The 57,671-nt window shown below is 65.7% G+C and carries 49 protein-coding genes (2 of these 49 only partly in view); 22 read left to right on the top strand and 27 right to left on the bottom strand.

Annotated elements, in window-relative coordinates:
- The 4 genes from WHH00_RS17920 to WHH00_RS17905 all read right to left on the bottom strand — a co-directional run.
- Window positions 1–739, bottom strand: partial view of an alpha/beta fold hydrolase gene (locus WHH00_RS17920; protein WP_406634914.1) — the 5' portion only. The gene continues 98 nt to the left of window position 1, outside the view; the window shows 739 of its 837 coding nt (coding positions 1–739); the start codon lies at window positions 737–739; its stop codon lies off the left edge, out of view.
- Window positions 740–877: 138 nt separating this feature from the next.
- Window positions 878–1,729: an SDR family oxidoreductase gene (locus tag WHH00_RS17915; RefSeq protein ID WP_406634912.1), complete on the bottom strand. Its 852-nt coding sequence runs from the start codon at window positions 1,727–1,729 to the stop codon at window positions 878–880.
- On the bottom strand, window positions 1,729–3,309 hold the full coding sequence (locus tag WHH00_RS17910; RefSeq protein ID WP_406634911.1) for a succinic semialdehyde dehydrogenase: 1,581 nt from the start codon (window positions 3,307–3,309) through the stop codon (window positions 1,729–1,731). The genes WHH00_RS17915 and WHH00_RS17910 overlap by 1 nt, the downstream gene beginning before the upstream one ends.
- An 81-nt stretch (window positions 3,310–3,390) precedes the next feature.
- Window positions 3,391–3,717, bottom strand: a complete 327-nt coding sequence (locus tag WHH00_RS17905) for a GYD domain-containing protein (RefSeq protein ID WP_406634909.1) — start codon at window positions 3,715–3,717, stop codon at window positions 3,391–3,393.
- A gap of 104 nt (window positions 3,718–3,821) precedes the next feature.
- On the opposite strand from WHH00_RS17905, the gene WHH00_RS17900 reads away from it, so the two are divergent.
- From WHH00_RS17900 to WHH00_RS17890, 3 genes are all read left to right on the top strand, one after another.
- A complete protein-coding gene (locus tag WHH00_RS17900; protein WP_406634907.1) occupies window positions 3,822–4,622 on the top strand; it encodes an alpha/beta hydrolase family protein in 801 nt (266 codons plus the stop codon).
- Between the two features lie 50 nt (window positions 4,623–4,672).
- Window positions 4,673–5,248: a DUF1349 domain-containing protein gene (locus tag WHH00_RS17895; RefSeq protein WP_406634905.1), complete on the top strand. Its 576-nt coding sequence runs from the start codon at window positions 4,673–4,675 to the stop codon at window positions 5,246–5,248.
- Between the two features lie 74 nt (window positions 5,249–5,322).
- Window positions 5,323–6,288: a carbohydrate kinase family protein gene (locus WHH00_RS17890; RefSeq protein WP_406638672.1), complete on the top strand. Its 966-nt coding sequence runs from the start codon at window positions 5,323–5,325 to the stop codon at window positions 6,286–6,288.
- Window positions 6,289–6,368: 80 nt separating this feature from the next.
- Here the strand turns inward: WHH00_RS17890 and WHH00_RS17885 are convergent, their stop codons facing one another.
- A complete protein-coding gene (locus tag WHH00_RS17885; RefSeq protein WP_406634903.1) occupies window positions 6,369–7,556 on the bottom strand; it encodes an ABC transporter substrate-binding protein in 1,188 nt (395 codons plus the stop codon).
- A gap of 247 nt (window positions 7,557–7,803) precedes the next feature.
- Here WHH00_RS17885 and WHH00_RS17880 point away from each other — a divergent pair, with 247 nt between their 5' ends.
- Window positions 7,804–8,262: an SRPBCC domain-containing protein gene (locus WHH00_RS17880; RefSeq protein WP_406634901.1), complete on the top strand. Its 459-nt coding sequence runs from the start codon at window positions 7,804–7,806 to the stop codon at window positions 8,260–8,262.
- Window positions 8,263–8,303: 41 nt separating this feature from the next.
- Here the strand turns inward: WHH00_RS17880 and WHH00_RS17875 are convergent, their stop codons facing one another.
- From WHH00_RS17875 to WHH00_RS17850, 6 genes are all read right to left on the bottom strand, one after another.
- Entirely contained in the window at window positions 8,304–9,602 is a 1,299-nt protein-coding gene (locus WHH00_RS17875) for a Y-family DNA polymerase (protein WP_406634899.1), read from the bottom strand.
- 24 nt (window positions 9,603–9,626) lie between these two features.
- A complete protein-coding gene (locus tag WHH00_RS17870) occupies window positions 9,627–10,058 on the bottom strand; it encodes a LexA family transcriptional regulator (protein WP_231456454.1) in 432 nt (143 codons plus the stop codon).
- A gap of 218 nt (window positions 10,059–10,276) precedes the next feature.
- Window positions 10,277–10,933: a response regulator gene (locus WHH00_RS17865; RefSeq protein ID WP_406638669.1), complete on the bottom strand. Its 657-nt coding sequence runs from the start codon at window positions 10,931–10,933 to the stop codon at window positions 10,277–10,279.
- A 19-nt stretch (window positions 10,934–10,952) separates the two neighbouring features.
- On the bottom strand, window positions 10,953–12,329 hold the full coding sequence (locus tag WHH00_RS17860; RefSeq protein ID WP_406634897.1) for a sensor histidine kinase: 1,377 nt from the start codon (window positions 12,327–12,329) through the stop codon (window positions 10,953–10,955).
- Window positions 12,330–12,540: 211 nt separating this feature from the next.
- Entirely contained in the window at window positions 12,541–13,497 is a 957-nt protein-coding gene (locus WHH00_RS17855) for a polysaccharide deacetylase family protein (protein WP_406634895.1), read from the bottom strand.
- 17 nt (window positions 13,498–13,514) lie between these two features.
- Window positions 13,515–15,041 carry a purine-cytosine permease family protein gene (locus WHH00_RS17850; protein WP_406634893.1) on the bottom strand — a complete coding sequence of 509 codons (1,527 nt, stop codon included), beginning with the start codon at window positions 15,039–15,041 and terminating at the stop codon, window positions 13,515–13,517.
- A 108-nt stretch (window positions 15,042–15,149) separates the two neighbouring features.
- On the opposite strand from WHH00_RS17850, the gene WHH00_RS17845 reads away from it, so the two are divergent.
- Window positions 15,150–16,697: a PucR family transcriptional regulator ligand-binding domain-containing protein gene (locus tag WHH00_RS17845; RefSeq protein ID WP_406634891.1), complete on the top strand. Its 1,548-nt coding sequence runs from the start codon at window positions 15,150–15,152 to the stop codon at window positions 16,695–16,697.
- A gap of 212 nt (window positions 16,698–16,909) precedes the next feature.
- Entirely contained in the window at window positions 16,910–17,869 is a 960-nt protein-coding gene (locus tag WHH00_RS17840) for an endonuclease domain-containing protein (protein ID WP_406634889.1), read from the top strand.
- Between the two features lie 188 nt (window positions 17,870–18,057).
- Here the strand turns inward: WHH00_RS17840 and purU (WHH00_RS17835) are convergent, their stop codons facing one another.
- Genes purU (WHH00_RS17835) through glyA form a run of 7 tightly spaced genes read right to left on the bottom strand, consistent with a single transcriptional unit; the run spans window position 18,058 to window position 26,961 of the window.
- Entirely contained in the window at window positions 18,058–18,954 is an 897-nt protein-coding gene (gene purU, locus WHH00_RS17835) for a formyltetrahydrofolate deformylase (RefSeq protein ID WP_406634887.1), read from the bottom strand.
- Between the two features lie 3 nt (window positions 18,955–18,957).
- Window positions 18,958–20,331: an L-serine ammonia-lyase gene (locus tag WHH00_RS17830; RefSeq protein WP_406634885.1), complete on the bottom strand. Its 1,374-nt coding sequence runs from the start codon at window positions 20,329–20,331 to the stop codon at window positions 18,958–18,960.
- A complete protein-coding gene (locus tag WHH00_RS17825; RefSeq protein ID WP_406634883.1) occupies window positions 20,332–20,970 on the bottom strand; it encodes a sarcosine oxidase subunit gamma in 639 nt (212 codons plus the stop codon).
- Window positions 20,963–23,908 carry a sarcosine oxidase subunit alpha family protein gene (locus tag WHH00_RS17820; protein WP_406634881.1) on the bottom strand — a complete coding sequence of 982 codons (2,946 nt, stop codon included), beginning with the start codon at window positions 23,906–23,908 and terminating at the stop codon, window positions 20,963–20,965. Before WHH00_RS17820 ends, WHH00_RS17825 begins: the two co-directional genes overlap by 8 nt.
- Window positions 23,905–24,342, bottom strand: a complete 438-nt coding sequence (locus WHH00_RS17815; RefSeq protein WP_350001459.1) for a sarcosine oxidase subunit delta — start codon at window positions 24,340–24,342, stop codon at window positions 23,905–23,907. Before WHH00_RS17815 ends, WHH00_RS17820 begins: the two co-directional genes overlap by 4 nt.
- Window positions 24,343–24,379: 37 nt before the next feature.
- The gene (locus WHH00_RS17810) at window positions 24,380–25,600 is read right to left on the bottom strand and encodes a sarcosine oxidase subunit beta family protein (protein WP_231457663.1); all 1,221 of its coding nucleotides are present in this window, start codon (window positions 25,598–25,600) and stop codon (window positions 24,380–24,382) included.
- Window positions 25,597–26,961: a serine hydroxymethyltransferase gene (gene glyA / locus WHH00_RS17805; RefSeq protein WP_406634878.1), complete on the bottom strand. Its 1,365-nt coding sequence runs from the start codon at window positions 26,959–26,961 to the stop codon at window positions 25,597–25,599. Before glyA ends, WHH00_RS17810 begins: the two co-directional genes overlap by 4 nt.
- A gap of 169 nt (window positions 26,962–27,130) precedes the next feature.
- On the opposite strand from glyA, the gene WHH00_RS17800 reads away from it, so the two are divergent.
- Entirely contained in the window at window positions 27,131–27,802 is a 672-nt protein-coding gene (locus WHH00_RS17800; RefSeq protein WP_350001455.1) for a GntR family transcriptional regulator, read from the top strand.
- Between the two features lie 109 nt (window positions 27,803–27,911).
- Window positions 27,912–29,117 (top strand): MFS transporter, encoded by a 1,206-nt coding sequence (locus WHH00_RS17795; RefSeq protein ID WP_406634876.1) that lies wholly within the window; start codon window positions 27,912–27,914, stop codon window positions 29,115–29,117.
- Window positions 29,118–29,144: 27 nt separating this feature from the next.
- Here WHH00_RS17795 and WHH00_RS17790 read toward each other — a convergent pair whose 3' ends face one another.
- The 5 genes from WHH00_RS17790 to WHH00_RS17770 form a co-directional block, all read right to left on the bottom strand.
- Window positions 29,145–30,233 (bottom strand): LacI family DNA-binding transcriptional regulator, encoded by a 1,089-nt coding sequence (locus tag WHH00_RS17790; protein ID WP_406634874.1) that lies wholly within the window; start codon window positions 30,231–30,233, stop codon window positions 29,145–29,147.
- A 38-nt stretch (window positions 30,234–30,271) separates the two neighbouring features.
- Window positions 30,272–31,177 carry a carbohydrate ABC transporter permease gene (locus WHH00_RS17785; RefSeq protein WP_406634873.1) on the bottom strand — a complete coding sequence of 302 codons (906 nt, stop codon included), beginning with the start codon at window positions 31,175–31,177 and terminating at the stop codon, window positions 30,272–30,274.
- Entirely contained in the window at window positions 31,174–32,055 is an 882-nt protein-coding gene (locus tag WHH00_RS17780) for a carbohydrate ABC transporter permease (protein WP_231457669.1), read from the bottom strand. Before WHH00_RS17780 ends, WHH00_RS17785 begins: the two co-directional genes overlap by 4 nt.
- Before the next feature lie 111 nt (window positions 32,056–32,166).
- On the bottom strand, window positions 32,167–33,501 hold the full coding sequence (locus WHH00_RS17775; protein WP_406634871.1) for an ABC transporter substrate-binding protein: 1,335 nt from the start codon (window positions 33,499–33,501) through the stop codon (window positions 32,167–32,169).
- 43 nt (window positions 33,502–33,544) lie between these two features.
- Complete coding sequence (locus WHH00_RS17770; RefSeq protein ID WP_406634869.1) at window positions 33,545–34,981, bottom strand: family 43 glycosylhydrolase; 1,437 nt, start codon at window positions 34,979–34,981, stop codon at window positions 33,545–33,547.
- Between the two features lie 280 nt (window positions 34,982–35,261).
- Here WHH00_RS17770 and WHH00_RS17765 point away from each other — a divergent pair, with 280 nt between their 5' ends.
- Both WHH00_RS17765 and WHH00_RS17760 read left to right on the top strand, forming a co-directional pair.
- Entirely contained in the window at window positions 35,262–36,821 is a 1,560-nt protein-coding gene (locus tag WHH00_RS17765; RefSeq protein ID WP_406634867.1) for a glycoside hydrolase family 32 protein, read from the top strand.
- Window positions 36,822–36,951: 130 nt separating this feature from the next.
- Complete coding sequence (locus WHH00_RS17760) at window positions 36,952–37,758, top strand: IclR family transcriptional regulator (RefSeq protein WP_406634865.1); 807 nt, start codon at window positions 36,952–36,954, stop codon at window positions 37,756–37,758.
- Window positions 37,759–37,826: 68 nt separating this feature from the next.
- Here the strand turns inward: WHH00_RS17760 and WHH00_RS17755 are convergent, their stop codons facing one another.
- Window positions 37,827–38,759 (bottom strand): LysR family transcriptional regulator, encoded by a 933-nt coding sequence (locus WHH00_RS17755; RefSeq protein ID WP_406634863.1) that lies wholly within the window; start codon window positions 38,757–38,759, stop codon window positions 37,827–37,829.
- A 159-nt stretch (window positions 38,760–38,918) separates the two neighbouring features.
- On the opposite strand from WHH00_RS17755, the gene WHH00_RS17750 reads away from it, so the two are divergent.
- The 6 genes from WHH00_RS17750 to WHH00_RS17725 all read left to right on the top strand — a co-directional run bounded on the left by WHH00_RS17750 (window position 38,919) and on the right by WHH00_RS17725 (window position 47,658).
- A complete protein-coding gene (locus WHH00_RS17750) occupies window positions 38,919–40,223 on the top strand; it encodes an SRPBCC family protein (protein ID WP_406634861.1) in 1,305 nt (434 codons plus the stop codon).
- A complete protein-coding gene (locus WHH00_RS17745; protein WP_406634859.1) occupies window positions 40,220–41,635 on the top strand; it encodes a ferredoxin reductase in 1,416 nt (471 codons plus the stop codon). The genes WHH00_RS17750 and WHH00_RS17745 overlap by 4 nt, the downstream gene beginning before the upstream one ends.
- A gap of 255 nt (window positions 41,636–41,890) precedes the next feature.
- Window positions 41,891–43,813 carry a BCCT family transporter gene (locus WHH00_RS17740; protein WP_406634857.1) on the top strand — a complete coding sequence of 641 codons (1,923 nt, stop codon included), beginning with the start codon at window positions 41,891–41,893 and terminating at the stop codon, window positions 43,811–43,813.
- A 3-nt stretch (window positions 43,814–43,816) separates the two neighbouring features.
- Window positions 43,817–44,746, top strand: coding sequence for a formyltetrahydrofolate deformylase (gene purU, locus WHH00_RS17735; RefSeq protein ID WP_406634855.1), 930 nt, complete (start codon window positions 43,817–43,819; stop codon window positions 44,744–44,746).
- Window positions 44,747–44,778: 32 nt separating this feature from the next.
- The gene (locus tag WHH00_RS17730; protein ID WP_406634853.1) at window positions 44,779–47,286 is read left to right on the top strand and encodes an FAD-dependent oxidoreductase; all 2,508 of its coding nucleotides are present in this window, start codon (window positions 44,779–44,781) and stop codon (window positions 47,284–47,286) included.
- A gap of 153 nt (window positions 47,287–47,439) precedes the next feature.
- Window positions 47,440–47,658: a hypothetical protein gene (locus tag WHH00_RS17725; protein WP_406634851.1), complete on the top strand. Its 219-nt coding sequence runs from the start codon at window positions 47,440–47,442 to the stop codon at window positions 47,656–47,658.
- A gap of 91 nt (window positions 47,659–47,749) precedes the next feature.
- Here the strand turns inward: WHH00_RS17725 and WHH00_RS17720 are convergent, their stop codons facing one another.
- The 3 genes from WHH00_RS17720 to WHH00_RS17710 form a co-directional block, all read right to left on the bottom strand.
- The gene (locus tag WHH00_RS17720; protein ID WP_406634849.1) at window positions 47,750–50,104 is read right to left on the bottom strand and encodes an FdhF/YdeP family oxidoreductase; all 2,355 of its coding nucleotides are present in this window, start codon (window positions 50,102–50,104) and stop codon (window positions 47,750–47,752) included.
- A 139-nt stretch (window positions 50,105–50,243) separates the two neighbouring features.
- Window positions 50,244–50,861 carry an MBL fold metallo-hydrolase gene (locus WHH00_RS17715; protein WP_406634847.1) on the bottom strand — a complete coding sequence of 206 codons (618 nt, stop codon included), beginning with the start codon at window positions 50,859–50,861 and terminating at the stop codon, window positions 50,244–50,246.
- The gene (locus tag WHH00_RS17710; protein ID WP_406634845.1) at window positions 50,861–51,946 is read right to left on the bottom strand and encodes an S-(hydroxymethyl)mycothiol dehydrogenase; all 1,086 of its coding nucleotides are present in this window, start codon (window positions 51,944–51,946) and stop codon (window positions 50,861–50,863) included. Before WHH00_RS17710 ends, WHH00_RS17715 begins: the two co-directional genes overlap by 1 nt.
- Window positions 51,947–52,446: 500 nt before the next feature.
- On the opposite strand from WHH00_RS17710, the gene WHH00_RS17705 reads away from it, so the two are divergent.
- From WHH00_RS17705 to WHH00_RS17680, 6 genes are all read left to right on the top strand, one after another.
- A complete protein-coding gene (locus WHH00_RS17705; protein ID WP_066273021.1) occupies window positions 52,447–53,808 on the top strand; it encodes an MFS transporter in 1,362 nt (453 codons plus the stop codon).
- 63 nt (window positions 53,809–53,871) lie between these two features.
- Window positions 53,872–55,125 (top strand): aminopeptidase P family protein, encoded by a 1,254-nt coding sequence (locus tag WHH00_RS17700; RefSeq protein WP_406634843.1) that lies wholly within the window; start codon window positions 53,872–53,874, stop codon window positions 55,123–55,125.
- A 90-nt stretch (window positions 55,126–55,215) separates the two neighbouring features.
- Window positions 55,216–56,025, top strand: a complete 810-nt coding sequence (locus WHH00_RS17695; RefSeq protein ID WP_406634841.1) for an IclR family transcriptional regulator — start codon at window positions 55,216–55,218, stop codon at window positions 56,023–56,025.
- Window positions 56,026–56,034: 9 nt separating this feature from the next.
- Window positions 56,035–56,853 (top strand): HAD family hydrolase, encoded by an 819-nt coding sequence (locus WHH00_RS17690; RefSeq protein WP_406634839.1) that lies wholly within the window; start codon window positions 56,035–56,037, stop codon window positions 56,851–56,853.
- 174 nt (window positions 56,854–57,027) lie between these two features.
- Window positions 57,028–57,291 carry a hypothetical protein gene (locus tag WHH00_RS17685; protein WP_406634838.1) on the top strand — a complete coding sequence of 88 codons (264 nt, stop codon included), beginning with the start codon at window positions 57,028–57,030 and terminating at the stop codon, window positions 57,289–57,291.
- Window positions 57,292–57,330: 39 nt separating this feature from the next.
- On the top strand, window positions 57,331–57,671 hold the 5' end (the start) of the coding sequence (locus tag WHH00_RS17680; RefSeq protein ID WP_406634836.1) for a glycerophosphodiester phosphodiesterase. The gene runs 463 nt beyond the window's last position; only the first 341 of its 804 coding nucleotides appear in the window; it begins with the start codon at window positions 57,331–57,333; the stop codon falls past the right edge of the window.

The following is a 57,671-nucleotide window of genomic DNA, read 5'->3' as shown; positions in this document are numbered from 1 at the left end:
TGGGCAGGGACGCATGGGTCCGGGCGCCGGATCCATCAAGGGGCACCGTGCCGTCCCCGTCGCCATGGAGGACGAGCGCCGGGACCGTGACGTTGGGCAGGTCGTCGCGGAAGTCGGTTGTACCGAATGCCTCCATGCAGGCCAGGGCGGCCTTCTTGTCAGCCTGCTTGCACAGCCCCAGGGCATCCTGCCGCTGCTGCTCGGTGACCTTAAGCTCGCCGTTGACGGAGAAGAACTGACGGGTGAAGTCGTCGTAGAAGGAGTCTTCATCCTTGGTCAGGGCGGCGGCCATTTCTGCTGCTGCTTCCTTGGTGAGAGGCCCGTCCGGGTTGTCCTCGCCCTGCATCATGTACGGGGGGACGGCCGCAGCGAAAACAACGCTGCGCACCCTGCCGGAACCGAACCTGGTGAAATAGCGGGCTACCTCACCGCCGCCCATGGAGAACCCCACGAGCGTGGCGTCGGTAAGGTCCAGTGCCTCAAGGAGGGCGTTCAGGTCCTCCGTGAGCGTGTCATAGGTGTATCCGCCGTGGGGCTTGCTGCTGCGCCCGAAGCCGCGCCGGTCATAGGTGATGACCCTGTAGCCGGCAGCCTGCAGGGCCGGAACCTGGGCGGCGAAGGATTCCCCGGACAGGGGCCACCCATGGATGAGGACCACAGGCCGGCCAGTGCCGCCCGTGTCGTCGACGTGCAGGTTGGTGTCCTTGAACAGGCCGTGATGGGCAGTAACTTCCGTCATGAAGAGCCTCCGACTGTGAGTTGGGATCGGCGTCCGTGGCCGAACGTTAACCAATTCGTCAGCATGCTGTCTTTTGGATGGGTCCTCTTTACTGCGTCGGCTGACGTGGCCCGCCTGCTTGGCGTTAAGGGAGTAAGGTCAGGCGCCGCCGTCGGTCTTTATGCCGCGTGCACCCGAAACGTCGGCGGGGCGCCCGGTAAACCGGTCCATGGTCCGGTTGATGCCCAGCACGTCCATGACCCGGTCGAAGGCCCCGACCGGCAGCAGCCGGGCCGCGGGGACCAGGTTCACCAAGGGTGGGAGGACCAGCTTCTGCCGCCCGCTTTCGACGGCGTCCAGCACCTTGGCCGCCACCGCCTCCTCTTCCAGGATGGGGAGGAGCCGCGGGAACCGGGTCCGCACGCCGTCGAACATGCCCGTGTCGATGTAGTACGGGCAGACCACCAGGGTGCCGACGCCGGTCCTGCCCGCCCGCAGCTCGGCGCGCAGTGACTCGTTGAAGCCGAACGCTGCGAATTTGCTGGCCGAGTAATCGGTCTGCCTGGCGACGCCCACCAGCCCGGCCGCGCTGGCAACTGTCACCACGGTGCCCCGGCCGCGGGCGGCCATGCCGGGGAGGAACGCGCGCGTCACCCAGTACAGTGCCAGGACATTGACCTCGAAGGTCCGCTCAATATCCTCGTCGGCGGCATCCAGGAGCAGTTTTCCCGTGACAACACCGGCGTTGTTGATCAGCACGTCCACCGGACCTGCAGCCGCGGCCGCAGCCTGCACGGCCTCCCTGTCCGCCACGTTCACGGTCTGCGTCTCCGCCACGCCGCCGGCGCTGCGGATTTCATCGCGGACGTTCCTGCCGCCGTCGGCCGAAACATCCCAGATGACCACCCGCGCACCCCGTCGGGAAGCGTCCAGGGCCATGCGGCGGCCCAGCCCGCTGCCGCCCCCGGTGATGAGAACGGTACTGCCGGAGAGCGCTGTTCCGCCGGCCATCAGCGCAGCCGCCCCATCAGCGTGAGCGCGCCCTTGACCAGCCTGGTGTACCGCTCGTTCGTCATGCCGGGCGGAGGGCCCACGGGTACCAGCCGCTGCTGGGCCACCGTTTGGGCTTCCGTGTACTTCAGGATGCCCTCCTTGCCGTGGCGCCGCCCCACACCGGAATCCTTTATCCCGCCCATCGGGGCATCGTGTGAGGCCCACGCCGCGGAATAGCCGTCGTTGACGTTGACCGTCCCGGCGAGCAGGCGCCGCCCCACCTCGCGGCCGTGCCGCGCGGACCAGACGCTGGCGTTGAGCCCGTAGTGGGAGTCGTTGGCCAGGGCCACGGCTTCGTCGTCGCCGTCCACCTGGTAGACGGCCACCACGGGCCCGAACGTCTCCTCCCGCGCCACCACCATCTCCCCGGTCACCCCGGTGAGGATGGTGGGTTCGTAGAAGTACGGGCCAAGGTCCGGCCGCGCCCGCCCGCCCGTGATGAGTTGCGCACCCTTGGCAAGGGCGTCCTCCACATGCGCGCTGACCCGGTCCAGCTGCCGTTGGCCCGTGAGCGAGCCCATGTCGATGTCCCAGCCCGGGCCGGCACCCAACCGGATTCCCTCCACCTGTTCAGTGAAGGTTGCCAGGAAGTCGTCGAAGACCGCGCGGTGGACGTAGATGCGTTCCATGCTGATGCACAGCTGGCCGGAGTTGGAAAAGCACCCCTGCGCGGCGCCCCTGGCCGCCTTGTGCAGGTCCGCGTCGGCCAGGACCAGCGTGGCATTCTTCCCGCCAAGTTCGCCCGAGAAACCGATCAGCCGCTCCGCACACTGCTGTGCCACCACCTTCCCGGTCTCCGAGGATCCCGTGAACATGAGGAAGTCCACGCCGCCGATCAGCGCTGGGCCCAGCACCGGCCCGTCGCCGGTGACAATCTGGAACAGGTCCTGCGGAAGCCCCGCCTCCCGCAGCAGCTCCAGGGCGAGCAGTGCTGTGAACGGTGTCTGGGAGTCGGGCTTGAGGACACAGGCGTTACCGGCCAGCAGGGCGGGGATCGCGTCCGAGACGGCGAGGGTCAGGGGATAGTTCCACGGACTGATGATGCCCACCACGCCCTTGGGGATCCGGTACTCCACCGTCCGCGTCAGGCCCGGCGCCGCTCCCGTCCGGCGGCGCGGGCGGAGGAAACGTTCGGCTGTGCGGTGGTAGTAGGCCGCGGTAAGGGCGGCGTCGGCGAGTTCCTCGAACGCGTTGAGCCGCGACTTGCCGCTCTCCGCCTGGACCAGGTCCAGGATCTCCGCCTCCTTGTTGAGGAGCAGTGCGTGGAACCGCCCGACGACGGCGCGGCGCTCGCGGAGGGGAACGGCGGCCCACTCCCGCTGGGCTGCCCGGGCGCTTTCGACGGCGGCCGCGACGTCGTCCGGCGTGCAGACGGGGACGGCGCCCACCAGGCTGCCGTCCAGCGGGGAATAGGACGTCTGCGTTGCCCGGCCCGGTCCGCAGCTCACCAGGTCCGGCAGGTGGGAAAGAGCCTCAGTAACTGCAAGCTTTCGGCCGGTTGCTGGCGGCGTGGTTCCCGGCTGGGTGGTGCTGGTCATCGTGGTCCCCTTTGGCTGCAATGTAATTCCCGAGCCTAGCCGCAGGAGGGCCGCCGATCCTGGACCGGGAGTCCCGGAAGTTCAGCTGCCCGGCGGCCGGTACTTGATCTCGCCTGCCTTCTGCAGGGCTTCCATCGTGTCCTCCACGCTCAGCAGAACGGTGGTTTCAAACGAGCTCAGCGCGCCGCCGCCGCTGATGGCCAGTGCTACCGCCGCCATGGAAACGTTGTCCGGTGCTTCCCACAGGTTGTAGCCGTCATGGCTCCCAAAGGCGTACCAGAATCCGTGCAGCTTTCCGCCCACCGATTCGATGTACGCCTGCGCGGCTTTCCGCCGGTCTTCCGGGTTGTTGATCAGCCGGCCCCAGGTCTCCGGTGTGTAGCTGAACTTCGACAGATAGAGTGGCATTTTCCTGTCCCTTCATTGGGTTCTGGAGTGCGGGTTTACCCAGAATGGCAGTGCACGGATGGCGCGGCAACGGCTTTGTCATTGGCTGGCGGTACGCTCGGCACATGGTGCAGCGGCATAGGTATAAGTACGGCGGGGACCCCAGCCAGTGGGGCGAACTTTTCCTTCCTGACCTGCCCGACGACGGTGCCCACCGGGGCGTGGTGGTGGTGATCCACGGCGGCTACTGGCGGTCGAAGTACGGTGCCGAGCTGGGGGAGCCGATGGCGGACGACCTCGCCGCGCACGGAATGGCCGCATGGAACCTGGAGTACCGCCGGGCAGGGAATGGCGGCGGCTGGCCGCAGACGTTCACCGATGTCCTGGCGGGCATCGACAAACTGCAGGAGCTTGCCGGGCCCCATGCCCTGGACCTGGACAGGGTGGTGGCGCTGGGCCATTCCGCGGGCGGGCACCTCGCGGTGTGGGCGGCGGGCCGCGACCGGCTGCCCCGGCTGGGGCTGGTGGGTGAGCACAGCGAGGTTGGAGCGAGGGACGACGGCGTCCGCCTCACCGGGGTGGTGAGCCAGTCCGGCGTGCTGAACCTGGCGGAAGCGGAGAAGCTGCACCTCAGCGATGGTGCCGTGGCCAACTTCCTGGGCGGGCCGTCGTCGGAAATCCCCGGCCGGTACCGGTACGCGGATCCGATGGCCGCGCTGCCCTTGGACATTCCCGTCTACGCCGTTCATGCCACGGAGGATGAATCCGTGCCGCTGGCGATGTCCACCTCGTATGTGGAGGCGAGTGAGTCCGGGCCTGTGCCGGCACAGCTTGTGACGGTGCCCGGGGACCATTTCGGCTTGATCGATCCCCATGCCCCGGCCTACGGAACATGCCGGGAACTCGTCCGGGAGCTGATGCGCTGAGCGCAGCGGAGGCACAAAGCGGCGCGCCGGCCTGCAGTACAGTGGCGGCCATGGACATTCCCTGGCAGCACGGTACCTGGACCAACCCGCCCGTTTCCGTCGTCGAGCACGGCACGGATCTGCTGGTCACTGCCAAGGAGGGCAGCGACGCCTGGCGGGTTACGTCGTACGGCTTTATCCATGACAGCGAGCACGCGCTTCTGGCGCCATTCCCGCAGGATTCCGCCATGGAGGTGGAATTCACCGCAGGCTTCTCCGAGCAGTTCGACCAGGCCGGGATCTTCGTGCGCGTTTCCGCCGAGCGGTGGGTCAAGGCCGGCGTCGAATTCGCCGACGGCGCCTGCCAGGTGGGGGCGGTGGTCACCGACGGGATGTCCGACTGGTCCCTGGCCCCGGTTCCAGCCTGGAAGGGAAGCCGGGTGCTCGTCCGGATCAGCCGCAGCGGCGACGCGCTGACCATCCGGGCCAAGGCAGGGGACGGGGCCCTGCAGCTGGTCCGGGTGGTTCCGCTCGCTCCCGCGGAGGAAGCCCAGGCTGGCCCCTTTATCTGCGCCCCGACCAGGGCGGGACTGGCCGTGCCCTTCCACGCCTGGCGGACCACGGAACCGGACGGCGCCCTGCACTGACCCCCGCCGGCTGGCCCCTGACACCGCGGCCGCCTGGCCCCTGACACCGCGGCCGCCGTCACGGACAGCGTCAGCTGCCCTCCTTCTGGCAGAGTATGACCATGCTCACTGTTATTGGCGAAGGCCTTGTTGACGTTGTCCAGCGCGCCTCGGGAATTGAAGCCCACGTGGGCGGCAGCCCGCTGAACGTGGCGGTGGGCCTGGCCCGCCTTGACCACCCGGTGCAGTTCATCGGCCGGTACGGCCGCGACGCCTACGGCGATGCGGTCGCGGCGCACCTGCGCGCCAGCTCCGTGATGGTTCCCATGGGCCCGGATGACCTTCCCACCAGCGTGGCCACCGCCCTGATTGACGACGACGGCGCCGCCACCTACACGTTCGACCTCACCTGGGAGCTTCCTGGCATCGCCGACCGTCTCGCCTTCATGCTGCAGGGCACCACGCTGCTGCACACCGGCTCGATCGCCACGATGCTGGCGCCGGGCGCCACCGACGTGCTGGCCGCCGTCGAATACGCCCACCCGCGCGCCACCATCAGCTTCGACCCCAACTGCCGGCCCAGCATCATCACCGATGTGGACTACGCGCGCCGGCACACGGAAAAGTTCGTGACCCTGGCGGACGTGGTCAAGGCCTCCGACGAGGACCTCGCCTGGCTGTACCCGGACATGGACGTGCTGGATGCTGCACGCCGCTGGTTGTCCCTGGGCGGAACCGAGGGGCCGGCCATGGTGGTGGTCACGCGCGGTGCCGACGGGCCCTGGGGAGTGTGCCACGCCGGCGAAGCCAAAGTGCCGGCACCCCGGGTTGAGGTGGCCGACACCGTGGGGGCAGGGGACTCATTCATGGCGGCTCTGTTGTCCGGGCTAGTGGACCGCGGCCTGGATGGCGCCCAGAACCGCAAGGACCTGCGCGAACTTCCCGCCGAGGGGCTGGCCGAGCTCCTGGCCCATGCTGCCCGGGCCGCGGCGGTGACGGTTTCCCGGCCTGGTGCCAACCCGCCGACGCGGGCGGAGCTGGAGGCCGTCCTGGGGGAGTAGGCAGAACTGGCGCTTCGACTGCTCCGCAGGTGTCTTTTTGAGTGACCAAAACGACGCCTGCGGAGCAATCGATGGGCCTGCTACTCCTTCCCCAGCCCGGCAGCCGAGGTCTTCCCGCCCGTTACGTCATTGAGGGCGGTGAGGTTGAAGATGCCGTTGATGTCGGCCTGCTTGGTGGTGCCGGCAGCGACGCCGTCGGCCAGGAGCTTCTCGTAGGTTCCGGCAAGCGGGTCCACGGTAAACACGATGTTCTTCAGGGAACGGTCGATGACATCGGCCTTCAGCTCCGCGCCCGCGGATTCCTTGAGGGCGGCGTTGATGACGCTGGCCTTTTCGGCGTCGGCCGCGTCGTTCAGCCATTCGACTGACTTCACGTGGCCCTTGAGCAGCGCCTTCACAGTGTCCGGGTGTTCCGCTGCGAAGTTCTGGTTGACGATCAGGATGGTGGTGGGGAACTCGCCCGGTTTGCCGGACAGCGAGCCGTCCCAGAGGTCCTTTTCGTCCACCAGTACCTTGGCGCCGGCGGTGAGCACCAGGCGTGAGGCCCAGGGCTCAGGCAGCCACGCGCCGTCGAGCTTTCCGTCCTGGAAGAGCTTCAGCGTCTGGGCGTTCTCGGTGGGGTTGATGGCCACGTCGCCGCTGCCGTCGACGTTGGTCTTGTAGCCCTGGGAGGCCAGCCAGGCGCGGAGGGCAACATCCTGCGTGCCGCCGAGCTGCGGGGAAGCAAGGGTCTTGCCCCTCAGGTCCGCGGCGGAACTGATCTCCGGCTTGACCACCAGCTGGGCGCCGCCGGCCGCAGCGCCGGCGATGATGTTCACCGATTCGCCGCCGCTCTTCACGAATGAGTTGATGGCGGGGTTCGGGCCAATGTACGTGGCATCGATGGCGCCCGCGTTCAGGGCCTCGATCGCGGCCGGGCCGGCGTTGAACACCTGGGTGCTGAGCTTGGTGCCGCCGAGCTCCTCCGCGATGTAGCCCTGGCTGACTCCCACCAAGGCGGGGGCGTGGGTGACGTTGCCGAAGTAGCCCAGTTTCAGCTCCGCGGCCGGGTTGGCGGCGGGGGCGGCTTGCTGGACTGCGGCAGGGCCGCCGCTGTTCACGGCGGAGGCGACGGCGGCGCCCCCGCCAATGAGGGCAAGGATGCCGACGGCGATGCCTACCTTAAGGCCGAGCGGCCGTTTGGGAGCGGCGGACTGTCCGGCAACGATCCGGGTGGAGCTTTGCTGGGTCTGGGGGCTCTTGGGGCTCTGGCTGGACGGATCTGACACTGGAGTTCCTTTGCTGGGGCGGATGCTGAGACGAGATTACGGAGCGCCCGGCAGCGCCACAATCGTTCCCGTAGCGGGCGTTCACGGGACGTCGCGGGGGCTCAACAAGGCGTAGCGCAGCGACAAGAAACGTCGCCGGACGTCTTTTTCCAGGGGCGCCTGAAGGAGTGCCCCTGCGCAATGGGTCCCAAGGGTTTCCGGGTCACCGGGGCCTGTTTCCGGGCCTGAAGCAGACGTACGATCAGCCATGGAAAAGCTGAAATTTGAAGTGAAAATCAACGCTCCCGCCCAAGCTGTCTGGGCCACGATGCTCGATGATGCCACGTACCGGGAATGGACGAGCGCTTTCAGCGAGACAGGTTCCTTCTATGAGGGCGACTGGAACCCGGGCAGTGAAATTCGGTTCCTCGGCCCGGACGGCGAGGGGTCCGTGGGAGGGATGATCGCAACAGTTGAGGAAATCAGGCCGCATGAGTTCGTCTCCCTGCGATATCTCGGCCAGATCGTAGGTGGTGTGGAGGACAGGACCAGCGATGCGGCGAAGGGATTCATTGGAGCCCACGAAAACTATTCATTCACCGAAGCCGGCGGCGTGACGAGGGTCGAGGTGGAGCTAGACAGCGTGGACGAGTGGGCGGCAATGCTGAATGACACTTGGCCCGTGGCCCTCGCCAAACTCAAGGACCTCGCCGAAGCCCGGGCCTGACCTCTGGCCGTGGATGCCTGGGTGGTTCAAACAGCAGCCGTTTAGGCGGCTTTGACGAGCGGGAGTTCGTCCCAGTGGGTGGTGTAGCGGGGCGAGCGCATGTTCCGTTTCATGGTCCAGTCCAGGCCCGTTTTGATCCCGCCGTGCCCGAGGCCGATGGAACTGCGCCCGAAGCGGCTGCCCACGTCTTCCAGGAGGGTGCCGATGCGGCGTTCCTCGTGCCGGTTCTCGAACAGCTCCAGGGGGGATTGGTTGCCGGTGGGCCGCAGGTCCGTGAGCATGAGCCCCACTTTGGCGTACCTCAGGCCTTCGCGGATGTTGGGCAGCAGGGCGTGCGCCGCCCGGGTGAGCAGGAGAGGGTCCGCTGTGGGCATCGGCAGCGGGACACACACCGACGGATAGGACTGTTCCTGCCCGCTGAAGGGCGAGGTGCCGGCAAATGCCGTGAGGACTTTCGCCTGCAGCCCGTGTTTGGCCAGCCGCGCGCTCGCATTCTGGCCGTAGATGCTGAGGACCTGCCGCAGCCCGGCAGCGGTGGTGACCGGGCTGGCGAAGGAACGGGAGAAGATCAGCTGGTCCCGGCCCAGGCGTTCCTCTTCCATGGGGATGCAGGGCGTGCCGTTGAGTTCCAGGACGGTGCGCATCATGACCACGGAGAACTTGTCCCGGACGGCCACAGGGTCGGCGCGGGCGAGGTCCAGGATGGTGTGGATGCCGATCGCGTTCAGGCGTTTGGCCAGGCGCCCGGCGATGCCCCAGATTTCCTCCACGGACAGGCGTGCCAGCAGTTGCTCCCGCACGGCAGCAGGAACGCTGTCCCAGTGGCATACCCCGCCAAACGCGGGGTTGTTCTTGGCCCACTTGTTGCACAGCTTGGCCAGCGTTTTGGTGGGCGCGATCCCAACACATACCGGGACGCCGACGTTGCGGCGGACGGCGTTCTTCATGGTCCTGCCCAGGGCAAGCAGCTGCTCCGGCTGACCCTTCACCCCGAGGAAGGCTTCGTCGATGCTGTAAACCTCCAGCCACGCTGAGTACCTCCCGAGCAGCTCCATGACCCGGGCGCTGATGTCCCCGTAGAGCTCGTAGTTGCTGGACCTGGCCACCAGCCCCCATTCCTTCGCGCGGGGCGCGAGTTTGAACCATGGCTCGCCGGTGGCAATGCCCAGGGCTTTCGCTTCGGGGGAGCGGGTCACGGCGCAGCCGTCATTGTTCGAGAGCACCACCAACGGCCTGCCCTCCAGCGAAGGATCGAAGGCACGTTCCGCCGAGGCGTAGAAGCAGTTGACGTCCACGTGGGCGATCTGCGGCATCTGCCGCATGATGGCAGGCTTGCTCATGGCCGTGCCCGCAGACGGCCGCGGCTAGACATGGTGCAGGCATCTCGTGGCCACGCCCCAGATGGTCAGCTCCGAGAGGGCAGGCACTTTGATGTCCGGATACTTTGGATTTTCCGCCTGCAGCACCACTCCTGTGGCAGTCAGGCGCAGGCGCTTCACAGTCAGTTCCCCGTCCAGTACGGCGATGACCACGGACCCGTCCTTCGGTTCCAGCGCCCTGTTGACGATCAGCTCATCACCGTCACTGATGCCGGCACGCTCCATGGAGTCTCCCGTCACCCGGACAACAAAGGTGCTGGTGATGTCCTTGATCAGGTGGGCGTTCAGGTCAATCCGGCCATCAAAGTAGTCCTGCGCCGGCGAAGGGAACCCCGCGGCGACGGGTACCGGCGAGATCAGCACCGAGAACAATGAGGCGCCCGCATCTATCACGCGGGGACCGATAATAACGCCCACAACACACCTTTATTCGAATATATGTTCGATTACTTCAGTGTAGCTCCTGGCCCTGACAATGCCACTCCTTGCGGAGTTGCACCCGATCAGTCCAACGGGGGCATTCAGTCTTGTTCCTTCCCCTATCAACCTGCCATCAGAGTGCCGGCTGGAGGACAGTGCCACGCACGGTTCCGGCCCAAAGAATTCGCGTATAGGCCAGGTGTTGCTGCTTTTGTTCAGGTACCGAGTAGGCGCCGTTCGTGGGCGAATGCAACCAGTTGGAGCCGGGTGCGGAGTTCCAGCTTGTCCAACACGCTGCGTAGATGACTCTTAATCGTGGCTTCCGAGACGAACAGGCTCTGCGCCATCTCGCCGTTGCTGAGCCCTTTTGCGGCAAGCAGGAAAACGTCCCGCTCACGCACGGAGAGCAGGTCGAGGACCGAAAGGTCCGGGCCGATTGCAGGTGCGTTACGCGCAGCGTGCTCGAAGAGGGAGTGAATGGAGCCTGGAGCGATCACAGAGTAGCCGGAGTGAACGGTGCGGATGGCCGCCAGCAGGAACTCCGGCTCAGCGCTCTTCAGGAGATACCCGCTGGCCCCAGCCTGCACTGCCTGTACCACCGCCTGGTCCCGGTTGAAGGTGGTCAATGCGATGATTTTGGGTTTGTCGGTGCCGGCATCAATGGCGTGCTGCACGATCTGCCGGGTGGCTTCGATGCCGTCCATGACCGGCATGCGCAGATCCATCAGCATCACGTCGGGACGATGTTCGATCGCTAGCTCTATCGCCTGCTTCCCATCCGAGGCTTCGCCCACGAGGCCCATGTCATCCTGGCTCTCGACGAGCATACGGATCCCCGCACGGAACAGATGCTGGTCATCCACCAACGTCACGGTAATTCGTGACCCGGTATCAGCCACGACCGTCTACACCTGGATCAGACGTTGACTGGCGTTCGAGGCTTGTCCGGGTGAGCACAAGTGCGGGTTCCGAACTTGCGATGTCAGTGAGCGGGGTTGTGGCTGCAGGGTGCTGGGCGTCGTTGCCGGACCCAGCCTCCGGGGCGCCGTACGGAATGAAGACCGTCACCCGGAAGTGTTCTCCGTCCGGGCCGGCCGTCAGCCAGCCGCCGGCGAGATGCGCGCGTTCGCGCATGCCGGGAAGTCCGCGGCCGAGCCGGGGCGGCCCCGGATTGGGGGCGGACTTCCCGGCCTTAGATATCGTCGAGGCCACATGCAGCGCGAGGCCGGGTCCAGTCCAGTCAAAGTGGAGACGCACGTCCGTGCCGCGGCCGCCGTGTTTGAGGGCATTAGTCAGGCATTCCTGGACGATGCGGAATGCGGCCACCTCCTGACCCGCTGAGAGTGTCACAGGCATCCCAGATTCGCTGGTGTGGATCTTCAGATTATTGCCTCGTTGCATGCCGTCAATTAAGGGCAGGATGTCGCTTAGCCGGGGCTGAGGCGTAACCATCCCGTCGTCGTGGACACCCTCGATGACACGCTGCGCGTCTACGAGCGCGCTTCGGGCCGACCGGGCGATGGTGTCCAAGGCGCTGAGCACGGCCTTGGGCTGGTCCTTGCTCAGATAGCGGGTCCCGTCGGCTTGCGCGGCGATAACTGCAAGAGAATGCGCGAGGACATCGTGAAGGTCCCGAGCGATGCGTGTGCGCTCCTGTTCGACAATTAGGTCTATTTCCGTCTCCTTCAGGCTGCTTTGGGCCAACTCTCGTGCCCGGAACAGGCTGCCACGTTCCTGATAGAGGGCGAGTAGAAGGCCGGCGGCTGCGCAGGCTGCCGCGATCAGGAGGAGCAGCGCGAACAACTGCCAGCCGTATCTCATGAACATTGGCTGGTCACCGACATTGATGGGCGCGAACCAGCCGACGCCCCCACCGTATCTCCACGAGAGCATGAGAACGGTCATGAGGGCTACGAAGACCAGGTTTGCACCCGCTGCCATGTACCGCATTCGTGGTTCGGCGGTCCACAGGATGAAGCCCAGCGCGATAAAGGAGCCCAGGTAGATGGCCCAATGATTGGAAGCCATTGGGGGCAAGGCAAAGCCTAACTGTCCGGACAGTAGCGCCGCGGTGAACCCGAGGGACACTAATGGCTTCCAGGAAGCAGTGGCGACAGCCAATGTCATCAGCACCAGTGGCCATCGCCCTGACCACGTCAGCCAGGAGTCGCCCATGCGGCCAGCCTCGGCCACGCACCATAATGAAAAGAAGATCACGGCCGCCGCGAGTGGACCCCAACGCCGCGTGTATTTCAAGAATGCTTCCATGCCTGCCACCATATCCACGCAGGTCAGGCCGGATTCACCGGATCACGGCAATCTCAACCTAAAAGCTAGATGATTCATTCTTTGGGCCAGCTGCCCAATGCGAACTGAAGGCGGCGCTACGCAAGTAACCGCGATTGACCGGGCTTCCTTAAAAGCAGGAGTGGTGCTGTCCTCACGGGACAGCACCACTCCTGCTTCCAGCCGATTCCTGTCAGCCGGCGACGGCGGGCCGCGACTCCCGCACCACCGACGGCGTGAACTTCGCCCCGGTGTCCGGGAAGGAGGGCACCTGGATGCGGGCGTGGGTGTGGACTTCCTGAACCGTCCGGCGGGTGTGCTCCGCGATCTCCTCCATGGTGGCCACCCACATGCCGTCCATCCCCTTGACCCGCTCAATCAGACGCTCCAAAGCCACGGCCTTGGAGGGCCGGCCGGAGATGAACGGATGGTTGGTGAGGACGAAGCAGCTGCCCTGCGCGTGGTGTGCCTCGGCCTCGAGCGTCCACATCTCCAGGACCTTCGCCGGGCTTTCGATGACGCCGCTGCCGGTGACGCCGGGGTAGAACGCGTACTGTTCCCAGTCGTCCAGCGCCCAGTCCACCGGGATCTCCACAATGTCCCTGGAATCACCCGGGGCGACGCTGAAGCGGTAGGGGGCATCGCCGTCGAGCAGGCTTGAATCGTAGAGGAAGCCGCGGTCCGCCAGGAGGGCTGGGGAGTGCCAGTTCAGTTCCCACCACGGCGCCCGGTAGCCAACAGGCTCAACCCCGGCCATCTTGGCCAGCGCCTCCAGGCCGCGGTCAATGTAGCGTGCCTCCGTCTCGGCGTCGATACCCTGCATCGGCTCGTGCAGGTAGCCGTGGTGCGCCACCTCGTGCCCCGCGTCCACGATGCGCCGGACGGTGTCCGGATAGCACTCGGCCGTAAAGCCGGGGATGAAGAACGTGGCGCGGATGTCCTGCCGCTGGAGGATCTGCAGCAGCCGGGGGACTGCGACCTTGGGCCCGTAGGACTGGTGGGTCATCAGGGACATCCGGCTGGTGCTCTTGGGATCGTGGGCGATGGTGCAGGATTCGGCGTCGACGTCGAAGGTGAAGGAGGCTGCTGCCTGCTTGCCCTCGGGCCAGGTGATCGGGTGGGCGGAGTCCGGGAATGCTTCAAAGGTCATGGCAGGTGTTCCTAGGTTTAGAGGCCGGCCTGGGCGCTGGGCCGGGCAGGGATTCCGGCCAGCGCCGGGGCGGGCTGGGCGCTGGCTGACGGGGCGGATTCGAGGTACTTGCGGTGTACCCTCGGGCCCAGGATGGCGTAGCTCGTGGCGCTCGCCAGCCCGCCGGCCAGCCAGGACAGGTCCAGGCCGCCCATGGCCACGGCGAAGGGGCCCTGCATGGCGGGAACGAGGCCGTACATAAACAGCCAGGTGGCGAAGATGCCTACCAGGAGGGAGGTGACTCCCGCCCAGTTGACGCCGGGCAGCCGCTTGGTGCCGACGCCGTCGAACAGCCGTGCGGGGTTGCCGGGCCAGCGCTTCTCAATCCAGAAGTAATGAACCAGCATGACGCCGCCCCAGGCGGCCACCCAGGCCACCAGGCCGATGAGCCAGGCGTCCAGGACCGCCGCGAAGTCCTCCTGGAAGATGAAGAAGACGACGGCGATCAGCGAGAAGACGCCGACGAACAGGTTCAGCTTGCGGCGGCTGATAGTGATGTCCAGTGACTGTGTGGCCACGGAGAAGGTGTAGATGTTCAGGATGTTGGTGGCGATGGGGCCGTGCAGCACCATCAGCAGGACGGGCAGCGCCAGGACGCCGAAGTTCTGGACGATGAGCTTTCCGGGGTCGATCTCGCCGCTGTTGGTGGCCAGGCTGGCACCCAGGACGCCAAGCCAGACCACCGGAATGAACTGGCCCAGGACGGACGCCAGGTAGACCTTCTTCTTGGGAACTTCCGTGCTGACGAAGCGGGAGTAGTCGGCGGCGTACGTGAACCACGTGATGCCCCAGCCGATGCCGATGGCGGTCATCACCGCGCTCATGGCCGCGATCCGCTCGGAGCCTTCCAGGATGTTGCCTGCGGGGCCGGCGTAGGTCCAGTCGATCTTCATGCCGAACCAGGCAACGGCGGACATGACGGCCAGGATGATGATGGTGGGCGGGACAGTCCACTTTTCGAAGGCGGCGATTGCCTTGTAGCCGAACCAGGCGATGGCCACTTGGGTGGCCATGATTCCTGTAGCCACAGCAATCTTCCAGGCGTAGTTCTGCGCCGTGGGATCCACCCAGCCGAGCGTTCCGAACAGTGCCATCACCAGGTCCAGGATGATCCATGTGTTGACGGCGCACCAGCCGATCACCAGGAGGGCCTGGATGCTCGCGGGGAGGTAGTTGCCCCGCCGGCCGAAGGCGGCCCGGGCCAGGACCATGCCGGTGGCGCCCGTCTTCTGGCCCAGCAGGACGAAGCAGCCAAAGAGCAGCATGCCGATCAGGTTGCCCAGGACCAGGACGGTGACGGTGTCCGCGAAACCAAGCCCCAGGTGGATTCCGAGGGCGCCGAGCACCCAGTTGATGGGGGCCAGGTTGGCGCCGGCCCAGATCCAGAATTGGCCGGAAACTTTGTGCGTGCGCTGTGACTCGGGAATGGGCTGGAGCCAGGCCTCGCAGTCCTCGGCCGGCGCCATTGCCGGCCCTGACTGCTTCGTGGAGAGGTTGTCTTGCATGGGGAAAGCCTCCATAAGTGAAAGGGATAGATCCAGATTATGTGGCTCATGCCACAACCACCACATACAATGTGTCGTGAAGATTTGCCTTCTATGCGACGGAGTGTCATGCCAATACGGCTGCAGGATGTTTTGAAACATTCCACCCTCACACCCGCGGATCCAGTAATCCGCGCGGCTGCTGCCATTGCGGCCCAGACGCAGCTGCGCTGGATCCACTCCAGTGAGGTCTTGGACATCGCCCCGTTACTTGGCGGAGGTGAGCTGCTGCTCACCGGCGGCCAGGCGCTGGCCGCGGCGACGGATAAGCGGCGTATCGGCTACATCTGGGAGCTGGCCGAACGTGGGGTTGCTGCGCTGGCCATCGAGACGGGCGTGGCCCTGCCGTCCATTCCGTCCTCCATGGTGGGAGCCGCCGAAGCTGCCGGGCTTCCCTTGATAGAGCTGCGCAAAGTGGTGCCCTTCGTGGGCGTCATGGAAGCCATCAATTCGTTGCTGGTGAGCGAGTCGGCTGCGCACCTGCAGCAGGCTGACCGGGCAAGCCATGCCATGGCGGTTGAGCTGGCCCACGGCGGCAGCCTTGACCGGATCCTGGCCGTCCTTGCTGAGGCGGTGGGCGCCGAAGTTGTCCTGACTTCCAACGCGGGCGCGCCCTTGGCAAGCGCACTGCCTGCCGGCCACGCCGCGGATGCCGGACCGGTGCCGGCCGTGGACGCCGACCAGGACCGTGCACGCACCACCCATATTGACGTCTCCGTGCGCGGCATACCTTCCGCGCGTTTGAGCCTCCACACTTTGGCGGGAGGAGATGTGAACCTGGCAAGGATTGCCGGGAACCGCTCGGTGGACATTCTGGCGCTGGCCCTGCTGCAGCGGATGCCGCCCGGCCTGAAGGAGATGGCCGGGGCCGCACTGATCCGCGCCGTTGACTCCGGCACGCAAAACTGGCGGCTTCAGCAGCTCGCACCGGCTGCGGGCATTCCCCCGACTGCGCAGCTGGTGGCAGTTGTGATCCGTTCCCCTGGTTCGCGGCAGCTCCGTACAACAGTGGAGCAGCTGCTGGACCGGGTGGGCCGGCACAGTGCCAGCTATGCGGACAACCAGGAGCTGTTGGCCCTCGCCGCGTTGCGGACGGGTAAAGCGCAGGAGGACCGCAGCGAGATCCTGGCCGGGCTCCGGACGCTCGAATTGCCCGAGGGCAGTATCAGCGCGGTAGGTCCCGTGGCTTCCGGGATTTCGGCAGCACCGTGGTCGCTGGCAGAGGCGCGGCTGACGCTGGATGTGGGAGCCGGCGACGAGCTGCGCTCCTCCGGGGCACGCCTGACGGGGGCGCTCGACGCCGAGGCGTTTGCGGTGGAACGGATGGCATTCCATTCCCTGGACGCCGCCAGGCGCGAGGATTTCGTGCGCCAGCAGCTGGGGTCCGTGCTCGATTACGACAAGCAACGCCGCTCGCAGCTGGCTGAGACGCTGCGGGTATGGCTGGACTCCGGTTGCAACACCGCACAGGCTGCGCGGGAGCTGCATCTGGAGCGGCAGTCCATGCACCAGCGGCTGCAGCGGATCTTCTCCCTCTGCGGCGGCGACCCCCGCAGTACCGGCCGCCTGGCTGCACTGCACCTGGCCACCCGCCTCGCCGCCCTGCACTCCGAATAGGACGCTCTCTCACTTGACGCCCCTTTTTTGGCGATCCTCTCCCATTTGATGCGGGTTTTGGGCCGATCCTCTCTCACTCGATGCGGGCTTCCGGCCGATCCTCTCTCACTCGATGCGGGCTTCCGGCCGATCCTCTCTCACCCGTCCGTTAGCTCACCGGCACCTGTGGATAACTTCTGCGGCCGACCGCTGTCTCGGGGCACAATGCCAGCATGCAAAAGCAGGATTCTTTGCCCCTACCCTTGGCAGCGGCTCCCTTCACCTTCGTGTCCGCCAGGGCCTCCGGCGTCACGGTGGACCGGCTCCGGCGCAAGGACGTAGTCAACGTGGGCCGCGGCCTGTACCGCCCGGCGGGCTGGAACTTCGAGCTGGAAGGCGCGGCCAGGGCGTTGTCCGCCGTGTCCCCGGGGGCGTGGATCTCACATGTGACCGCGGCCCGGCTTCGGAGCCAACTGCTGCCACCGTGGCTGGCTGACTCCACGGAGTTGCACCTCAGCAAGCCGCGTGCGTTGCCGGCGGTCCGCCGCAAGGGCATCTTCGGGCATACCGTTCTGGCCCGTGAAGATGAGGTTGAACTGGTCGATGGCATCCGCCTGAGCACGCGGTCCCGGACCTGGCTCGATTTGGCACGGGACCTGCCGCTGGATGATCTGGTGAGCATGGGTGACGAGCTCATCCGCATCCCGCGCGTGGATTTTGAGGGAAGGACGGAGCCCTACGACACCCTGGCAGGCCTTCGCGCACTTGTAGCCCGGCATCCGAATCTCCAAGGCATCGTCAGGGCCCGTGAAGCGCTGGACTTGATGCGTGTGGGCGCCGACTCCGCGCCGGAAACGCTGCTTCGGCTGGCTATTGCCAGCGCCGGCTTACCCGAGCCGGAACTCCAGGTGCCGTTGCGCGCCGGCGACGCGCGGTCGCCGTCGGCCGATCTCGGCTACCGTCATCGCCGCCTTGCGATCCAGTACGACGGCGGGCATCACCTCGATGAGGCACAGATTTTCAGCGACAGGCGGCGGGATAAGGCCTTTGAATCGGCCGGCTGGACGGTCCTTGTCTTCGACAAAGACGATCACGCTGACGACTTTCGCCGAGCTGTGGGACATATCAAAAGAGCGCTCCGGAACGGTTGGCTTGACCACCCCCAGGCGTCGGGGTTCGCCAGCGGGGCCTGAGCGTCAGAGGCCTCTTTGTGACATGACGACGGCGGCGCTTAAGGCCGTGGCGCTCCCTCACCGGAAGTGAGGGAGCGCCACAGGAAACCCGCATCAACTGAAGGAGCGTCACAGGAAAACCCGCATCTAGTGAGAGAGCGTCCGGCCAAAACCGACATCAAGTGAGAGAGCGTCGGGTGGGGGTGGGGCTAGCGGAGGACCACCGTGCGGTTGCCCTGCAGGATGACCCGGCCCTCGCAGTGCCAGCGCACCGCGTTGGACAGGGCCTTGCACTCGGTGTCGCGCCCGGCGGCCACCAGGTCCTCGGGCCCGTAGGTGTGGTCCACCTCCACGGTCTGCTGGGAGATGATCGGGCCCTCGTCCAGCTCGCTGTTGACGTAGTGCGCGGTGGCGCCCACGGTCTTGACCCCGCGCGCGTACGCCTGGTGGTACGGCTTGGCGCCCTTGAAACTGGGCAGGAACGAGTGGTGGATGTTGATCGCCTTCCCGTCCAGCTTGCGGGTCAGGTTGTCGCTGAGCACCTGCATGTACCGGGCCAGCACCACGAGCTCCACGTCGAACTCATCCACCAGCTCCAGCAGCCGCGCCTCCGCGGCAGGTTTGGTGTCAGCGGTGACCGGCACGTGAAAGAACGGGATGCCGTGCCACTCCACCAGGGCCTGGTGGTCCGTGTGGTTGGAGACCACGGCGACCACGTCCACCGGCAGCTCGCCAATGCGCGCCCGGAACAGCAGGTCGTTGAGGCAGTGCCCGAACTTGGACACCATGATCAGCACCCGCCGCTTCGAGCCGTGCGGCTCCAGACGCCAGCGCATCCCAAAACGCTCCGCAACGGGACCAAACGCGCCCCGCAGCGTGTCCGCGGTGGAGGCATCGCCGTCGGACGCGAAATGCACCCGCATGAAGAAGTGCCCTTCGCTGCGCTCGCCGAACTGCTGGTTGTCGATGATGTCGCAGCCGTGCTCCAGCAGGAAGCCGGAAACGGCATGGACAATCCCGGGCGATTCAGAACAGTCCAGCGTCAGGACGTGCTCCACGGTGGTCACCGGCTGCGGTACGGAAGTTTCAATGTCAGTAGCAGTCATGGTTCAGCACTCGATCACATTCACGGCAAGGCCCCCTCGGGACGTTTCCTTGTACTTGGTTTTCATGTCGGCACCCGTCTCGCGCATCGTCTTGATGGCTTTGTCCAGGGACACCTTGTGGCTGCCGTCGCCGTGCAGGGCAAGGCGGGCGGCGTTGATGGCCTTCACGCTGGCGATGGCGTTGCGCTCGATGCAGGGGATCTGCACCAGCCCGCCCACGGGATCGCACGTCAGGCCCAGGTTGTGTTCAATGCCCACCTCGGCGGCGTTTTCCACCTGGGCGGGCGTGCCGCCCAGCACCTCGCAGAGCCCGGCGGCGGCCATGGAGCAGGCGGAACCCACTTCGCCCTGGCAGCCCACCTCGGCCCCGGAGATGGAGGCGTTGATCTTGAACAGGATTCCGACGGCGGCCGCGGCCAGCAGGAAGCGGACCACACCGTCGTCGTTGGCGCCGGGCACAAACTTCACGTAGTAGTGCAGCACCGCGGGAACGATGCCCGCCGCGCCGTTGGTGGGGGCGGTGACGATGCGCCCTCCGGCGGCGTTCTCCTCGTTCACGGCCAGCGCGAACAGGTTCACCCATTCCATCGCCCGGAGCGGATCGGTCACGCCGGTGTCCGCGGTCAGGGTCTGGAACAACGACGGCGCGCGGCGGCGGACGTTGAGCCCGCCGGGAAGGATGCCTTCCGCGGCACAGCCGTTGTCCACGCATTCGCGCATGACCGCCCAGAGCCCCAGCAGCTTCTCCCGGAGTTCGGCTTCAGTCCGCCAGGTCAGTTCATTGGCGAGCATCACGTCGGAGATGGACATGCCCTCGCGCGCGCAGATCTCCAGGAGCTCGTCGGCTGTGCTGAACGGGTAGGGCAGGACGGTGGAGTCCGCCACCACCCTGTCGCCGGCGTCGGCGTCCCCGTCAACAACGAAGCCGCCCCCAATCGAATAGAAGCTCCGTTCGCTGAGGACTGCTCCGGTGTGGTCCAGGGCGCGGAAGGTCATGCCGTTCGGGTGGGCCGGAAGGGACTTGCGGCGGTGCAGCAGCACGTCCTCGTCCCAGTTGAAGTCCACCCGGTGGTCCCCGCCGATCCAGAGTTCGGCGTTCAGGGCCGCGGCGGCCACCTGGTCATCGGCCGTGAAGGTGTCCACGGTTTCGGGGTCCAGCCCCTTGAGGCCCAGGACCACGGCCTTGTCCGAGCCGTGGCCCCGGCCGGTGGCGCCGAGGGAGCCGAACAGCTCGGCCTGCACGCGCCGGGTGGAGCTCAGGTGTCCGTCGCCCTTGAGCCCGTCGGCGAACAGCTTCGCTGCCCGCATCGGGCCGACCGTGTGTGACGACGACGGCCCGATGCCAACGGAGAACAGGTCCAGGACGCTGAGGGCCATTTAGGGGACCTCAGGCGAGGCGTACTCGCGCATTGCATCGAGGAGCCAGCGGCCCAGGAAATCCGCGAACGACGCGCGGGGGAAGAGCCGGAAGCTCTCCTCGCCGGTTTTCCAGAGCACCACGGGGATGTTGCCGATTTCGGTGGACAGTGCCGTTCCGGCCTTCAGGACACGCGGGTGCAGGTCCAGTGAGCAGCCCTTTTCCAGGACGGCCCTTGAGCGCGGCCCGGTGAGCTCGAAGGTGGTGCGGTTGGCGGAAAGGTCCACCACCTGGCCGGCGCCGTCACCCAGGGCTTCACGGAGAGCCTGGAGCAGGTCGCCGCCCAGGGACTCGTGGGCTTCCCTCGGGGCCACCACCAGGAACTCTTCAGGCCCGAGCCACAGTACGGACGTTTCACCGCTGCCGGCCACGCCGCCGCAGACGGACGGCAGTCCGCCGGTCACGCCGGCGATGCGCTGTCCGGCGTCGCTGTCCCGGTCGACTCGGAGGCCCACCATAGTCAGGAAGGCCACTTCGCTGATTTCCACCACGCCCCGGACGGAACCGGTTTCAAAATCTGCGCGGAGCTGGGCGGCGGGGCTGACACGGAGTGAGAGGTTCTTCTCGTAGGAGGTTGCGGGTGCTGCTGTTTCAGCCATCTTTGCGGGTCCCTTCGGGGTCAAAAAGTACGGTTTCGGCGACAACGACGTCCACCAGCTGATCGCCGGCGGCAGCCACCAGGGTTTCGCCGATGCGGTTGCGGCCGTTCTTGATCAGGGCCAGGCCAAAGGACCTGCCGAGCGCCGCGCTGTGGTAGCTGGAGGTGACGAAGCCTTCCATCGGGACCGGGCCGTAGGCGGGGTTGGTGGAGCGGCCCTTTTCCACGAGCTGGGTGCCTTCCGGCAGCCGCAGCGTCCCGTCCACGGGCAGCACGCTCACCAGGTGCTTGCGGTCCTCACGCTGGCCGTCGGCCCGTGAGTAGGAGCGCTTGCCGATGAAGTCCTTGGCCTTGGAGACGATCCATTCCATGCCGGCATCCTGCGGGGTGACGGTGCCGTCCGTGTCCTGGCCGACGATCGGGTAGCCCTTCTCGGCGCGGAGCACGTGCATGGTCTCGGTGCCGTACGGGGTGATGTTGAATTCGGCGCCGGCGGCTGCCACGGCCTCCCAGGTGTTCAGCCCGTACCAGGAAGGCACGTTGATCTCGTAGGCCAGCTCACCGGAGAACGAAATCCGGCAGATCCGGGCCCGGACGCCTGAGGCGAGGGTGGTTTCGCGGAAGGTCATGAACGGGAAGGCCTCGGCTTCCAGCCCGCCGTTGGCGGCCAGTTCCGGTGCCACCTTCGCCAGGACCGCACGGGATTTGGGCCCGACGACGGCGATGGTGCTCCACTGTTCTGTCACCGAGGTGCAGTGCACGTCCAGCTCCGGCCATTCGGTCTGCAGCCATTCCTCCAGCCAGTCCAGCACCTTCGCGGCGCCGCCGGTGGTGGTGGTCATGAAGTAGGTGTCGTCGTCGAGGCGCAGGGTTACGCCGTCGTCGAAGATCATGCCGTCCGCCATGCACATCACGCCGTAGCGGGCGGAACCCGGGGCGAGCTTCTTGAACGCGTTGGTGTAGATCCGGTTGAGGAACTCGCCGGCATCCTTGCCCCGGATTTCGATCTTGCCCAGGGTGGTGGCGTCCATAAAGCCCACGGACTCGCGGACTGCCGCGCACTCACGCAGGACGGCGGCGTCCATGTCCTCCCCGGCCTGCGGGTAGTACCAGGGCCGCTTCCACTGCCCCACGTCCTCGAACAGTGCGCCCTTTTCGACGTGCCACGGGTGGATGGACGTCTTGCGGGCGGGGTCGAACAGCTCGCCGCGCTGGCGTCCGGCAAGTGCCGCGAAGGCCACGGGGGTGAAGGGTGCGCGGTAGGTGGTGGTGCCGATGTCGCCGATGCCGCGGGAGGCTTCGCCGGCCGTCCGCAGTGCGGCGGCGATGACGCCGATCGCGTTGACGCCGGAGGTCTTGCCCTGGTCGTTGGCGGTGCTAATGGAGGTGTAGCGCTTGATGTGCTCCACTGAGCGCATGCCGGCTCCGGTGGAGCGCAGCACGTCAGCCACGGACTGGTCGCGCTGGAAGTCCACGTAGTGCTGGTGCCAGTCGTCCGGGGTGCCCTGCTCGCCGGGGACCAGCCACAGCTGGCGGGTGGGGGCGGAGGCCTTCGGCTCGGTGAGCGGTGAAGGTTCGACGGCGGATGCAAAGCCAGCCGCGATCGCGGCAGAAGCTCCGGCGGAGATGCCCTCGGCCAGGCAGTCGGCCAGCTCGAAGCTGCCGCGGCCGGAGCCGATGGTCTGCTGGTTGGGAACCACGGTGCTCGGCACGAAAGCGGCCAGCTCCTCGTCCCAGCGCAGCTTGCCCTGCCGCTGCGAGTGCAGGTGCACCAGCGGGCTCCAGCCGCCGGAAACAGCCAGCAGGTCGCAGGCGATCTGCTCGATGCCCGAGGTGAGCTCGCCGTCGTCGTTAATGCTGCGGACGGTGACGCCGTCCAGGCGGCCGTCTGCCGATTCTGAAGACGTGTTGGCAACGGCACTGCCGATCAGCACCCGGGTGCCGGCCTCGACGGCGGCAGCAGCCACCGCGGTGAGCTGCGGACGGGCGTCCACCACGGCGGCGACCTTGACGCCGGCGGCGCGCAGGTCCGCGGCCACGGCGTAGGCGCTGTCATTGGTGGTGCCGATGACCACGCGCTGCCCGGCGGCCGCGCCGTAGCGGTTCAGGTAGCTGCGGACGGCGGAGGCGAGCATGATGCCGGGGCGGTCGTTGTTTTCGAACACCAGTGGGCGTTCGTGGGCGCCGGGAGCCAGTACCACCTGGTTGGCACGGATGTGCCAAATACGCTGCCGGGATACTCCGGAGGCGGCGGGGGAGGACAGGTGGTCGGTGCGGTTCTGGACCGCGATGACGTAGTTGGCGTCGTAGGCGCCGAAGGCCGTGGTGCGGTTCAGGACGGTGGATTCGGCGCCTGAGACGAGCTCGGCTTCAACGTCAGCTACCCATTCGAGGGCGGGCTTGCCTTCGATGGTCTCGGCCAGTCCGGGTGCCGTGGATCCGGACAGGAGGGACCCGCCCAGTTCGGGCTGGTCGTCCAGGAGCATCACGCGGGCTCCGGTGCGGACGGCTTCGCGGGCCGCGGCCAGGCCGGCGGGGCCGCCGCCGACCACCAGGACGTCGGTGTGGACGTACTTCTTGTCGTACTCGGCGCGGTCCTCCTCCGGGTCCAGCTTGCCCAGGCCGCTGAGCAGTTCCGCCTTCAGGCCGTCCACCAGGGTGACGGTGGTGGCAGGGAGCATGGACTCCGCGACGTCGCCCGGGAACCGCGCAGCGATCTTCACCATCGCGTTGGATTCCTCCACGCCGGCTGACATGATGCCGCGGGGCCGGTCCTCGTAGAGCGAGTTGCCGGCGTTGATGCGGCCGTTGGCGATCAGGGCCGAGGCGAGGGTATCGCCGGGGTGGCCGGTGAATTCCTCGCCGTCCACGGTGAAACGCCAGGAAATGGTGCGGTCGATGCGGCCGCCGGAAGCGAGGCGGGCGTTCTGGGAAGTCACTTGGTTGCTCCTTCCGGGGCGGTGGTGCCGGCGTTGGTACTTGGTGCGGGGAGGCTGGTGCCCGAAATGCTCGTTCCGGATGTGCTCGGGGCCGCGGTCCCGGTGGTGGTGCTGTCAGCGGCAAGGCTGGCGGTGCCGGTTTCGGCGGTCACCTTGCCGGCGGCGTCCGGGCGGGGCGTGCCCATCGGGTAGATGGCCTGGATCTCGTAGGTGACGGTGTCGCGGAGCATGTTGAACCACTGGCGGCAGCCGGTGCTGTGGAGCCAGCGCTCGGCGAAGGCGCCCTTGGTGTTGTCGCGGTAGAACAGGTACTCGGCCCACTGGCGGTCGGTCAGCTCGTTGGGGTTTTCCGGGTAGGGCACGTGGGCCTGGCCGCCGTAGTGGAACTCGGTCTCGTCGCGGGAGCCGCAGTTGGGGCAGGAGATGAGCAGCATGTGCGTCTTCTTTCTAAAGTGCAGTGTTCGCTGGCGGCTAGTGGGCCACGGCGGCGGCGCCGTGTTCGTCGATCAGCGCGCCGGTTTCGAAGCGCTCCAGCGCAAACGGCTTGTTAAGCCTGTGCGGGGTGCCGGTGGCGATGTTGTGCGCGAAGGTCATGCCGGCCGCCGGAGTGGCCTTGAAGCCGCCGGTGCCCCAGCCGCAGTTCACGAACATGTTCTCCACCGGGGTGTTGCCCACGATCGGGGAGGCATCCAGCGTGGTGTCCACGATCCCGCCCCAGGTCCGGAGGACGTGGGCCCGGGCGAAGATGGGGAAGAGCTCGACGGCGGCGGCCATCTGGTGCTCGATTACGTGGAAGGAGCCGCGCTGGCCGTAGCCGTTGTAGGAGTCCACGCCGGCGCCCATGACCAGTTCGCCCTTGTGCGCCTGGGAGACATAGACGTGCACGTGGTTGGACATGACCACCGTGGGGTGGACCGGCTCGTGCAGTTCGGAGACCAGCGCCTGCAGGGGGTGGGACTGGATGGGGAGCCGGAACCCGGCCATCTCGGCCAGGACCGAGCTGTGCCCGGCGGCGGCCAGGCCCACCTTTTCGGTGTTGATGGTGCCGCGGTTGGTCTTGACGCCCACCACGCGGTTGCCGTCCTTGACGAAGCCGGTGACTTCGCAGTTCTGGATGATGTCCACGCCCATCTCGTCGCACTTGCGGGCGAAGGCCCAGGCAACGTGGTCGTGCTTGGCGATGCCTGCACGGGGCTGGTAGGTGGCGCCCATGACGGGGTAGCGGATGTTGTCGCTGATGTTCAGGATGGGGCAGAGTTCCTTGACCTGCTTGGGGTCCAGCCACTCCGCGTCCACGCCGTTGAGCTTGTTGGCCCCCACGCGCCGCATGCTTTCACGGACGTCGCCCAGAGTGTGGGCAAGGTTCATGACGCCGCGCTGGCTGAAGAGGAAGTCATACTCGAGCTCCTCGGGCAGGATCTCCCAGAGCTTGAGGGCGTGCTCGTAGATGGCCGCGCTCTCGTCCCAGAGGTAGTTGGAGCGGATGATGGTGGTGTTCCGGGCCATGTTGCCGCCCGCCAGCCAGCCCTTTTCCAGGACGGCGATGTTGGTCATGCCGTGGTTCTTGGCCAGGAAGTAGGCGGTGGCCAGGCCGTGCCCGCCGCCGCCCACAATCACGGCGTCGTAGGAGGACTTGGGCTCCGGGTTGCGCCAGAGGAAGTCGGGGTGCTCGGGGAGGAGGTCTGCGCTCACTGGGCCGCTCCAATCAGGTCTGCTTCGAAGGCTGCAACGTCCGTGCCGCCGTCGTTCTGGGAAAGGTGGGGGTAGAGGGGGAACTTTTCCGCCAGGGCGGTGACGCGGGCGCGGAGTTCGACGGCGGTGCTGTCGCCCAGGGACTTGGTCCCAGAGGCGACGCTGCCTGCCGAGGCGATGAGCGCCGTCGCAATAATGTCTGCGACCTCCGTAAATTCCTCGGCGCCGAAGCCGCGCGTGGCGAGGGCCGGCGTGCCGATCCGGAGGCCGGAGGACACCATCGGCGGGCGGGGGTCGAAGGGGACCGCGTTGCGGTTGACGGTGATGCCGATGCGGTGCAGGGCGTCTTCGGCCTGCTGTCCGTCCAGCTCGGAATTGCGGAGGTCCACGAGGACCAGGTGGACGTCGGTGCCGCCGTTGACCACGGAGATTCCGGCCGCGGCAACGTCGTCCTGGAGGAGCCGTTCGGCGAGGAGCTTGGATCCTTGAAGGACGCGTTCCTGGCGTTCCTTGAATTCGGGGGATGCGGCGAGCTTGAAGGCCACGGCCTTTGCAGCGATCACGTGCTCCAGCGGGCCGCCCTGCTGGCCGGGGAACACGGCGCTGTTGATCTTCTTGCCGTACTGCTCCTTGGCCAGGATGACGCCGCCGCGGGGGCCGCCGAGGGTCTTATGGGTGGTGGTGGTGACGACGTCGGCGTACGGCACCGGGTTCGGGTGCAGGCCGGCGGCAACCAGTCCGGCGAAGTGGGCCATGTCCACCATCAGGTAGGCGCCAACGAGGTCGGCGATGCGGCGGAACTCGGCGAAGTCCAGCTGGCGGGAGTAGGCGGACCAGCCGGCAACGATCAGCTTTGGGCGGTGCTCCAGGGCAAGGGCCTCAACCTCGGCCATATCGATGCGGAGGTCGGATTCGCTGACGTGGTACGGGACCACGTTGTAGAGCTTGCCGGAGAAGTTTATCTTCATGCCGTGGGTCAGGTGGCCGCCATGGGCCAGGCTCAGGCCCATGATGGTGTCGCCCGGGTTCAGCAGGGCGAACATGGCGGCGGCGTTGGCCTGTGCACCGGAGTGCGGCTGGACGTTGGCGAATTCGGCGCCGAACAGGGCTTTGACCCGGTCGATGGCCAACTGCTCCACAACATCCACGTGTTCGCAGCCGCCGTAGTAGCGCTTGCCCGGGTAGCCCTCGGCGTACTTGTTGGTGAGGACCGAGCCCTGTGCCTCCATGACGGCGGACGGGGCGAAATTCTCGGAGGCGATCATTTCCAGCGTGGACTGCTGGCGGCCCAGCTCACTGGCGATGGCCTGCTGGACCTCGGGATCGACTACCGAGAGTCGCTCGTTCAACTGCTCAACCACGGGTGCTCCTTTGAAATACCACTTGCTGTCTAACTGATATATCAGTGTGAGCTCAATGGTATGATTGGGATCACAGCAGAGTCAATAGCTGCATGAAAGTGGCACAGGACTTCCGGTTGGAGGCGTGGTCACTGCATGGAAGAGTCAGCACGGAGAACGGAGCGGCACTGTGAATGCACTTCTTGCCCTGCCTCAGACTGAGGACGAGGCGCCATCCCAGGCGGAGGCCGCCTACCGGCAGCTGCGGGACAAGCTGATCATGCTGGAAATCCGTCCAGGGGAGCCCATTAACGAGGGCCAGCTCGCGGCCGAGCTTGGGTTCGGGCGCACCCCCGTGCGGGAGGCCATCAAACGCCTGGAAGTGGACCACCTCGCCGTTTCCTATCCGCGCCGCGGGACCTTCGCCACGAATGTGGACTTCACCGAACTGGCGGATGTTTCGGAGATCCGCGAACTGCTGGAGCCGCTGGCCGCACGCCGGGCAGCCAAGCGGGCCAGTGAGAGCATGCGCCGCGAACTCCTGCGGGTGGCGGAGGCCATCGCGGAACTGGGGCCGGGCCAGGCCGAATCGCGCGAACTCATGCGCTACGACCTCATGGTGCACCGGCTGATCTATAAGGCCGCTGCCAACCCGCACCTGGAAAGCACCCTGATCCGTTACGACAACCTGGCCACCCGCATCTGGTGCGTGGTGCTGGACAAGGTGCCGTCAGTCAGCGGCCACATCACCGAGCATGTGGACCTGCTTAAAGCAGTGGCCGACGGCGACGCCGACAAGGCAGCCGAACTGGCCCTGCACCACGTCACCAGCTTCGAGGAAACCATCCGCAAGGTGCTGTAACCCCCTGCGACGCTCTCTCACTTAACGCCGCCTCAACCGGGATCCTCTCGCACTTAACGGCGCCCAAACCGGAACCCTCTCGCACTGAAAAGGATGGAAGAACGCAACGATGCCCGCTGCCACCCGGAACGCACAGGACCGCACTGTCAGGTTCGGCTTCGCCTTCATCGGCGTTCTGCTCATTGCAGTCAACCTTCGGGTGTCCTTTGTCAGCGTGGGACCCGTCCTCGCGAACATCAGCTCCGACCTTGGTTTGTCCAGCGCTGCGGCGGGGTTCCTGACGGGCCTTCCGCTCATTGCTTTCGCCGTCTTTTCACCCCTGGCGCCCGGCTTCGCGACCCGCCTGGGCCTGGACCGTGCGCTGTGGATGTCGCTGCTGATCCTGGCTTCGGGCATTGTGCTCCGCTCCCTGCCTGTTCCCGGCTTCATCTGGGTGGGCACAGCACTCATAGGCCTCGCAATCGCGTTCCTCAACGTCCTGGTCCCTTCGCTGGTCAAACGGGATTTTCCCACGAAGGTCAGCAAGCTCACCGGAAGCTACACCGCCACCCAGGCCGCCTTTGCCGCCATGGGGGCCGCCGTCGTCGTACCCGTTGCCCAGACTTCCACCGCGGGATGGCGGCTTGCCCTCGGTATCTGGGTGGGACTTGCCCTCATCGCCATGGCGGTGCTCCTGCCCTGGCTGCGCCGGCACAGCTCCGGTACCATGAATGCCGCCACGCCGGAAGCCTCCCACCAGTCGCCTTGGACCTCGGCTTTGGGCTGGCAGGTGACCATTTTCATGGGGCTGCAGTCGATCGCCTTCTACGTCCTGATGGCGTGGCTGCCGACCATCGAACAGAGCCGCGGGGTCCCGGCGACTACCGCCGGCATCCACCTGTCCGTTTTCCTGCTGGTCAGCGTTTTCGCCAGCCTGCTGGCAGGGGGCATCCTTCACCGCGGGTCGGACCAGCGGCTCGTTTCCTTCGCCAGCGGCGCGGTGATGGTTGTGACGTTCCTGGGCCTGGCGCTCGCACCGGACCTTATCCTGCTGTGGGTCCTCCTGGGGGCGATCGGGTGCGGCAGCCTCATTGTCATTGCCCTGTCCCTGTTCAGCCTCCGGACCGTGAACTATCCGCAGGCGGCATCATTGTCCGGCATGGCGCAGTCGGTGGGCTACGGCCTGGCTGCTGTGGGGCCGGTGATGTTCGGTGCGCTTCGCGATCTGAGCGGAGACTGGACGCTTCCGCTCCTGGTCACCGCGGGCATCATGGCGGTCCTTGCCGTGACGGGTGTGCTCGCGGGGCGGAACCGGGTGATCAGCGCACCGGCATGACCACCCGCCGTCGTACTTTTATCCAGGTCAGGCCCGCGCCTGGGCCTTCACCGAGGTCCGTTCCACCGCTGGGCAGTGGATTTTCGCAACCCCGCCCGTGCCGGTTCCGGGCGCCCCGTCAAGCCCGAGCAGCATCCGCACACCCGCCGCGCCCAGTTCGTAATGGGGGAGGGACACGGTGGACAGCGGGGGCCGCAGGTGGGCGGCAATGACTTCCTGGTTGTCGAACCCCACCACGGCCATGTCGTCGGGGATGGACAGGCCGTGCTCGCGCAGGCCGTCGTAGAGGCCCATAGCCATCCGGTCGTTGTAGCAGTACACCGCGGTAACGCCGCGCGTAAGGAGATCGGAGGTGGCCCGGTAGCCGCCTTCCTGGTCCGGATATGCTTCCAGCACCAGCTCCGGATCGAACGGAACACCAGCCTTTTCCAATGCTTCCCGGTACCCCTGGAGCCGCCCGTCCTTGGCCGGCGCCGGAATGGTGGCGTTGATGAAGGCGATCTTCCGGTGCCCGTGCCCCAGCAGGATGTCCGTGGCTGAGCGGCCACCCTGGACCTCGTCGGGCACCACGGCCCGGGTTCCCGGTTCATTGGAGAAGCAGTTGACCAGGACGAAGTCGGCTTCGCGGAGCGGCGCCGGAATGTCCGTCTGGCGGTGGAACCACGTGGAGTAGAGGATGCCGCGGACTTTGTATTCGAGCATCATCTGGATGGCGTCCTGCTCGAGTTCGTTGTTGCCCTCCGTGTTGGCGATGAGGAGGGCGTACCCGTGCTTCCACGCCTCGTCCTGCGCGCCGTGGATGATCTGGCCGGCAAAGGGCGTGGTGGCAACGCCGTCGGCCACCAGCCCGATGAACCTGGACGTGCCGCTGACCAGGGTCTTGGCCATCGCGTTGGGCCGGTAACCCAGGGTTCGGATGGCGTCCTGCACCCGCCGGCGGGTTTCCTCGGCGATCCGGGCGGCCTTTTTCTTGTTAACCACCAGGGACACTGTTGCCGTGGAAACACCGGCCGCTTCTGCCACGTCCCGGAGGGTAACGGGGTGCGCGCGCTCCGGGGTTTTCGGCGCCCGGGCGCCAGGGACCGGCGCCTCCGCACCATTCTCCATTGAACTCATCTGCCCTCCTTGAGGAGTATATCCATCCGCCGTTGCCGTCATCCCTTGGTCGCCCCGCTTTCGAGTCCCTGGATCATGGCCTTGTTGAGCACCAGGAACACCAGCAGCAGCGGGGTGATGGTCACGCATACGGCGGCGAACGTTGCCGTCCAGTCCACCTTGCCCATGGCGCCAATGTAGTTCTGCAGCCCCAGCGGAATGGTCTTCAGGTCCTCGGACAGGACGAACGTGTTGGCGAAGATGAAGTCGTTCCAGATGAAGATGCTGTTGACCAGCACCACGGTCACCACGGTGTTCAGGGACAGCGGCATGGTGATCAGGCCGAAGATCCGGTACGGGCCGGCGCCGTCCAGGGACGCTGCCTCGTACGTTTCCTTGGGGATGTACTCGTAGAACGAGCAGAACAGGTAGATGGCCATGGGCAGCGAGAACCCGGCCAGCGGGATGATCATGGACAGGTACGTATCCAGCAAATTCACTGCCGAATAGTCGATGAACAGCGGGACCAGGGCGATTTGCACCGGGACGATGATGCCGATCAGGAACAGCCCGCGGACCAGCTTGCTGAGCCGGAACCCCAGCACCTGGATGGCGTAGGCGGCCATCATGCCCAGCAGGACGATCAGGATGTTCGCCCCCATAGTGACGATGAAGCTGTTGAGGATGTTCCGTCCCAGGTCCCCTGTTTCAAAGGCCCGTGCATAGTTCTCCCATGTCAGGGAGCTGGGCAGGGCGAAGGGATCGCCGGTGGCGAAGTCCTGTTCGGTGCGGAGGCTGGTCAGGAACAGCCACGCCAGCGGGTACACCTGCACGATCACGATCAGCATGATCAGCACGCGGGACAGCGTCCGGAACAGGTCCGGCCTGCGCCGGCGGCGCTTTCCGGGAGGCCGTGAACGTACGACGGCGGCGGGCGGGGTGGGTGGGGCTGCCTGGGTGATCATGAGTCTGCCTTCCGCTTCAGCAGGAACAGGATGAGGCCGACGGCGACGAGGCACTCAACCACGATGAACACGGAGATGGTGCTGGCGTAGCCGAAGTCCGTGCTGGTGAACGCCGTCTTGTACATGTAGGTGGTGAGCAGTTCCGAGGACTGCCCCGGACCGCCGTTGGTCATCAGGTAGGGGATGTCGAAGCCGCGCAGCCCGTAGGTGGTGGCCATGATGGTGGTGGTGATCCATACCGGACGGATGTAGGGGAAGCGGATCTTGGTGAACAGTGTCCACCGCGAAGCGCCGTCCAGGACGGCGGCTTCCTCAAGCTCCTTGGGCACCGCGAGCAGGGCCGCGTAGATGATGAGCATGTACAGGCCGGTGAAACGCCAGCCCTCCGGTGCGGACACTGCTGCCAGGACCGTGTTGACGTCCGAGAGCCAGGGCCGTTCCAGGCTGCCGAGGCCTACCCAGTGGAAAAGCTGGTTGAGCAGGCCCACGGGTTCCAGGGAGTAGATCCGCACGAAGAGGAAGGCGATGGCCACGGTGGAGATGACGGCCGGTAGCAGGTAGAGGGTCTTGATCAGCTCGCGTCCGCGGCGGAGCGAGGTCAGGAGGCTGGCCACCACCAGGGCGCCGCCGAGCTGCAGGACCAGGCAGATGGCCAGGTAGATGAGGGCGTTCAGGAACGCCCGCCAGAAGATATCGTCGGCAACGAACATCCGGACGTAGTTGTCCAGGCCCACGAACTCCATGTCGCTGATGCCGTTCCAGGAAAAGAAGCTCAGGAACAGGGACTGGAGGATGGGAAAGAGGACTGCTGCGCCGTAGAGGAGCAGCGGCGGAAGCAGGAAGACCAGGACCGAGGTCCGTGACCTGTTGGGCAGCATCCTGTTGGGTTGCATGGCGGGGCCTTTCGGGGCCTTGCGGGCGGGGGAGCGCTGGGATCCCCCGCCGCGTTGGTTACGTTAAGAAGCAGTGGCTGGCTGAAGAAGCAGTGCTTACTTGAAGAACTTCGGGGCGTTCTGCGCGATGGTCTTGTCCATGGTTTCGGTGAACTGCTCAGGCGTGATGTTGCCCTGCACCAGCAACACCAGCTCCTGCTGAAGCCTGCCGTTGGTGGTCGGATCCAGCTGGGTGTCCCACGGCATGGCCTGCTTGGAACCGAGGCTGCTGGCCTGGTCCAGGGCCTTCTGGTACAGCGGCGTGGCGTTGGCCGGAACAACGGTTTCGACGTCGGTGGTGGGGGACAGTGCCCCGGTGGCGGCATATTCAGCTGGGTACTTTTCCAGGGCGAACTTGAGGAAGTCGCTCACCAGGGGATCGTAGGTCTTGGCGTTCACTGCCATGCCGATGCCGGACGGGGACACGAACTCGTTGGCTCCCGTCACGGACCCTGCGGTGGTGGGGAGGGTGAAGAAGTCGATGTCGTTGCGGACGGCCGGGTCCAGCTTGTCCGTGGCCAGGCTGGGCAGTTCCCACGTGCCGATGTTGTACATGGCGGCCTGTCCGGAGGTGAACTGGTTTTGCGCGTCCGAGTAGCCCTGGGCGGAGAAGCCGTCCTGGAAGCACTTGGCCTTGCCCAGTTCCGCCATCCAGTTCACGGTCTTCTGGCCGGCGGGATCGCTGAACTTCGCTTCGCCCTTCTTCAGTTTCTGAACGAACTCGGGGCCCGCTTCGCGGAAGGGCTGGTAGGCGATGTAACGCTCCAGCGGCCACTGGTCCTGGCCATCGATGGCAATGGGGGTGATGCCTGCGCTGCGCAGGGCGGTGCACATGGCCGGGATGTCATCGAGGGATGTTGGTACCGTCACTCCGGCCTTCTCCAGCAGTGCCTTGTTGTACCAGATGAATTCCAGCTCGAACTGGAAAGGGATCATGTAGAGGGACCCGTCGTCGAAGCGCTGGTAGTCCAGGGCGCCAGGACGGTAGTTGTCGTAGATGTCCAGCGATTCCAGCAGCTGCTCGGCGTCCATCATTTTGCCCTGCTTGGCCAGCTGCTGGGCGAAAGGCGTGGCGTCCGTGTCAAACAGTTCGGGCAGCTTGTTGGCTGCCGCCAGGGTCTCGAGCTTCTGGATGTAGGAGGGCCGGTCCGGGGTGGTAATCAGGTTGAGCTCAAAGCCCGGGTGGTCCTTGGCATAGTCCTCGGCGAGCTTCTTCATGATGTTGATGACCGCGCCGTCGGCAGGACGGGACAGCAGCCACGAGATTTCGCGGGCCTTGATCTCGCCGGTGGGGCTGACGTTGGAGGGATCGGTGGAGCTTGCGCCGCCACAGGCGGTGAGCGCCAGGGCGGTAACGGCTGCTGCTGCGGCAGCGCGGAGCATTTTCTTCATTGGGTCAATCTCCCTTGATTGGAACGGATGGGTTGGGTGATATTCAGTTGTCGGTGCGCTTGCGTACTTCGAACTCTGTGACGGTTACGGTGCCCTCGCCGGCGAACACGCCTATTCCGCCGGCGGGGAGGTCGTAGATGCGGGTGCTGAGGGCAACCTGGCGGTCCACGACGGCGACGCACAGGTCGCCGTCTACCACCACTTCCAGCGTGTGGCTGCCGGGCGAAAGGTCGCAGGGGCGTTCCAGCTCGATGGCGTAGGGAACGTCGCCCGAGACATGCCATTGGGCTTCTCCGGTGATGGCCCTGGGCCACCGGTCGAACACCAGGCGCCCGCGCTTCGGTTCGAGGCGGAGGACGTAGGAGTGGTCACCGTCCGGGCTGGCGCGCAGCAGCAGCCCGCATTCGGTGGTGCCGGCCTGGATGTCCAGCACCGTCCTTGCATAGAACTGCGTGGGCAGATCGTTCGCTGCGACGGCGGCGCTGTAAGAGTCCGGTACGTCCAGCCGGATGGGCAGCGGGCTCTCCAGCTCAAGCGGGACCCCGTCCCAAAAGCTGTCCACCAGCTCGTCGGCCAGGCCGAACGCCAACGTCCCGTCGGGGTTCTGCCGTGCCTCCAGGACGGACATGGTGCCCGCCCACTGCCAGGCGCCGTCGTCGGAATTGCCTTCCTTGCTGGCAATCCAGCCGAAGAAGAACCGCCGGCCGTCCCGCTCCGCCGTCTTGGAAGCGTAGAACGCACGCCCGTCGATGCTGTCCAGGTCCGGGACGGTCCACGGTCCCGTGGGCCCCTTGGCCATCCGGTACCGGGTGGTGAAGGTCTCGGAAAACTCGGAGTAGACCATGTACCACCAGCCGCCCCACTCGAACACGTCAGGGCATTCATGGGTGACGTACCTGCGGGGATCCCAGAAAGGTTCGGTGTGCTCCCAGGTCATCAGGTCCGTGGAGACGCACTGGGCGATGACGCCGCGGCGGCGTTCGGGGCCGTCGGAGTGCCGGGCCGCCAGGAGCATCCGCCACAGGCCGGCTGCCTCGTCACGGAAGACGAAGGGATCCCGCCAGTCCGCGGACTCGAGCCCGTCCGGCGCGCCGAACGTAAGCTCGGGGTGCTTGGCCCAGGTGCCCATGCCGTCCGTGCTGGTGGCATGCATGACCAGCTGCAGCGGCAGTCCGTCCGTGCCGAGGTTGCCCGGATTCTGCCCCGTATAGAACAGGTGGTGGATGCCTGACTCGTCAGCAACGATGCTTCCGGTGTAGCAGTTGAAGTCCAGGTCCTCCGTGGTTCCGTGGGGAAGGGCAACGCCATGGTCCTGGAACTGGGTGAGGTCCTTGGTGGTTACCAGATTCCAGGCCGTGCCGGGCTTCGGCTCGGTGCGGACCTCGTGAAGGTAGAAGAGCCAGAACTCCCCGTCTTTTTGGAAGGGGATGAGGTCGCCAACCCATGCGTCCGCGGGCTGGAAAAAAACTGGGTAGCTCATCGGCGTTGATGTCCATTTCTGCTAAAGCGTTTGATCACACTGAAGCTAGCGCGAAAAGCGAGGCTGATCAAGCGTTTTAGCAAAAATTGTTCTGAAGCGCGGTTTGCGACGTTCTGAGGAGGGGTTCATTTTTGCTGAAACGCTTGACCACACGGTTGCCGCTGGGTATGTTCTTCTGCTAAAGCGCTTAAGCAAGCCGATGATCCCATCAGCGAACCAGCGAAGGTTCCATCACCCCGAGCGCCCGGCGGAACAGCCGCCCCCTGAGAGGAAGTCAACGATGACACATGCCTTTTCCCGCCGCCACGTCCTGCAGGGCACCGGCGCAGGAGCGCTTGCCGTGTTCATGGGCAGCGCCACATCTGCCGTACCGGCCGGGGCCGCACAGGCCTCACTGCGGGCCGCGTACCACATGACGCCGCCTGCCGGCTGGCTGTGCGATCCGCAGCGCCCGGTATTCCTGGACGGCAAATACCACCTCTACTACCTGCACTCCACGCAGAACAACGGCCAGGGCGGCTGGGACCACGCCACCACGGCAGATGGCGTGGCATTCACCCACCACGGCGATGCGCTGCCGCTGCAACCAGATTTCCCGGTGTGGTCCGGATCGGCCGTGGTGGACACCGCCAACACGGCGGGCTTCGGCGCGGGGGCCGTCGTAGTCCTTGCCACCCAGCCCACCGGCGGCATCCGCAAGTACCAGGACCAGTACCTGTACTGGTCAACGGACGGCGGCTACACGTTCACTGCGCTGCCGGACCCGGTCATCGTGAATACGGACGGCAGGGCTGCGGTCGCGCAGGCGGAAATCGACAACGCCGAATGGTTCCGGGATCCCAAGGTCCACTGGGACGCGGCGCGCAGCGAGTGGGTCTGCGTGATCGGCAGGGCACGGTATGCGGCCTTCTATACGTCCCCGAACCTGCGCGACTGGCAGCTGAAGCGCAACTTCGACTTCCCCAACCCCGCGCTGGGCGGCATTGAGTGCCCTGACCTGTTCGAGATGACGGCCGACGACGGCACCAGCCATTGGGTGCTCGGCGCCAGCATGGACGCCTACAGCGTCGGGCTGCCCATGACCTACGCCTACTGGACGGGAACGTGGGACGGGGAGCAGTTCCTGGCCGACGACGTCACCAATCCGCAATGGCTGGACTGGGGCTGGGACTGGTACGGCGCGGTGACGTGGCCGGCTGCAGAAGCTCCCGCGACGCGGCGGTACGCGATCGGCTGGATGAACAACTGGAAGTACGCCGCCCGGGACGTTCCCACCGACGCCTCCGACGGGTACAACGGGCAAAACTCGATCGTGCGGGAGCTGCGCCTGGCACGCCAGGGAGGCGGCTGGTACAGCCTGCTCAGCAGCCCCGTTGCAGCGCTCTCGAACTACGCCGCTTCAACCACCACGCTCCCGGACCGGACCGTGAACGGCAGCTACATCCTGCCCTGGTGCGGCCGGGCCTACGAGCTGGAACTCGACATCACCTGGGACACCGCCACGAACATCGGGGTCTCGGTGGGCCGCTCCGCCGACGGCGCACGCCACACAAACATCGGCAAGTACGGCAGCGAGCTGTACGTGGACCGTGCACCCTCGGACCTTGCCGGCTACTCGCTGGTCCCATATACCCGGGCCGGGGCGCCCATCGACGCTGCCGCACGCTCGGTGCACTTGCGCATCTTCGTGGACACCCAGAGCGTAGAAGTCTTCATCAACGCAGGCCACACAGTGATCTCGCAGCAGGTGCACTTCGCGGACGGGGACGCCGGGATCTCCTTCTATGCAGACGGCGGCCCTGCAACCTTCTCCGGCATCACCATCCGTTCGTTCGAGTAGCCGGCCAGGCGAAACGGCGGCCCCCACGCGGAGGTGGGGGCCGCCGTCGTTACCGCGCCCAGCGGTGGCCTGCGCTGATCTGCGCATCTGGTTGATTTCACGCGGCGCTTGCTACTTGAGAGTATTAGCCATGGCTTCGAACAATGAGCGCGAACCCGACGTCGATGCTGAAGCGGGCCACGGCGGCGTCCAGTCAGTGGACCGCGCCCTCGCGGTACTTGAGATCCTGGCGCGGGACGGCCACGCCGGCGTGAGCGACATCGCCGAGGAAATGGGCATCCACAAGTCCACTGTTTCGCGGCTGCTGGGATCACTGGTGAGCCGGGAAATGGTGCACCAGAACAGTGAACGCGGAAAGTACCAGCTGGGATTCGGCATCCTGCGCCTGGCCAGCTCCATCCCCGGCAGGTTGAGCCTGGTGCGGGAGGCCCGTCCGGTCCTGGAGGCGCTGGCGGACCAGTTCAAGGAGACCGTGAACCTTGCCGTGCTGCGCTCCAACTACGCGGTGAACGTTGACCAGGCGATGGGGCCCTCAACGCTGGCCACGTATGACTGGGTGGGCAGCCTGACCCCGCTGCACGCCACCTCCAGCGGTAAAGTCCTGCTGGCCGCGCTGTCCGTGGATGACCGGGACCGGATCCTGAAGGAGACAGGCCTGCCGGCACGCACCCCGCGCACTATTACCAACCGCAAAGAGCTTGAAACCGAGCTGATTACCGTGGCACGGGACGGCTACGCCGTCACCCAAGAGGAATTCGAAATCGGGATCAACTCCATGTCCGTGCCGGTGTACAGCCACCTGGGAACGGTCATTGGCGCCATCAGCATCTCCGGTCCGGCCTTCCGCTTCGACCCTGCGAAAGAGCCGGGGCTGGCCGGGGGCCTCAAGGAGGCGGGCCTCCAGGTGAGCGCCAAGATGGGCTACACCCCGCGCTGAGGCTCCGGCGTCCCGGGGGGAGGGATAAGGAAGCTGCCAAACGCCAGGGCGCCCCACGCCGGCAGCTCTTAGAGATCCTCTTCAAGCCGGGCGGTGAGGATCCGGTTGGCGTTGGCCTGCAGGATGCCGAGCGACTCCTGGATCAGGGGTGAGGCGATGCTGCCCCGGCGCACCGCGGCCACAATGCGGCGCGTGGGTTTGGCCTTGCCGGTGATGCGCAGCCGGACCACGTTTTCGGCACCATGCAGGGGCGCCAGCCGGGGCAGCAGGCCGACGCCCAGGCCCGCACCCACGAATGCGATGTGGGTTTCCCATTCAATGGCTTCATGGGCAATCCGAGGTGTCACCCCCACTGCCGTGAACGCCGCGGTGAAGAGGGAATGGTAGGTGGAACCGGCGGTCTCCGTGATCCAGGGTTCCGAAGCCAGCTCTTCGAGCGTCGCTGTCTCCCGTGATGCCAGCGGATGGTCACGGGGAATGATCACGTCCAGTGGATCGTCGAGCAGGACTCTCTGCTCGAAGCGCGGATCGTCCTCACCATAACTTTCGGACTGCATGGCGACAATGACTGCAAGGTCGATTCGTTCCGCAACCAACAAGTCGAAGCAGCGGGCCGGATCAGCCTCAAGAACCTGCACTTCGAGCAGGGGGCGTGTTGTGCGCAGGGCAGCGGCCAGCGGCGCGAGCAAGTGGGCGGCTGCGGAGGAGAATCCGCCGAGGCCAAAGTGGGGCTGCACCTGGTCGCCGGCCTCCATGGCTGAGGCGCGCAGGCTCTCCCACTGGGCAATGAGTGGATCCGAGCCCGCCACCAGGAAGCGTCCCGTGGCGGTAAGTCGCACGCCCCGGCCGTCTTTCGCCAGCAGCTGCATTCCAAGCACACGCTGGAGCTCCCGCAATTGCGCGGAGACGGCAGAGGGGGAATAGCCCGTGAGCTCCGCGGTCGCGCCTATGGTGCCGCACCGGGCGAACACGCGGAGGGTAATGAGCCTTGGATCGATCATGCACCTATTCTGCATGGTTATCTTCAAAATCTTGCGCTTTTGTTGCAGTTCATGTGTCCCTAATCTCATCACTACAAGGTCTTCGACCACGCCGCTGGCACCCGCGACCCCGTGGTTGACACGCAACACCCGCTACCCATGCCTCCCGGGAGAAAACCCATGACTGCTTCAGTGAACGTGCCCCTCAATTCACGCGCAAAACTCGCTGCATCATTGCCTGCCGAGCAGCTGGCAGAAATTGCCGCGTTGTTTGAGTTCCGGCGCACCGGCTACTCCCTCGATGCACCCTTCTACACCGATCGCTCGATCTTCAACATCGACATGGAGGCCATTTTCGGCCGGCACTGGATCTTTGCCGCCAGCACCGCGGAGCTCCCGGAGCCGGGCGACTACGTCACCGTCGACTACGGGCCCTACTCCCTGATTGTGCTGCGCAACGACGACGGCGGCGTGAACGTCCTGCATAACGTATGCCGCCACCGCGGCGCCCGCGTCCTCACCGAAGCTGCCGGGTCAACTGGAAACCTGGTCTGCGGCTACCACTCCTGGACCTACTCCCCGGAGGGCAACCTGATCCATGCCTCCGCGCCGGGGGAAACAAAGTTCGACAAGAGCTGCTTCGGCCTCAAGCGCGCCCACGGCCGTGAGGTCGCCGGACTGATCTTCGTCTGCATTGCGGATGAACCGCCGGCGGACTTCGACGAAACCGCAAAGATCTTTGAGCCCTACCTGGCGCCCCACGATCTCTCGAAGACAAAGATCGCCTACCAGCAGAACATCATCGAAGAGGGCAACTGGAAGCTCGTCATGGAGAACAACCGCGAGTGCTACCACTGCGACGGACACCCTGAGCTCGCCTGCTCCCTCTTTCCCACCTGGGGCCTGACGGAGGGCCTGATCCCGACCCATCTTGAGGAAGTGTGGGACCGGAACAAGGCGGCCCAGGCCTCCCTCGAGGAACGTTGCCGCCGCTACGGCCTTCCCTACGAGGTGGTCGAGCAGCTTGACACGCGCATCGCGGGAATCCGGATCTCACGGGAATCGCTCGATGGAGAGGGTGAATCGTTCTCCGCCGACGGGCGCAGGCTTTCCAAAAAGCTGCTCGGCGACTTGCGCGACTTCCGCCTGGGCCGCTGCTCGATGCACCTGCAGCCCAACAGCTGGTTCCATTTCCTCGGCGACCACGTCATCACGTTCGGTGTCTTCCCCATCAACGAACACCAGAGCCTGGTACGCACCACGTGGCTGGTGGCTGATGACGCCGTGGAGGGCGTCGACTACGACCTGGAGAAGCTCACCTACACCTGGAAGCAGACGAACCTGCAGGACAAGGCGTTCGTGGAGCTCTGCCAGCAGGGTGCCGGCAGCCCTGCCTACGAGCCCGGTCCCTACATGAAGAGCGAATACCAGGTCGAGGCCTTCATCAACTGGTACGTGCAGCGCGTGCAGGAGCACTTGGCATGATTGAACTCCTCACCGAAACGGCAATCCAGGAACCACAGCGTATCCGCGGTCTTGAGATGCCGTGGAACAGGGTGATGGGAAGCACCGAGACGCCCGCCCGGGCAGCCCGTGCCTTGGGCCCATGGCATCCGCAGGAGTTCACCGCCGAATGCGTCGAGACCGTTCCCGAGGCCGGCGCCATGATGACCTTCGTGTTCCGCCGCTGCGACGGTGCGCCCCTGGCGTTCCGCGCGGGCCAGTACGTGAACGTCGCGTTTCCCGTGAATGGCGAGGACCAGGAACCGGTAGACCGCAGCTACTCGCTGTCCAGTTCGCCCACCCAGCCGTGGACCTTCAGCATCACGGTCAAGTGCGACCCCACGGGACTGGTCTCGCCATGGGTGCACGAGAACATCAAGCCGGGCACGGTTCTTGAGATGCTGGGACCGGTGGGGGCATTCCACCTCCCCGATGCGGACCGGCGGGCACGGTACCTCTTGCTTGCCGCCGGCGCAGGCATCACTCCCATCATGTCCATGGTGCGGACCATCCACTCCCTGCCCGGACACGCCGATGTTGTGGTGCTCTACCACGGCTCGGATGCCGGAGGCTTTGCCTTCCACCGGGAATTGGCCTACATCGCCTCCGTAGACCCGCGCGTCAAGGTGTACTACTCCCTGGGCGACCGCAGCGTGCCGGAGGGGTGGGAAGGACTCAGCGGAAGGCTGACGGCGGACATGCTCGAGGAGGTGGCCCCGGACGCCAACGGACGCCAGGTGTACGCCTGCGGTCCTGAGGGTTACCTGAACACCGCCACCGAACTGCTCAAGAAGGTCGGTGTCGACGACACCTCCATCTACGTGGAGTTCTTCTCCGGAGACCGCCAGACGCTCCTTGAATACCAGGCGGAGGTGGCACTTGCGGCCGACGTCGCGGAGGAAATCGCCGAGGAGATCGCCGAATCCGCCGAGGACTACTTTGAAAGCCAGCCCGCCGCGTTCGGGCTCTACGAGCCCGGCTACGACGCCGACGGAACGCTGCAGGCCTCGGGACTGCCGCTGGAAGTCAGCAACCCGGATGTACCCGGTTCCGGCCCCTCCGCCGACAGCCCGGGCGGGGAGCCGGAAGCCGGTCCCGCTGATGCCTCGAGCTTCGACACGGTGGGAACAGGCAGCCTCACCATGTCCTTCATGCGTACGGGCATCAATGTGCGGATCGACCCCACCGAGCGCATCCTCGAGGTGGCCCAGCGTGCGGGTGTCCGGATTGGCGCAAACTGCAAGGAAGGCATGTGCGGCTCCTGCAAGGTCGTCAAGCTTTCAGGGGACATCGAGATGAACCACCAGGGCGGAATCCGCGCACGGGAAATCTCCGCGGGAAAGTTCCTGCCCTGCTGCTCCACCCCGCAGACGGACCTGGTGATCGATGCCTGACTCTGTCCCGGGGCCGCTGTCAAGATGCAGCCGAAACCCCTGAAATAGGGCTTAAGAAAGCAAAAAAACCTTGACATGCCGCTGTGGCCCGCGCCACGCTGTTGCTTATTACGAGACGCGTTGATCCTTGCGGAACAACTGACCTGCTAAGTACAAAGCTGATTCTGCTCACTGAATGCCAAGAAGCTCGACCTTCCGACCGGCCTGGGGACGCCGGAGTACAACGCCCAATGAATTCAAACCAAAGGACCTGCCATGGCTTTGAACAGCGACATCCGCCCGGATGCCCAAACCCCTCTTGAGCTCAAGGATCCCCAACCCATTCCTGCACCGGAGAACTCTCCGTCCACCCATGATTCACACGTCGCGGAGGACACCCAGCAGATCATGCAGGAACTCCGCCAGACCAAGGCCGAGCAGGCTGTTGCGGAGCGGCGGAACCGTAAGCTCACCCTCGACAAGGCGACCTTCGGTATCACCGGCATCCTGGCCCTGGCGTTTGTGGCCTGGGGCTTCCTGGGCCGGGACAGCCTGGCCGCAACCTCCACGCTGGCCCTTGATTGGGTGATGGAATACACCGGCTGGCTCTTTATGGTCCTGGCTTCGCTGTTCGTCGTTTTTGTCCTGTGGCTGGCCCTGGGCAAATGGGGCAACATCCCGCTCGGCAAGGACGGGGAAAGGCCCGAATTCCGGACGGTCTCATGGATCGCCATGATGTTCGCGGCCGGCATGGGCATCGGCCTGATGTTCTACGGCGTAGCCGAGCCGCTTTACCACTACATCGCGCCACCGCCCGGCACCGTGGACGGCCGGACGCCCGCTGCCATCCAGACGGCCATGGCCACCTCCATCTTCCACTGGACCCTGCATCCCTGGGCGATGTACGCCGTCGTGGGAATCGCCATGGCCTACGGCACCTACCGCCTGGGCCGCAGGCAACTGATCTCCGCCGCCTTTACGTCCCTGTTCGGCATCAGGACGGTGGAAGGGCCGGTAGGAAAGTTCATCAACATCCTGGCGATCTTTGCCACGCTGTTCGGTACGGCGGCCTCCCTGGGACTCGGCGCCCTGCAGATCGGCAGCGGGCTGAGCTCAAACGGCTGGATGGGCGAGGTGGGTACGCCCGTGCTCGTGGCCATTGTCGCCGTCCTGACCGCCTGCTTTGTGGCCTCAGCAGTGTCCGGCATCAGCCGCGGCATCCAGTGGCTGTCCAATATCAACATGGTCCTGGCCGTGGTCCTGGCGCTCATCGTCTTCATCGCCGGCCCCACGCTCTTCATCCTCAACCTCATCCCGGCAGCGGTGGGCGACTACGCCAGGGACCTGGCCGAGATGGCGTCCCGCACCGAGGCCGTGGGGGACGAGGCCCTGCGCACCTGGATGTCCGGCTGGACCATCTTCTACTGGGCATGGTGGGTGTCCTGGACGCCCTTCGTGGGCATGTTCATTGCCCGCATCAGCCGTGGACGCACCATCCGCCAGTTCGTCACCGGCGTCCTGCTGGTCCCAAGCGTTGTCAGTGTCATCTGGTTCGGCATCTTCGGCGGCGCCGCGTTCAAGGTCCAGGAGAAAGCGGACCAGGCGAACCAGCCGGGGCTGGTGGCCATGACTGACGGATCACCGTCCATCGACTTCGACGGAGCACTGTTCGACCTCGTCAACAACCTGGCCATGCCGGGCTGGCTGACCGGAGCAGTCATTGTCCTGGCCATGGTTTTGGTGGGAATCTTCTTTGTCACCGGCGCCGACTCGGCGTCCCTGGTGATGTCCTCCCTGAGCTCCAACGGTTCTGCCGAACCAAAACGCGGGCTGGTCATCTTCTGGGGGCTGCTTACCGGCGCCGTGGCGGCAGTGATGCTGCTCGCCGGAGGCGACAAGCCCTCGGAGGCGCTGTCCGGCCTCCAGCGCATCACCATCGTGGCAGCCCTGCCGTTCGTGCTGGTCATGCTGCTGCTCTGCTTCGCCCTGGTGAAGGACCTGCGCCGGGATCCGCTGTCCCTGCGGCGGCGGCTGGCTGACTCGGTGGTGGAGCGCGCCATCCGGACCGGCGTGGACCAGCACGGCGGCGTCCAGTTCGATCTCGTTACCAAGCACCAATGTGATCAGCACTGTTCGGACGGCGGCCCCTGCGCCGCTTCCCCGGCTGACACCCAAGTTCCCGCAAAGAACCAGGAGTAGACCATGACCACAGTCCTCGAGGGCCGCCCCACTGCCAACGCGACGGTGGAAGCCGGCGCCGTCCCCAGCGTCCGCAGTACCGGCACCGCACAGTACGTCCTCACGCTTGCGTGCCCGGAGCGCCCCGGAATCGTCCGGGCGATCACCGCATTCCTCGCTGATCGCGGCTTCGACATCGTTGAACACCAGCAGTTCGATGACCACATGAGCGGCAAGCTCTACCTGCGCACGGCCTTCACCCCGGGAGACAAGGAAGTTTCCGCGGAAGGCCTTAGCGCAGAGTTCGCCGCGACTGCCGACGAGTTCGGCATGGAGTTCGCCATCCACGACGGCAGCCCCCAGCGCGTGCTGGTGATGGTGTCGAAGTTCGGCCACTGCCTCAACGACCTGATCTTCCGCTGGCGCGCCGGAAGCCTGGGTGCGGAGATCGCCGTCGTGGTGTCCAACCACGAGGACCTCCGCCCCATGGCGGAAGCCGCAGGCCTGCCGTTCATCCACGTGCCGGTCACCGCGGACACCAAGCCGCAGGCCGAGGCGCGCCTGCTGGAACTGGTTGAGGAGTACCAGGCGGACCTGGTGGTCCTGGCCCGCTACATGCAGGTGCTCTCGGACGGCCTCAGCAAGACCCTCCGAGGCCGCGCCATCAACATTCACCATTCCTTCCTGCCCGGGTTCAAGGGGGCCAAGCCTTACCACCAGGCCTACGACCGGGGCGTGAAGCTCATCGGAGCGACCGCGCACTATGTCACCGCAGACCTGGACGAGGGCCCGATCATCGAGCAGGAAGTGTTCAGGGTGGACCACAGCCTGGACCCGAATGCACTGGTCACTGTAGGCAGGGACGCCGAATCGCAGGCACTGTCCCGCGCAGTCAGGTGGCACTGCCAGCACCGGGTCCTGCTCAACAACACCCGCACCGTCGTCTTCCGCTAACGCCCGCCACGCAAAACAGGAGAAACAAACCCATGAGCGCATCACCACGCGTTGTCATCATCGGCGCCGGCATCGTCGGAACCAACCTTGCCGATGAACTCGCCACCCGGGGCTGGACCAACATCACAGTGGTGGAACAGGGCCCGCTGGAACTTGCCGGCGGCTCCACCTCGCACGCGCCGGGCCTGGTGTTCCAGAACAACCCGTCACGGACCATGACCGAATTCGCCACCTACACGGTGAACAAGCTGCTCGCCCTGAGCAAGGACGGCGAATCCTGCTTCAACCAGGTGGGCGGCCTGGAGCTGGCAACCACCGCCGAGCGCCTGGCAGACCTCAAGCGCAAGATGGGCGTAATGACCTCCTGGGGCGTCGAAAGCCGGATCGTCGACGCCGACGAATGCGAAAAGACTTACCCCCTCCTGAACACCGGCAAGCTCACCGACGGCCGCGAGGTCCTGGGCGGCCTGCTCATCCCCACCGACGGCCTGGCCCTGGCCGCCCGTGCGGTACAGCTGTTGATGGAGCGCTCCAGCGAGGCGGGCGTAACGTACCAGGGCAACACCACGGTGACCGGCATCGCCCAGGAGGGTGGCAAGGTGACCGGCGTCGAAACCGACAACGGACTGATTCCGGCGGACATCGTGGTGTCGTGTGCAGGTTTCTGGGGCCGTGAACTCGGCAAGATGGTGGGGCTGGAAGTCCCGCTGCTGCCGCTGGCCCACCAGTACGCCATCAGCACCCCGCTGCCCGAACTTGAGGGCGACAACGAACTCCCCAAGGGTGCCAGCAAGCCCATCCTGCGCTACCAGGACAGGGACCTGTACTACCGCGAATGGGGCGACCGCATCGGCATCGGCAGCTACGCCCACCGCCCCATGCCGGTGGACATGTCCGCCCTGCCGAAGGTCTCCGCAGAGGAAATGTCGGACCACCGCATGCCCTCCCGCCTGGAGTTCACCCTGGAAGACTTCCTGCCCGCGTGGGAGGACAGCCAGGATCTCCTTCCGGCCCTGCGCAACTCCGAGATCCAGGACGGCTTCAACGGCATCTTCTCCTTCACTCCGGACGGCGGCCCGCTCATGGGCGAGGCCCCGGACCTCCAAGGCCTCTTTGTGGCTGAGGCGGTGTGGGTGACGCACTCGGCCGGTGTGGCCAAGGCAATGGCTGAGCTGCTGGTGGAAGGCCGGTCGCGCACCGACCTGCACGGCTGCGAGCTCACCCGTTTCGAAAAGGTGCAGACCTCCGACGCTTATGTCAGCGAAACGTCACAGCAGAACTTCGTGGAGATCTACGACGTGATGCACCCGCTGCAGCCCCGGGAATCGCCGCGGGACCTGCGCGTCAGCCCGTTCAACGTCCGGCAGAAGGAGCTCGGGGCCTTCTTCCTGGAGTCCGCCGGCTGGGAGCGCCCGCACTGGTTCGAGGCCAACCGCGGCCTGCTTGAGGAGCTGCCGGCAGAGTGGCAGACGCCGGAGCGGGACGAGTGGTCAGCCATGTTCTCTTCCCCCATCTCCGCCGCCGAAGCGTGGAAGACGCGCACCGCCGTCGGGCTTTTCGACATGACGCCGCTGAAGCGGCTGTCTGTTGTGGGTCCCGGCGCCCAGGCGCTGCTGCACCGGCTCAGCACGGGCAACATTGCCAAGAAGCCGGGTGCGGTGACGTACTGCCTGTTGCTGGAGCACGACGGCGGCATCCGCAGTGACGTGACCGTCGCACGGCTGGCGGAGGAAGACTTCCAGCTGGGCGTTAACAGCAACGTGGACTTCGACTACCTGCGGGTGGAGGCCCGGAAGCAGTCGGCCGCGGATCCGGCCCAGTGGGTGCACGTTTCCGACATCACCGGCAGCACCTGCTGCATCGGGCTGTGGGGGCCGCTGGCGCGCGAGGTGATCGGCAAGGTCAGCGCCGACGACCTGACCAACGACGGCCTGAGGTACTTCCGCACCAAGGAAATCTCCGTTGGGGGCATCCCGGTCACGGCCATGCGGCTCTCCTACGTGGGCGAGCTCGGCTGGGAGCTGTACACCACCGCCGAATACGGGTTGAAGCTGTGGGACCTGCTGTTCGAGGCGGGCCGGGAACACGGCATCATCGCGGCCGGCCGCGGCGCGTTCAACAGCATGCGGCTGGAGAAGGGCTACCGGCTGTGGGGCACGGACATGACCTCCGAGCACCACCCGTACGAGTCCGGCCTGGGTTTCTCCGTGGCCAAGGACAAGACGGGCTTTGTGGGTTGTGAGGCCCTGGCTGAGCGCAAGGAGCAGCCTGCCACCCGGGCGCTGCGGTGCCTGACGGTCGACGACGGCACGTCCATCGTGCTGGGCAAGGAACCTGTGTACGTGGACGGTTCCGCAGCGGGTTACGTCACGAGCGCCGCCTACGGTTACTCCGTCCGCAAGCCGATCGCGTACGCGTGGCTGCCCGCCTCCGTGTCTATCGGTGATTCTGTGGAGATCGAGTACTTCGGGAAGCGCATTGCCGCCACAGTCTCGGCTGAGCCGCTGTTCGATCCGGGCATGGAGCGCCTCCGCGGATAGCGCTTCCTACCCCCGCGAGATGGCACTTAACCGCAATCCCGGCGCCGGACATTGCCATTAAGTGCCATCTCGCGGGTAGATCTGGCGGCTGCGGTCCTGGGTGTCCGGCGGCATAACCTTGCCTCGTCCTGCTCCTGGTGCTTGGCTGGAAGAATGGCTGACGAAGAAGTTTCCAAGAACGTTCCTTCAGACGAGCACCTGATGCAGGATGTCGCACCGGAATCCGGGGGAGAGCCCCAGGAGACGCCGGACAGCGGCTTTACGCCCGGACAGACTAACGCCGGTCAGCAGGTGGGAGGGCTCGCGTCCGCCAGCGGCTACGGTACGGACCTGGACCCCGAGGCTGAGCACGACGGCAACAACCCCGTCTAGGCACGCCCTGCCGTCTTGGGCTGCCGACGAGATGGCAGTTAACGGCAGTTCGAGCCTCCGGGATTGCCGTTAACTGCCATCTCGCGTCCTGTTATCCCGCCGCGGCAGGCTCCAGTTCTTCGGAAGACTCCTGGCCAGTGGTTTCCGCGAGGTGTGGCACGAACCGGACGAACATGGCCTTGAAGCCGGGGGTGTTGGACACCCTGGCCACGTTTTCCTTGTGGACCAGGGCGTTGGCTTCGGGGAAGTACGCGGCCGCGCAGCCCTTGGCCGTGGGGTAGGCCACCAGGCGGAACTTGTCCGCCTGCCGGTCGTGGCCGCGGAAGGTGCTGACCACGTCCACCAGGTCCCGGTCCTTGAAACCCAGTTCCACCAGGTCCTCCGGGTGGATCAAGATGACCCGGCGGCCGCCGGAGATGCCGCGGTACCGGTCATCGAGGCCGTAAAAGGTGGTGTTGTACTGGTCGTGGCTGCGGATGGTCTGGAGCACCAGGTGCCCGGCCGGCGGGGTGAGGTATTCCAGCGGGCTGACCGTGAAGCGGCCGCGGCCGATGTCGGTTTTGAAGGACCGGGTGTCGCGCGGCGGGTTGGGCAGCACGAATCCGTTCTTGGTCCGGACCCTGGCGTTGAAGTCCTCGAAGCCGGGCAGCACGCGGGAAATGTGGTCCCGGATCACGTCGTAGTCCTCGGCCATGGCCTTCCAGTCCACCGCATGGTTGGGGCCGAACGTCGCCTCGGCCATCCGCGCCACGATCACCGGCTCGGCGAGCAGGTGCTCGGAAACCGGGGCCAAGCGGCCCTGGGTGGAGTGCACCACGGACATCGAATCCTCAACCGAAAGAAACTGGGCGCCCTTGGGGTGCTTGTCATCCTTGTCCGTCCGGCCCAGGGTGGGCAGGATCAGTGAGGTGCGCCCGTGGACAACGTGTGAACGGTTGGGCTTGGTGGAGATGTGCACCGTCAGCCCGATCCGTTGCATCCCGGCTTCCAGGGTCTCCGTGTCTGAACAGGCCAGGGAGAAGTTGCCGCCCATGGACACAAAGACGTCCACCTCGTCCCGTTCGAACGCCTCCATCGATTCCACAGCGTCGTACCCGTGGTGCCGCGGCGAGGTGATCCCGAACTCGGTATCCAGCGCTTCCAGGAGCCATTCCTTGGGCTTTTCCCAGATGCCCATGGTCCGGTCGCCCTGGACGTTGGAGTGCCCGCGGACCGGACAGGCGCCGGCGCCCGGCTTGCCGAAGTTGCCCTGCAGGAGCAGGACGTTGACCATTTCCTTGATGGTGTCCACCGAGTGCGGCTGCTGCGTCACGCCCAGGGCCCAGCAGAAGATGGTGGCCTTGGATGCCACCAGCATGGAGGCAACTTTTTCGATCTGTTCCCGGGCCAGCCCCGTGGCCTTTTCGGTTTCGGCCCAGTCCAGCTCCCCGCGGGCCTCGCGGTAGGCGTCGAACCCGTCCGTCTGCGCCTGGATGAAGGAATGGTCGACGACGGTTCCCGTGTTCCGCTCTTCCTCCGCCAGGAGCAGGTGGCCCAGGGCCTGGAACAGCGCCAGGTCACCGCCCACCTTAATCTGCAGGTATTCGTCCGCCAGCGGGGTTCCGCCGCCCACCACGCCGGAGACGGTCTGGGGATCCTTGAAATTGAACAGGCCGGCCTCGGGCAGCGGGTTCACGGCCACCACCTTGCCGCCCTTGTCCTTGCACTCCTTCAGCGCGGACAGCATCCGCGGATGGTTGGTTCCCGGGTTCTGTCCCACCACGAAGATCAGCTCGGAATCATGGATGTCATCCAGTGACACCGTGCCCTTGCCTATGCCGATCGTCGGGTTCAGGGCAGAGCCGGAGGACTCGTGGCACATGTTCGAACAGTCCGGCAGGTTGTTGGTACCCAGCGCCCGCGCGAACAGCTGGTACATAAACGCTGTCTCGTTCGCGGTGCGCCCGGAGGTGTAGAAGACGCAGCGATCAGCCGTGGTGGCCCGCACGTGCTCGCCGATCAGGTCGAAGGCATCACCCCAGGAGATAGGTGAATAGTGCGTCTCACCTGCCCGGATCACTACGGGTTCACTCAGCCGGCCCTGGTTGCCAAGCCAGTACTCGGTCTTCGTGGAGAGCTCGGCGATGGAGTGCTTCGCCCAGAATTCGGCGCCGACGGTCCGGAGGGTGTTCTCCTCCGCCACGGCCTTGGCGCCGTTCTCGCAGAACTCCGCGGTCTTGCGCTTCTTGTCCGACTCCGGCCACGCGCAGCCGGGGCAGTCGAAACCGCCCCGCTGGTTCAGCCGCAGCAGCGAGTGCGCCGTGCGGGCCACGCCGGCCTGCGCCACGGCGCGTTCCAGTGCGACCATCACGGCCTTCACGCCCGCTGCCTCGGCCTTGGGCTTATGGACTTCGAGGTTGTCCTCGTCAATATCCGCAACCGGGGCGGGCTGCTTACCGAACTTCATTGTTCCAACTTCCTTACCGGCACAGATCCTGCTGGTGCCTGCTTTTACTGCCCTGCGAATGTACTGCTGCCCGCTGCGGCGCTACGGAGGCGCGCCAGGCATTCCCGGCGCGCCCCGCGCGAGTGGCTTGTGCCGCCGGCTACTGCGAAACCTTTGCCAGCGTTTCCTTTTCCGCCCCGATGGTGGTGTTGTCGCCGTGGCCGGTGCGGACCACGGTTTCGGGCGGAAGGGTGAGCAGGCGTTCCCGGATCGAGGCCAGGATGGTGGGGTAGTCGCTGTAGGACCGTCCGGTGGCGCCCGGGCCGCCGTTGAACAGTGTGTCCCCGGTGAAGACCGTTCCTTCGCTTTCCAGGTAGAAACAGGTGGAGCCGGGGGAGTGGCCGGGTGTATGGATGGCCCGCAGGACAGTCCCGCCCACCTCGAACACGTCGCCGTCGGCCAGTTCCCGGTCCGGACGCGCGTCCGGGTAAACCTGCTGCCAGAGGACCAGGTCCTCGGGGTTCAGGTAGATGGGGGCGTCTACGGCATCGGCAACTTCACGCGCAGCACCGATGTGGTCGTTGTGTGCGTGGGTCTGAAGGATGGCAAGGACCTTCCGGCCCCGGACCTGGTTGATGATCGCGGCGGCGTCGTGCGGGGAGTCGATAATCACGCACTCCTCGTCATTGCCTACGATCCAGACGTTGTTGTCCACGTCCCAGGTGCCGCCGTCGAGCGAAAAAGTGCCCGAGGTGACCAGGTTCTCGATGGCGACCATTAGAGCTCCACCACCGAACGAAGCACCTTGCCCTCGTGCATCTTGTCGAAGGCTTCCTCCACCTGGTCGATGGTAATGCGCTCCGAGACGAAGGCGTCAAGGTCCAGGTTGCCCTGCTTGTAGTGCGCCACGAGCATGGGGAAGTCGCGGGATGGCAGGCAGTCCCCGTACCAGGAAGACTTGAGCGAGCCGCCTCGGCCGAAGACGTCCAGCAGCGGCAGTTCCAGCGTCATCTCCGGCGTCGGGACGCCCACCAGGACCACGCGTCCGGCGAGGTCGCGGGCGTAGAACGCCTGCTTGTAGGTTTCGGGACGGCCGACGGCGTCAATCACCACGTCCGCTCCGTTGCCTCCGGTGAGGGCGCGGATGGCCTCGATGGGGTCCTCTTTGCTGGAGTCGATGCCGTGGGTGGCGCCGAGGGACTTGGCCATGTCCACCTTGTTGGCGTCGATGTCCACGGCGATGATCGTGGTGGCCCCGGCGAGCTTGGCGCCGGCGATCGCGGCGATACCTACACCGCCGCAGCCGATCACCGCGACGGACTCTCCGCGCTTGACCTCGCCGGTGTTGATGGCGGCACCGATGCCGGCCATCACCCCGCAGCCCAGCAGCCCGACGGCCGCAGCATCAGCCTCGGGGTCCACCTTGGTGCACTGCCCGGCGGCAACGAGGGTTTTCTCGGCGAAGGCCCCGATACCAAGAGCGGGAGAGAGTTCGGTGCCGTCTTCCAGGGTCATTTTCTGGGTGGCGTTGGCGGTGTTGAAGCAGTACTGCGGCTGGCCCTTGGCGCAGGCGCGGCATTCACCGCATACGGCACGCCAGTTCAGGATCACGCGGTCACCGGGGGCGATGGAGGTAACGCCGTCGCCTACGGCGCTGACAACACCGGTGGCTTCATGGCCCAGCAGGAAGGGGAAGTCATCGTTGATGGCGCCCTGCTTGTAGTGCAGGTCCGTGTGGCACACACCGCACGTCAGGATGTCCACGAGGGCTTCGCCCGGGCCCGGATCCGGCACCAAAATGGTCTCCACTGACACCGGAGCGTTCTTTTCCTTGGCGATGACTGCCTTGACTTTATGAACCATGGTTCCTGTGTTCCTTTCGTTGGCCGGACAAAGATCCCGGCCCGACTATCAAGTCTAGAAGCTGCGGCCCCTCCGGGGGATACCCAAATGGGCGGGTGCCGGGCAACCAAACGGGTGGTCGCGCCACGCGAGCTCCTCCTCCTCAGTGCCACTAATTGCGTAATGCACAACATGATGCGCATAGCGCTTACTCGAAATATGTCAGTCGCCATAGGGGGTGTCAATAGACCGCCCGCGCGCAGTGGGCGTAAAGCGACAGCACGCCGAGGGGGATTGGAATGCTGGCGCAACCCTATTGCATCTGCAACAACTGTAGCGAGCCGGTGTGTATGCCGCTCCACGTGCCGCGCAGGCCTGGGTCAGAGGAGAGGGTTGCACACCGTCCCGTTGGGAAATCGAAAAAGTACCCGCTCCGCAACCATTGACCGTGGCGGCCATCACACCTTAGTCTGTTGCAACAGCGTTGCGCTGAATGCAACCACAAACACTTTGGTGGATACATGAGTAACGAAACTTCCTCCCCATCCCGCCGCAGCTCCCCGGGCGGCACCCTGAGTGATCCGCGCCCCGCCCCTGCCGACAACGCCGTCAGCAAGGAAACCAGGCGCCGGGTCATCGCTGCCAGCTTCATCGGCAACTTCGTTGAATGGTTCGACTACGCCGTCTATGGCTACCTGGCCGTCACCATCGCAACCGTCTTCTTCCCGGAATCCGATCCGCAAACCGGGCTGCTGCTGACCTTCGCCCTTTTTGCCATCTCGTTCCTGGTACGCCCGCTCGGCGGATTCATCTGGGGCCACATCGGCGACAGGGTGGGCCGGCGGACAGCCCTCTCCCTGTCAATCCTCATCATGTCCGGAGCGACATTCTGCATAGCCCTGATCCCGGGCTACGACACGATCGGCATCTGGGCGCCCGTCCTGCTCCTGATTATCAGGGTGGTCCAGGGCTTCTCTGCCTCCGGCGAATACGCCGGCGCCTCGGCCTTCCTGGTGGAGTATGCCCCCGCCAACCGCCGCGGCCTCTACGCCGCCGTGGTCCCCGCCAGCACCGCCGCCGGCCTGCTCCTCGGTTCACTCATGGCCGGCCTGCTGACTACCTTGCTCTCCACCGACGCGATGCAGAGCTGGGGCTGGCGGCTGCCCTTCCTGTTGGCGGCCCCCATGGGCCTGATCGGCCGGTACATCCGGACCAAGCTCGAGGACACCCCCGTGTTCCGGGAACTCGCCGCAGAGGACCACGCCGTCAAGGCCCCTGTCTCCAGCCTCTTCCGCAACCACTGGCGGCAGCTGCTGCAGGCCGTCGGCGCCGTGCTGCTCAACGCCGTCGGCTTCTACGTGATCCTCAGCTACATGCCCACGTACCTGTCCTCTGAACTGGGCCTGGGCGAAACTGAATCATTCCTGGCCACCACCATCGCCCTGATCACCTACATCGGCTTCATCTTCCTCACCGGCATGCTCTCGGACCGGTACGGGCGCAAGAAGGTGCTCATCAGCGCGTCGGTTGCCTTTATTGTCCTGACGGTCCCGGCCTTCGCACTGCTCGGAACCGGCAACTTCCTGGTCATCGTCCTGGTCCAGATCCTGCTGGGCGCCATGCTCACCCTCAACGACGGCACGCTCCCCAGCTTCCTGGCGGAAATGTTCCCCACCCGGGTCCGCTACAGCGGCTTTGCGGTCAGCTTCAACCTTTCCAACGCCCTGTTCGGCGGCACCGCCCCGTTCATGGCAACGCTCCTCATCGCCGCAACCGCAAGCGACCTGGCACCGGCCTGGTACCTGGTGGCGGCCGCCGTCGTCTCCCTCATCGCCGTGTCCCTCTCCAGGGAAACCTGCAAAGAGCCCCTGCGGCACGAATAGCTTCCCTCCCAAAACCAAACCAACCGCACCTCAAGAAATGCATTAGAGAAAGGCATCGCCACGATGACCATCACCACCGAGAACGCCACCACCATCGCCGAACTCGAGCGCACCAAGATCCTCAAGAACGGCGAGAAGGTCAGCCTCACGTTCTCCGACACCGAGTTCGAGCGCCGCCTGGCCGGCCTGCGCCGCATCATGGGGGAGAAGGACCTGGACGCCGTCGTCCTCACCAGCTACCACTCCATCAAGTACTACTCCGACTTCCTCTTCACCACCTTCGGACGCTCCTACGGCATGGTGGTCACCAAGGATGACACCGTCACCGTTACCGCCAATATCGACGCCGGCATGCCTTGGCGCCGCAGCTACGGCGACAACATCGTCTACACGGACTGGCGCCGCGACAACTACATCTTCGCCATCCAGGAAGTCCTGCGGACCCGCGGTATCAACCCCCGCCGCCTCGGCGTCGAGGACGACTCGCTGCCGCTGGACAACCGCAACAAGATCCAGGCGGCCTTTCCGTCCGCCACCCTGGTGGACGTGGCCCAGGCAGCCATGCGCCAGCGCATGATCAAGTCCGCCGAGGAAATCGAAGTCATCAAGCACGGCGCCCGCATCGGTGACCTGGGCGGCGAAGCCATCCGCAACGCCATCACCGCGGGGATCACCGAGTACGAGGTTGCGCTGATCGGCACCGAGGCGATGGTCCACGAGATCGCCCGGACCTTCCCCGACTCAGAGATCCGCGACACCTGGGTGTGGTTCCAGTCCGGAATCAACACCGACGGCGCCCACAACTGGGCCACCACCCGCAAGATCCAGGAACACGACATCCTGTCCCTGAACTGCTTCCCCATGACCTCCGGCTACTACACGGCGCTGGAGCGGACGCTGTTCTACGGTGAACCGGATGCCCGTTCACTTGAACTGTGGAACATCAACGTGGAGGTCCACAAGCGCGGCCTGGAGCTGATCAGGCCCGGCGCCGTCTGCAAGGACATCGCCGCTGAGCTCAACGAGATCTACGTGGGCTACGGGCTCCTGGCCAACCGCACGTTCGGCTACGGCCACTCGTTCGGCGTCCTGAGCCACTACTACGGCCGCGAAGCCGGCCTTGAGCTCCGCGAGGACATCGATACGGTGCTGGAGCCGGGCATGGTGGTCTCCATGGAACCGATGATCACCGTCCTGGACGGCCAGCCAGGCGCCGGCGGCTACCGCGAGCACGACATCCTGGTGGTGGGCGAGGACGGCGCGGAGAACATCACCAAGTTCCCGTTCGGCCCCGAGCACAACATCATCGGCGCGTAATCTCCTCCCCGGCGTCAACGAACACCCGGAAGCGGCGCCATCCCCCTGGCGCCGCTTCCGGCCCTCCCTTAGGGAATGATGGGTAACACCATGAGTGCAACAGAACCCGAGACCACAGGCAACGGCGACAGCAAGGGCGCTTCGGTCATCGTCAACGCGATTGCGGTCCTCCGGACTTTCACGGCGGACGAGCCCCTTCTCGGCGTCACCGAGATCGCCAACCGCGTGGGGCTGCACAAGAGCACGGTCTCAAGGATCCTGGCCACCTTCGAGACGGAGCACCTGGTGGAGCGGGACGCCGAAACGCGGCGGTTCCGGCTCGGGCTGGGACTGATTGCCGTCGCCGGGCCGCTCCTCGCCGAGCTTGAGGAGCGCCGGGTTGCCTATCCCGTACTCCGCGAACTGTCGGAGCAGACCGGCGAAACAAGCGCACTGATGGTGTGGAGCGGTGATGAATCCATTTGCGTGGAGCAGATCGCCAGCCACCACCAGATCAAGCACACCACTCCGCTGGGAGCCCGGTACAACGACGCCCTCAGCGCCTCCGTCCAGGTGTTCCTTGCCCGCGAACCCGAGCCGCGGGTCCGCTCGCTCCTCAGCAGCGGGGCCATCAGCTACCCGGGCCTGGACGACTCCAGCCTGGACGCCTACCTGGTCCGGCTGAAAGACGACATCCGGCGCGGCTGGGCCGTCAACTACGGCGAAACCTCCATCGACGAGGTGGGTCTGGCAGCTCCCGTCTTTGACCACCGGGGCGAGGTGGTTGCCGCCGTCCTGATCCCGGCACCCCGGTTCCGGGTGTCCCAGGACAGGCTGCAGGCATTGGGGGAGGCCTGCGCCGCCGCCGCAGCGAAGGTCACCGCCCGGCTGGGTGGGAGGGTGCGCGGGCCCGCAACGTAGACTGGCAGGATGCGGCTGGTAGCAAGCGATATAGACGGAACGATCCTCGGCCATGATGGCAAAATCAGTGACCGCACCGTCCGTGCCTTCCACGCCTGCCGGGATGCCGGCGTCGAACTCGTTTTTGTCACTGGCCGCCCGCCGCGCTGGCTGCACCCCCTGCAGGACCAGCTGGGCCACACCGGCACTGTCATCTGCTCCAACGGCGCCGTGGTCTGGGACCTTGAGGCTGACAAGCTGGTCTCCGCCCGGACGCTGACCCTCGACGCGGTCCTGGAAGTCCGCCGCGTCATCAAACGGCTGCGCCCCGCAGCGCTGTTCGCCGCCGAGACGCTCGGGGGGTTCCACCTTGAACCCGGGTTCATCGAAAACGGCTCCAGCGAACTGCTCTCCGAATTCACGCCGGCGCCGCTGGCGGAAACGCTGGTCAAAGACGACGCCGTGGTGAAGTTCCTCGCAATCGTCCGCGAAGGCACCGCCGACGACTTCCTCGCCGAAGTGGCCCCCGCCGTCGAACATCTCGCCTCCGCCACCCATTCCTCACCCGGGGTGTCCATGCTCGAGCTCGCCCTGCCCGGGGTCAACAAGGCCGTCACCCTGGCCGAGTACGCCTCCGCCCTGGGCATCGGCGCCGAGGACGTGGTGGCGTTCGGGGACATGCCCAACGACATCGAGATGCTCCGCTGGGCCGGGCACGGCTACGCCATGGCCAGCGGGCATCCGGAAGCCATTCGTGCGGCCGGGCAGCAGGCGCCGCATTTCGACGACGACGGCGTGGCCCAGGTTCTGGAATCACGGCTGGCCTCGCTGGGCGTGCGGCTTTCCTGATCCCGGCGCCGGACTTCCCCGCCCAGGTGCCGCACTTCCCCCTAGGTGCGCCGGACATTGCCCCGTTTTCACAGCTGGCGCTCACCTCACGTTCACCTTCGCTCCCTAACGTTGGTGATGGAGGGCCCAACCCCTCCATCCCGGCTCAAGGGGTAACAGGCTCGAGGGGTAACAATGGCAAGAAAAACCAGGCTTGCAACCGCTGACGCGCCGCGCCAGGCGACGCCCGCGCCGCACTGGAAGAAGCTCAGGCAGGGCGACCGCGTCCGCGTCCTCTTCGCCCCCGGATTCGAGGCCGGCGGGCTGGTCGATGCAGTCACCGCTGACCACTCCGCGGTGTGGATCGATTTCGACGGCGGCCGCGGCCGGGCGTTGCTGCACTGCAGCGACGGCGTGGACATCGTTCTTCAAGAAGACGCAGTCACGCACGGGGACTGACGCTGACCCGGCCTGCTTCGGCAGGGGTACGCTCGCAGTGTGAGCCTCCCGTTCTTTGACCATGCCGCCGCGGACGGGTCCCCGATACCCATCGCGATGGCGCACCGCGGCTTTTCACGGGACGGCCTGGAAAATTCCATGGCCGCGTTCCGCGCCGCCGTCGACCTCGGCTACCGCTACCTCGAGACCGATGTCCACACCACAGCCGACGGCGTAGTGCTCCTCTTCCACGATGAAACGCTGGACCGCGTGACCGACGGCAGCGGGAAGGTATCCGAGCTCCCCGCCCACGAGGTGGCTAACGCGCGCATCGGCGGACGTGAGCCTATCCCGCGGTTGGACGAGCTGCTTGCGGAGTTGCCCGGGGTCCGGCTCAACGT

The organism is Pseudarthrobacter quantipunctorum (assembly GCF_045291495.1).
GTDB lineage: Bacteria > Actinomycetota > Actinomycetes > Actinomycetales > Micrococcaceae > Arthrobacter > Arthrobacter quantipunctorum.
Note: the sequence above shows the minus strand (reverse complement) of the source record. Positions and strands in the feature narration are given on the sequence as shown.

Coding starts and splice junctions, on each gene's coding strand:
- WHH00_RS17845 (WP_406634891.1), top strand. CDS start 15,150: ATGCCAATACGGCTGCAGGATGTTTTGAAACATTCCACCCTCACACCC.
- WHH00_RS17685 (WP_406634838.1), top strand. CDS start 57,028: ATGGCAAGAAAAACCAGGCTTGCAACCGCTGACGCGCCGCGCCAGGCG.
- purU (WP_406634855.1), top strand. CDS start 43,817: ATGACCACAGTCCTCGAGGGCCGCCCCACTGCCAACGCGACGGTGGAA.
- WHH00_RS17705 (WP_066273021.1), top strand. CDS start 52,447: ATGAGTAACGAAACTTCCTCCCCATCCCGCCGCAGCTCCCCGGGCGGC.
- WHH00_RS17740 (WP_406634857.1), top strand. CDS start 41,891: ATGGCTTTGAACAGCGACATCCGCCCGGATGCCCAAACCCCTCTTGAG.
- WHH00_RS17760 (WP_406634865.1), top strand. CDS start 36,952: ATGGCTTCGAACAATGAGCGCGAACCCGACGTCGATGCTGAAGCGGGC.
- WHH00_RS17730 (WP_406634853.1), top strand. CDS start 44,779: ATGAGCGCATCACCACGCGTTGTCATCATCGGCGCCGGCATCGTCGGA.
- WHH00_RS17815 (WP_350001459.1), bottom strand. CDS start 24,342: ATGCTGCTCATCTCCTGCCCCAACTGCGGCTCCCGCGACGAGACCGAG.
- WHH00_RS17775 (WP_406634871.1), bottom strand. CDS start 33,501: ATGAAGAAAATGCTCCGCGCTGCCGCAGCAGCAGCCGTTACCGCCCTG.
- WHH00_RS17695 (WP_406634841.1), top strand. CDS start 55,216: ATGAGTGCAACAGAACCCGAGACCACAGGCAACGGCGACAGCAAGGGC.
- WHH00_RS17895 (WP_406634905.1), top strand. CDS start 4,673: ATGGACATTCCCTGGCAGCACGGTACCTGGACCAACCCGCCCGTTTCC.
- WHH00_RS17755 (WP_406634863.1), bottom strand. CDS start 38,759: ATGATCGATCCAAGGCTCATTACCCTCCGCGTGTTCGCCCGGTGCGGC.
- WHH00_RS17915 (WP_406634912.1), bottom strand. CDS start 1,729: ATGGCCGGCGGAACAGCGCTCTCCGGCAGTACCGTTCTCATCACCGGG.
- WHH00_RS17725 (WP_406634851.1), top strand. CDS start 47,440: ATGGCTGACGAAGAAGTTTCCAAGAACGTTCCTTCAGACGAGCACCTG.
- WHH00_RS17720 (WP_406634849.1), bottom strand. CDS start 50,104: ATGAAGTTCGGTAAGCAGCCCGCCCCGGTTGCGGATATTGACGAGGAC.
- WHH00_RS17790 (WP_406634874.1), bottom strand. CDS start 30,233: ATGAGTTCAATGGAGAATGGTGCGGAGGCGCCGGTCCCTGGCGCCCGG.
- WHH00_RS17780 (WP_231457669.1), bottom strand. CDS start 32,055: ATGCTGCCCAACAGGTCACGGACCTCGGTCCTGGTCTTCCTGCTTCCG.
- WHH00_RS17745 (WP_406634859.1), top strand. CDS start 40,220: ATGATTGAACTCCTCACCGAAACGGCAATCCAGGAACCACAGCGTATC.
- WHH00_RS17690 (WP_406634839.1), top strand. CDS start 56,035: ATGCGGCTGGTAGCAAGCGATATAGACGGAACGATCCTCGGCCATGAT.
- WHH00_RS17855 (WP_406634895.1), bottom strand. CDS start 13,497: ATGACCTTTGAAGCATTCCCGGACTCCGCCCACCCGATCACCTGGCCC.
- WHH00_RS17785 (WP_406634873.1), bottom strand. CDS start 31,177: ATGATCACCCAGGCAGCCCCACCCACCCCGCCCGCCGCCGTCGTACGT.
- purU (WP_406634887.1), bottom strand. CDS start 18,954: ATGACTGCTACTGACATTGAAACTTCCGTACCGCAGCCGGTGACCACC.
- WHH00_RS17900 (WP_406634907.1), top strand. CDS start 3,822: ATGGTGCAGCGGCATAGGTATAAGTACGGCGGGGACCCCAGCCAGTGG.
- WHH00_RS17770 (WP_406634869.1), bottom strand. CDS start 34,981: ATGAGCTACCCAGTTTTTTTCCAGCCCGCGGACGCATGGGTTGGCGAC.
- WHH00_RS17875 (WP_406634899.1), bottom strand. CDS start 9,602: ATGAGCAAGCCTGCCATCATGCGGCAGATGCCGCAGATCGCCCACGTG.
- WHH00_RS17795 (WP_406634876.1), top strand. CDS start 27,912: ATGCCCGCTGCCACCCGGAACGCACAGGACCGCACTGTCAGGTTCGGC.
- WHH00_RS17910 (WP_406634911.1), bottom strand. CDS start 3,309: ATGACCAGCACCACCCAGCCGGGAACCACGCCGCCAGCAACCGGCCGA.
- WHH00_RS17765 (WP_406634867.1), top strand. CDS start 35,262: ATGACACATGCCTTTTCCCGCCGCCACGTCCTGCAGGGCACCGGCGCA.
- WHH00_RS17715 (WP_406634847.1), bottom strand. CDS start 50,861: ATGGTCGCCATCGAGAACCTGGTCACCTCGGGCACTTTTTCGCTCGAC.
- WHH00_RS17880 (WP_406634901.1), top strand. CDS start 7,804: ATGGAAAAGCTGAAATTTGAAGTGAAAATCAACGCTCCCGCCCAAGCT.
- WHH00_RS17700 (WP_406634843.1), top strand. CDS start 53,872: ATGACCATCACCACCGAGAACGCCACCACCATCGCCGAACTCGAGCGC.
- WHH00_RS17750 (WP_406634861.1), top strand. CDS start 38,919: ATGACTGCTTCAGTGAACGTGCCCCTCAATTCACGCGCAAAACTCGCT.
- WHH00_RS17830 (WP_406634885.1), bottom strand. CDS start 20,331: ATGGCCCTCAGCGTCCTGGACCTGTTCTCCGTTGGCATCGGGCCGTCG.
- WHH00_RS17840 (WP_406634889.1), top strand. CDS start 16,910: ATGCAAAAGCAGGATTCTTTGCCCCTACCCTTGGCAGCGGCTCCCTTC.
- WHH00_RS17825 (WP_406634883.1), bottom strand. CDS start 20,970: ATGGCTGAAACAGCAGCACCCGCAACCTCCTACGAGAAGAACCTCTCA.
- WHH00_RS17905 (WP_406634909.1), bottom strand. CDS start 3,717: ATGCCACTCTATCTGTCGAAGTTCAGCTACACACCGGAGACCTGGGGC.
- WHH00_RS17860 (WP_406634897.1), bottom strand. CDS start 12,329: ATGGAAGCATTCTTGAAATACACGCGGCGTTGGGGTCCACTCGCGGCG.
- WHH00_RS17710 (WP_406634845.1), bottom strand. CDS start 51,946: ATGGTTCATAAAGTCAAGGCAGTCATCGCCAAGGAAAAGAACGCTCCG.
- WHH00_RS17850 (WP_406634893.1), bottom strand. CDS start 15,041: ATGCAAGACAACCTCTCCACGAAGCAGTCAGGGCCGGCAATGGCGCCG.